Consider the following 53,634-nt stretch of genomic DNA (forward strand, 5'->3'; position numbering starts at 1 on the left):
CCGGAGGACCGGGCGGCCATTCCTCGCGAGCCACAAGCGGCAAACACCCATCAGCCACACCCGGTCCCCCCGGACCGCCAACCATTCTTAGGGAGGCACCCATGACCGGTACCGAACCGATGACGAGCGAACACCTCCCGTCGCTGCCCGGACCCTTCCACGGATTCGCGCTGATGCACATCGCGATGCGCCGCGACGCCGCCCGGCTCGTGACCGTCGCACGCTCCGGGCCCGGCGCCCGCACCGACGGGGTGGTCACCTGGTGGCACAGCCTGCGCGAGGTGATCGACTGGCACCACCACAGCGAGGACGCCGTCCTCTGGCCCGAACTGCGGCGCGCCGTCCCCGGCTTCGACCGGGCCGCCGACGCCATCGACGGCGACCACCAACGCCTCGACGCGGCGATGGACGCCGTCGGCGCCGCGCTCCGGCCGGGCGCCGGCCCCGGGGAGCTGCGCCCCGCCGCCGACGCCTTCGCCGCCGTCCTGCGCGACCACCTCGCCGCCGAGGAACGCATCGCCTTCCCCGCCTTCACCGCGCTCGGCGCCACGCGCTACGCGTCCCTGGAAAGGCGGCTGCTGCGGACCGCGCCGCCCGGGGTGCTCGGCCGGCTCCAGCCCTGGATGTTCGACGGCGCCGACCCCGCCGCCGCGGCCCAGGTCACCGCCACCATCCCGCCACCGGTACGGCTGCTCGGCCGGACGGTGCTGCGCCGCCGCTACGAACGGCTGCTCGCCCCCGTACTGCGCCCCGTTCCGCGCCCTCAGGAGAAGCCATGACCGCCACCGCGCCGACCACCTCGCTCCCGGCCCGGCCGGGCGGACGCACCGAAGCCTCGCTGTACGCGGCCACCATCGCGATGGGGCTGAGCGCGGGGCTGTACTTCGCGTTCGACGTGTCCGTCATGCCCGGCCTCGACCGCATCGACGACGCGGCCTTCGCGAGCGCCATGGGCCACATCAACGACGCCATCGAGAACGGTTTCTTCGGGCTGGTCTTCTTCGGGGCATTCCTGGCCACCGGGATCTCGGGCGTCTCCCTGCGCCGCCTCGGCCACACCCGCGCCGCCCGCTGGACGTGGGCCGCGCTCGCCCTGTACTCGGCGGCCGTCGCGGTCACCATGAAGGTCAACATCCCCCTCAACCGCCGGCTCGCCCAGCTGACCGCGGAGGCGTCGGGACCCGAGGTCGCCCTGATTCGCGACCGGTTCCGGGGCGCGTGGACCCCGGCCAACGCCGCCCGCACCCTGGCCTGCACGGCCGCCCTCGCCTGCCTGGGCCGGGCGCTCACGCTGCGGGCGCGCGCCTGAGCGGCCACGGAGAGGCGGCCGGCCCCCGCCCGGGGTCGGCCGCCTCTCCGTGTGCGCGCCGCGCTATCCGTGGTCCCGTGTCAGCTCGCTGACCGCGCCCACCACCGTCTGCGGCGCCTCCAGGGGCAGCATGTGGCCCACGCCGGGTACCTCCTCGAAGCGTGCCCGGGGCAGCGCCTCGGCGACGACCCGGCCGAGCTTCGGCGCGATCACCTTGTCGCCGGTGCCCGCCAGGACCACCGCCGGCACGGTCACCGAGACCAGGGCCTCGCGCAGGTCCATGCCCCGCGAGGAACGGAACGCCTCCGCGCGCACCGCCGGTCCGGCCGCCGCGAACATCTGCCGGTTCACCTCGCTCAGCTGCCGGTCCGCCTTCGGGCCGAGCATGTTCTGCCCGAGGAGCTTGCGGCCCAGGGCCGGCCGGGAGACGGCCCGCTGGAACAGCGCGCTGCCCATCATGCGGACCTCGCTGTCCGGCGTCTCCTGGTCGTGCGCCGCCGTGGCCAGCAGCACCAGGCCGCTCAGGGCGCCGGCGTTCCGGTCCTCCGACGCGGCGTACGACAGGGCGGCGAACCCGCCCCCGGAGTGCCCGACGACGACCGCGTCGGGTGCCTCGACATGAGCCAGGACCGCGGCCAGGTCCGCCCCGAGCCGGGTGATCCCGAAGGGCTCGGCGCCCTGCGAGGAGGCGCCGTGGCCCCGCAGGTCGTAGGAGACGACGCGGTGCCCGAGGCGGATCAGCCGGTCGGCCACCGTGCTCCACACCCGGCGCGACGCGCCCCAGCCGTGGACCAGGACCACGGTCACGCCGGTCGGGGGCGTGAGCGGCGGCAGGACGGACACCGCCAGGCGGGCGCCGTCGTCGGTGAGCACCTGCGTCTCGGTCGCCGGCGCGGCGGCCACCGTCGTCATCGGGTACTGCCCTCCAGCTTCCGGGCCTCCGCCGGCTCACCGGTCCGCACGGCCGGAGTGCGCTCCGCCGCGAGGATGCGGCCGAGCCGGACGAACGCCTCGCTGGTGGCGGTGGAGTGCTCCGCGCCGATGTCGGCGACCTTCGCGAGAAGCTTCAGATAGCCGTTCGGCCGGCCCACGAAGTGCATGCCGACCTTGGTGCGGCCCCCGTCGAGCGGTTCCACGACGAAGTCGCTGGTGCCCCGGAACACCCCGGCCACGTAATCGACCGACAGCAGCCGGTGGGGCTCGACGGCTCGGGTCCGCGCGGTGAACCGCAGCTTCGGGCCGCCCTTGTCGACGCCCTTGGTGTGCACCGTGACAGCGACCTCGCCGCCCACCTCGTCCGGCGAACCGGACACGGCGGCGAAGGTGTTGGCCGGCACCCACCAGCGGCCGGCGCCGCGGAACTCGGCGATCAACGCCTCCCACACCGCCTCCGGCGGTGCGTCCACGATCGCCTCGTCGATCAAGTCGTAAACTGTCATGCCGATTCTCCTGTCGGGGTGTTCCGGGTGGCGGTCTGGGTCTCGCCGGCCTGATCCGAACGACAGGCCCCAGGGCCCGGGGCGTCCCGGATCAGCCGAAGAAGCCCTGACCGGGGGTGAGGATGCCCGCCGGGTCGTAGCAGCGCTTCGCCGCGACGAGGACCTTCCAGCGGCTGCCGAAGTGGGACCGCCAGTCCGCCGCGGTCATGTCCGGGATCGCGCCCACCAGGTACCGCTTGGCACCCAGCGCGACCGCCTTGTCGTACAGGCGGCGGTTCTGGTCCAGCATCCGCGCGATGTCCGCGCCCGGGGCGGGGAAGCGGAGCACGTCGCACAGGTACGCGGTCGGCTCGGAGGGCTGCACCGTCAGCGGACGGGTCAGCTTCGACGTCGGGTACGGGTAGTAGAGCAGGAAGCCGGCGCCCAGGTCGTCCACGTTCAGCTCGGCGGTCAGCAGGTCCGCGAACGCCTTCGCCTTGGAGGCCGGCACGAACAGGCTCAGCCACGGCTTGGGCTGGTCCCAGTAGCCGTTCTCCTTCAGCCACGCCTCGTCGGCGTCGGTGCGGAACACGGCCTCGCGGAAGGACAGGTCCTCGATCGTCGCGTACGCCCGCTCGTCGTGCAGACCGGTGAGCAGCGCGGTGCGGTCGGGGGCGGTGCTCCCCTGCCAGTACGCCTGGCCCTCCAGCTTGTACCACCAGCCGGAGTAGTCCGGGGTGGGGGCGATCTCGCCGACCTGGCCCTCGAACCGCTTCTCCGCCATGAGCTTCTCGGAGTCGGCGAGGAACGCGGACACGTCGTTGTAGTAGAGGGTGAAGACGGTCATCTTCGGCGGTGCCGGGATCAGGGCGACCTCGGCGCGCACGATGATGCCGACCTGACCGCCGCCGCCGAGCGCCGTGTTGAACAGCTCGGCGTGGCAGTGCGGGCTGGCCGTGATCAGGTCGCCGTTGCCGGTGACGATGTCGATCGACTTCACGGTGTCGATCTGGAGCCCGTACCGCGCCACGGTGGAGCCGATGCCGCCGACGCTGAGCGTGCCGCCTATCGACAGGTGCAGGTAGTCGGTGAGCGCCGGCGGGGTCAGACCGCGGTCGAGGGCGGCGTCGGTGAGCTGGGCCCAGGTGACCCCGGCCTCGACCACGGCGGACGACGAGCCGATGCGGACGATCTTCGTCAGACCGCGCGCGTCGATCGCGATGCCGCCCTGCGGTACCTGCGCCTGGCCGTAGCAGGAGTGCGACTCCTCGTCGCCGTCCTGCCCGCCGCGGCCGTTCATCGCGATCTTCAGCCCGTTGGCCCGGGCGTAGTCGACCATCTTGACGATGTCCCGCACCGAGCCGGGACGCAGCACCGCCCAGCACGCGCCGGTCACCATGTGGCCGAAGTCGTGGTTGAACGTGGAGGTGACACCCGCCGAGGTCTCCAGCGTGCCGTCGAGCGACGGCAGGCTCGCCGCCGTATGGGCGAAGGAGTCCGACTCACGTGCCCACGCCTGGTGCGCAGTGCTCCAGCCGATGACGGTGGCGGCCGCCACGCCCCCGAGGATGCTGCGCCGCGTGATGGGGGTGCTGCTGCTTCTCATTCGGTCTGTCTCCCGTCCATTACGTGTGGTTCAGGGCCGGCAGGCCGGCGCCCGCGAGGGTGGCGAGCTGGTACTCGGAGGGGGTGAAGTGCTTGGTCTGGCGGCGGAAGCGCCAGGTGTACGTCGGCCAGATCGACGGGTTGCGCCCATGTGCGTCGAGGTACCAGCTCTTGCAGTTGCCTGCGTTCCACACGGTGCCATCGAGGCGGGCCTGCAGCCGCTCGTTCCAGTCGTCCTGGACTGTCTTTCGAACCTCCACCGAGGCCAGGCCCTTCTGGTCCATGACCTTCAGCGCGTCCAGCACGTAGCCGATCTGCGCCTCGATCATCACGACCTGCGAGGAGTGCCCCAGGGTGGTGTTCGGGCCGAGCAGCAGGAACAGGTTCGGGAAGCCGGCGACGGTGGTGCCGCGGTGCGCGGCCATGCCGTGCTCCTGCCACACCTCGCGCAGCGACCTGCCCTCGCGGCCGGTGATCCGCCCGGCGACCGGGCGGTCCGTGGCCTTGAAGCCGGTGCCCAGGATGATCGTGTCGATCTCCCGTTCGGCCCCGTCGGCGGTGACGATCGAGTGGGCGGTCACCTTCGCGATGCCGTCGGTGACCAGGTCCACGTTGGGCTGCTGGATCGCCGGGTACCACGTGTTGGAGAACAGCAGGCGCTTGCACGCCATCACGTAATCGGGGGTGAGCTTCGCGCGCAGCGTCTCGTCGGCGACCGACTTCTTCAGGTGGTCGCTGGCCATCTTCTGCATCTTCCCGGCGACCTTGGGCCGCTTCATCACGAAGGCCAGGATCTCCCGGCCCCACATGTTGAAGTTGCGCCGGAAGTTCTGGTAGCCGGGGACCCCGCGCAGCAGCTTGGTCTGGAGCGGGCTCGTCACCTTGTCGTTCTTCGGGCCGATCCACGGCGGGGTGCGCTGGTAGAGGTCGAGCCGCCCCACCTCGGGCTGGATCTTCGGCACGAACTGGATGGCGGAGGCGCCGGTGCCGATCACGGCGACGTTGCGCCCGCTCAGGTCGTGGTCGTGCCGCCAGCGGGAGGAGTGGAAGACGGTGCCCTCGAAGTCGGAGAGGCCCGGGATGTCGGGGACCGCCGCCTCGCTGAGATAGCCGGTGCCGCTCACCAGGACCTGCGCGGTGTAGTCGCCCTGCGAGGTCTCGATGTGCCAGCGGCGGGTCGTCTCGTCCCAGCGGGCCCCGAGCAGTTCGTGGCCGAAGCGGATGTGCGGACGCACCCCGAACCGGTCGGCGGTGTCCCGCAGGTACGCGTACAGCTCGTCGCGCTTGCCGAACGTGGACTTCCACTCCGGGTTCTGCGCGAACGAGAACGAGTACAGGTGGGACATCACGTCGCAGGCCGCACCCGGGTAGGAGTTGTCCCGCCAGGTGCCGCCCACCTCGTCGGCGCGTTCGAAGACGAGGAAGTCGTCCACGCCCTTCTGCAGCAGCCGGATCGCCATGCCGAGGCCTGAGAACCCGCTGCCGATGACGGCGACGCGCAGATGCCGCTGCGGTCCGCCGCCGCCGGCCGGGCGGGTGTCCTCGTCGCTCCGCGGCGGCTCTAGAGTGCTCGTCACGTCAGCCTCCTAGCGGCGCGCGATGGTGACGCGGAAGTTGTTGAAGAACTTGTCCTCGAGCGTGTACGCGAAGATGTCGAGGTAGCGCTCGAAGCGGGCCACGGCCTCCTCGCCCTCCATGGCGACGGCCTCGTCACGGCGCTCGGCGAGCAGCTTCAGCCAGGCGCGGCAGGCCACCGCGAACGACTCGCGCTCGTTGACGACCTCGACCACGTCGAACAGGCCCTCGGCGGCCTGCGTCAGCTCGTGCAGGTGCGGGATGTGGCAGTTCTCGAACTCCGAACGCTGGAGGAACTTCAGGTCGTCCAGCAGCTGCCGGTTCATGGGCAGCGCCTCGGCCGTCATGGTGTGCAGCACGAAGCGGGCGCCCGGCTTCAGGGTGGCGCCGACCTTCTGGAAGAACACCCGGTACTTCTTGGTGCGCTCGCGCGGCGGCAGCGTCGAGGAGACGAAGTGCTCCAGGGCGTTGATGCAGAACGCCGCGTCGTACGGGTCGTCGGTGGTGTGGTCCTCCCAGGACTCCACCCGCGTGGTGATCCGCGGGTTGTCCAGGCCGGCGATGAACTGCTCCTGCGTACGGCTGAGCGTCAGCCCGACCGCCTGCTCGACGCCGTGCACCGTGGTGACGCGGTTGAGCATGGTGCCCCACCCGCAGCCCACGTCCAGGACACGCCGGGCGTTGGCCGCTCCCGCCAGCTCGACGAACTTGTCCAGCTTGCGCTCCTGGGCCTCGTCGAGAGCCTCGGTGAGACCCTCGCCCTCCTCCCAGTAACCGCCGGAGTACATCATCGTCGGGCCCAGCAGGAGGCGGTAGAAGTCGTTGCTCACCTCGTAGTGGTGCCTGATCGCGTCGACCTCGGGGACCGACTGGTTTGCGACCGTGGTCATCTTCGTCCTCAACTCCCGTCCGGCTCATGCTCATGGCGTGGTGCCTGCGATGTCATCGCGAGACGAGAAAACCCCCGCATCGCAAGAGACGTGCAACACGGCGGGGGCGCCGGCTGTTGCGCGCCGGTTGCGTGCGTACGGGTTCCATGCGTTTCGACAAGGCCAAGCCCTGCGGAGGAAGGACCTCACCCCATGTCTCTGCCCACCATCGAAGAACTGGCGAGCCAGCTCGAGGCCGTGTCCGGCGCCCAGAAGGTCGACCCGGACCACCCGCTCCAGCACATCCCGGACGTGGACTCGCTGGACCTCATGGAGTGGCTGTACGGGTTCCAGAACACCTACCCGGACATCCCGGCCGACGAGTCCCTGTTCGCCGACCTGGACGACACCACGACGCTGCGCCACGTCTACGACCGCATCCTGGCGCTCGTGCCGGCGCAGGCCTGAGCGGGCGCGCATGAACGGCTTCGACATCACCGGATGGGGCATCTCCGTCCCTGAGAAGGTGGTCACCAGTGCGGAGCTCGCCGAGCGCTTCGGCGTCGACGAGCACTGGATCACCAGCCGGTGCGGGATCAGTGAACGGCGCGCCGTCGGGCCCGGCCAGACGACAGCCTCGCTGGCCGTCGAGGCCGGCCGGCGTGCCCTCGCCAAGGCGGGCCTGAGCGGCGGCGACATCGCCCATCTGATCGTCGCCACCGCCACGCCCGAGCAGCCCTCGCCGGCGACGTCCGCGTTCGTCCACCACGAACTGGGCATCGCCGGCAGCGCGCACGACGTCAACTCCGAGTGCGCGGGCTTCGTCTACGGGCTCGTCTCCGCGATGGCCCTCATCGCGATCGACCCCCGGCCGATCCTGCTCATCGGCTCCGACACCCACACGCTGACCGCGAACCCCGCCGACCGGGACCTCTCGATCCTGGTCGGGGACGGCGCGGGAGCCGTCGTGCTCGTTCCCGCGGCCGACAGCAACGTCCTGGCCTGGAACCTGGGCGCGGACGGCAGCTGCACCGGCAGCCTCAAGGTCCTCGCGGGCGGCAGCCGTATGCCCACCACCGAGGAAACGGTGCGCCAGGGTCTGCACTACGCGCAGATCAACGGCAACGAGATCTACCTGAACGCCGTGCGGTACACCGTCCGTACGGTCCGGGAGACGCTGAAGAACGCCAAGGTCGAGGCGGCCGACGTACGCCACGTCATCCCGCACCAGGCCAACATCCGCATCATCAACTCGATCCTCAGCCACACCGGACTGCGGCCCGAGGCCCTGGTCGCCAACCTGCACAAGTACGGGAACACGGCGTCCGCCTCCATCCCGATCGCCCTCGCCGAGGCGCTGGACGAGGGCCGCATCCAGAACGGCGACCTGGTCCTGTTGGCCGGCTTCGGCGCAGGCATGACCTGGGGCTCCATGCTCCTCGAATGGCGCGGAGGGACACGATGAGTACGCAGAAGCCCGCCGGCACCCGGCCCGAGCACCCCGTCGCCCTGGTGACGGGCGCCTCCGGCGGGCTCGGCCAGGCGCTGGCGATCGAACTGGACGCGCTCGGCTGCAAGGTGGCCGTCCACTACAACAGCGCGAAGGACGCCGCGCTCGCGGTGCAGGAGAAGCTCACCAACGACTCCGTCCTCGTCACCGGCGACGTCGGCTCGTACGAGGCCGTCACGGCGATGCACGCGCAGATCGCCGAGCGGCTGGGCCCGGTCGACGTCCTCGTCAACAACGGCGCGATCCGCCGTGACCAGGTCATGGCGATGCAGAAGCCCGAGGACTGGGCGGCGGTGATCCAGACCAACCTCATCGGCTCCTTCCACACGGCCCGGGTGTGCGTCCCGCACATGCTGCGCAAGCGGTGGGGCCGGGTGATCAACGTGGTCTCGCCGTCGGGACTGATCGCGACGGCCGGGCAGACCGCGTACTCCGCGTCCAAGGCCGGCCTGATCGGCTTCACCCGGACCCTGGCCGCCGAGTGCGGGCGGCGGGGTGTCACGGTCAACGCGCTCTCGCCCGGCTTTATGATCACGGGCATGACCCAGACCCTCCCCGACCACGTGGTGGAGTCGATGGAGAAGAAGGCGCCGGTGCCCCGTTTCGTGACCGTGGAAGAGGTCGCGCGCAGCTCCGCCCTCTTCCTCGACCAGGACTGTATGACCGGCCAGGTCATCAGCATCGACAGCGGCGTCACCATCACCTGACATCCGCCCCTGGGGGGGCTTTCCCCGGAAAGCCCCCCCCCAGGGAAATGAGTTCCGCACCCGAAACGTCCGCGGAATGCTCCTGCGAACCGGATTTCGCAGGAGCATTCCGCGGACGTTTCCCTGCCCGGGCAGGGCCTAAGCGGCCGGCGGGAGCAGGGGCTGGTACGCGCTCATCAGGAGCGGGTCGGCGCTCGTCGGTCCGCCGTACGAGGCCACGGCACGGGGCGCCTCGCGGGCCGGGTCGGGCTCGCGGAGCAGGCCCAGGTAGAGCGTCTGGGTGGACGGGGCGGGCTCGATGCCCAGCTCGTCCGAGAGGAGCTCGCGCAGCTGCTGGTAGACGCGCAGCGCGTCGGCCCGGTTGCCGGCGGCGGCGTGCGCCGTCATCCGGCAGCGGTGCGCGCTCTCCCGGAACGGCGCCCTGCGCACCGCCTCGTCGGCGTACCGCAGGGCGTGGTGGCTGTTGCCGAGGGCGGCGGCCGAGGCGCTGGACAGTTCCAGGGCGCTCAGGCGTACCGCCTCGATGCGCTCGCGGGTGCTGTTCACCCACTCGCCCTCGTGGGCGGGCAGGAACGCGCCGCGCAGATTGGCGACCGCGCCGGAGGCCAGTTGCAGGGCCACCGCGTGCGCGCCCTCCCGGCACGCCTGCCGGGCCTCGGAGACCGACGCCTCGGCCGTCTCCACATCGGTCAGCGCGTCGCTCGGCAGATGCAGCAGGTAGCGCCCGCTCTGGGCGACCAGCGGAGTCTCACCGGGCTTCTGGTGCGCGCTGGTGACGAAGGACCGCACCCGGCTGACGACGCTGCGCAGCGCGGACGCCCAGGTGTCGGGCAGGCCCTGCGGCCACAGCGTGTCCGCGAGCTGGTCGCGGCTGGTGCCGGCGGAGCGCTCCAGGACCAGGCGGGCGAAGGCGATTTGGGCCTGTGCGCTCGACAGATGCCGGGGCGGTTCCGCCTCGTGCTCGATGCTGACAAGTCCTACGAGCCGGATCAACACGTCGACACTCCCCCTGCGGCAGATCAGGAACTGAGCGGGGAACACGGCCGTTGCTTTCGCTTTGCGCCGTTCAGTTCTCGCCATTCCCCGTGATGTCGACGTGACCCTCGCAGGGGCGTTCAGGCCGTGTCAATTGAGCCCGGGAACATACCGGGAAGAATGAGTGGAAGCCCAAGTTCCGCTGAATCGGGGCTCCATGTATCCACCTTCTCCATGCATTCACCAGGGGATTTCTAGTGAATCCCGAGCGGCTTCGAGCGTAATTCGAGAAGGGCTCCGGCTCCCTTGTTGCGGCCGCGTTGCGGAACGCGGCGTAGAAATCCTGTCATGAATAGGCCGTTCGCCGGCCGACTGAATCAGCCTGAGGAGACCCACGTGAACGCAACCGGAGGTTGGGAACGGCTGGCGCCGAAGCTGGCGGCCACGAACAGGCGCGTAGCGGCACTGGAGTCCGAGCCGGAGCGCCGCAACAGTTTCGTCTCCTACACGGTCGAGCGGGACAGCGCGTACGCCGATCTCGACGGGCAACGGCTGCTGATGATGTCCGGCTACAGCTACCTGGGCCTGGGCGGTGACGAACGCGTCGTCGCCGCCGCCAAGGCCGCCGTCGACCTGTACGGCAGCGGCAACCACGGCGTGCGCGCCCTGGCCGGGACCATCCCGCTGCACGAGGAGCTGGAGGCCGAGGTCGCCAGCTTCGCGGACCGCGAGGCGTCCATGGTCTTCAGCTCGGGCTACGCGGCGAACGTGGGCACCGTCGGCGGTCTCGTCGGCGCCGGCGACACCGTCTTCATCGACAAATACGACCACGCCTCCATCGTGGACGGCTGCCGGCTCTCCGGCGCCACCGTCACCCGGTTCCGGCACAACGACGTCGACCACCTCGACCGGCGCCTGGCCGCCGCCTCGCCCGACGGGGTGCGGCTCGTCATCGTCGACAGCGTCTACTCCATGGACGGCGACATCGCCCCGCTGCCCGAGCTGCGCAAGGTGTGCGACGAGCACAACGCGCTGCTCATGGTGGACGAGGCCCACGCGCTCGGCGTCATCGGCGCCACCGGGCGCGGCATCGAGGAGCACTTCGACCACCGGGTGACGGCCGACATCAAGCTCGGCACCCTGTCCAAGGGCATCCCGTCCATGGGCGGCTGGGTCACCGGACCCGCCGAACTCATCGGCCACCTGCGCTACGCCGCCCGGCCGTTCCTGTTCTCCGCCGCCCTCGCCCCGGCCCAGGCGGCCGCCGCCCTGGAGAGCCTGCGCATCCTGCGACGCGAACCGGAGCGGGTCGCCCACATCCAGCGCGAGTCCGCCCGCCTGCGCGCCCTGGTCAACGCCCAGGGGCTGCGTACGCAGGACAGCGAGACCGCGGTGCTCCCGCTGATCGCCGGCTCCGACGAGAAGGCGTACGACCTGGCCACCGCCTGCCGCCGCAACGGTGTCATCGGCATCCCCGTGGTCACCCCGGCCGTTCCCAACGACCTGGCCAGGCTGCGGATCGCGGTGACCGCGCGGCACACGCCCGAGGACATCGACTTCGCCGCCGAGGCATTCATCAAGTCCGCCCGCGAGTGCGGCATCATCCCGGCCTGACCGGCCGGTCCAGGCCCCGGGACACCGGACGGAGACGAGACCGAAGATGACAGCCGAAGCCTCCCACCGCACCCCGGTGGTGATCACCGGGATCGGCGTGGTCACCCCGGCGGGGTGCACCCCCGAGGCCCTGTGGGCCGCGCTCCGCGCCGGCCGTTCCACCGCAGCCCCGCTCGACCACCTGGACCTCTCCCGCCACCGGGTCCGGATCGGCTGCCGGGTCAGCGGACTCGACACCCAGGGCCCCGACGCCCTCGTGTCCGCCAAGGACGCACGGCGCATGGACCCCTTCGCGCTGTACGGCACCACGGCGGCACTCTCCGCCCACCGCGACGCCGGCGCCCCCGTGCCCGAGCCCGGGCGCACCGCCATCGTCGTCGGCAACGCGGTGGGCGGGCGCGCCACCAGCGACCGCGAGTCCGCGCATTACAGCGAGGCGGGCCCGCACCGGGTCAACCCGCTGATGCCGCTGCTCACCATGCCGAACGCGGCGGCCGCCCAGATCGCCATGCGGCTCGGCTGGACCGGCCCCGCGACCACCATCGCCACCACCTGCGCCAGCGGTGTCGACGCCATCGGGCACGCCACCGCGCTCCTCCGGTCGGGCCAGGCCGACGTGGCGATCGCGGGCGGCTGCGAATCCACCCTCACCCCGGTCACCCTCGCCGCCTTCGGCAACCTGAACGCGGTCTCCGGGCGCAACGACGACCCGGCGCACGCCTCCCGCCCGTTCGACCGGGACCGCGACGGGTTCGTCATGGGGGAGGGGGCCGGCTTCGTCGTCCTGGAACGCCTCGACGACGCGCTGGCCCGTGGCGCCCGCACCTACGCCCGGATCGCCGGGTACGCGGCCACCTCGGACGCGTACCACCTGTCGATGCCGCTGGCCGACGGGGCCGGCGCGGTCTCCGCGATGACCGGCGCGCTCACCGCCGCCGGGCTCGCCCCCGACGAGATCGCGCACATCAACGCGCACGGCACCTCGACCCCGCACAACGACCGCGCCGAGGCCACGGCCCTCACCAAGGTCTTCGGCTCCGACGGTCCGCCCGTCACCGCGTCCAAGGGCGTCATCGGCCACCTCATCGGCGCGGCCGGCGCCGTCGAGATCATCGCCGCCGTCCAGGCCATGCGCGCCCGAGAGGTGCCGCCCACCGCCAACCACGAACACCTGGAGCCAGGAATGGAGATCGACGTGGTGCACACCAGTCCACGGCCCGTCGCCCTGGGGCCCGCGCTGTCGAACTCGTTCGGGTTCGGCGGCCACAACGCGAGCATGGTGGTGGCGCCGGTATGACGACCACCGCCCAGCCCACGGCCCAGACCGCCCAGCCCACCGCCCAGCCCCGCACCGCGATCCGCACCCTCACCGCCGACGAGGTGGCCGCCTTCAGGGCCGCCGTCCGCGCGGACCTGCCCGTGGCCGGGGAGCCCGGCGCGTCGCCGGTGCACGCCTTCGTCCTCGCGCACACCCTCGCCGACGCGACCGTACGCGACCTGGCGGCGGCCGAGCCCGAGCCCGTCTCCGTCGTCCACCTCGGCCAGGACATCCGGATCGAGCAGCCCCTGCTGCCCGGCGAGCAGATCACCGTCGCCCTCGACGTGGCCGGCGCCCGGCGCGAACCGCGGGGCACCCGGGTGGCCGTCCGGGCCCGCCTCACCGGCGCCGACGGCAGCCCGCGCGCCGAACTCCTCACCAGCGCCCTGCTGATGGGCGCCACCGCCATCGAGCCCTTCGGCCAGATCCCGTCCCCGGCCGCGCCCGCCCCGTCCGGCGGAGCCGGTGAACCGGCCGCCGCCGAGCACCGGCTCACCCCCGCCTGGATTCGCGGCTACGCGCACGCCTCCGGCGACCTCAACCCGATCCACCTGGACGACCGGGCCGCGAAGGACGCCGGATTCCCCGGCGTCATCGCACACGGGATGAGCGTGCTCGCCCTGGCCGTCGAGGAGATCGCCGACCGGTACGCGGACGGCGACGTCACCCGGGTCCGTGCCGTCAGCGGGCGGTTCTCCGCGCCCGTGGCTCCCAACGTGCCGCTCAGCGTCGAACTCGCTCCGGACGCCGACCGCACCCTCGTCCGCTTCACCTGCCGCACCCCCTCAGGCATCGCCGTGAAGAGCGGCTGGGCCCGGCTGGCGGGACGGCGGCCATGACCGGCGCCACCACCGGACTGCTCCCCGGCTTCCTCACCCAGGTCCGCGAGCGCCCCGACGCGCCCGCCCTGGTCTGGCACGGTGAGGAGACCAGCTACCGCGAGCTGTACGAGAGCGCCGGCCGCGAACGCGAGCGGCTGGCCCTGCTCGGGCTGCCGGCCGGCGAACCCGTCGGCATCCTCGCCGAGAAGTCGCCCGACGCCATCGCGCTCGTCCTCGGCTGCCTGCTCGCGCACCGCCCGTTCCTGCTGCCCTCCCCGCACCTGGGCGAGCAGCTGCTGACCCAACTCTTCGCCCAGGCCGGCTGCCGGCACGTGGTGGCCCCGGGCGGCGAACCGCGGAGCGTGCCGGCCCCGGCCCGCTCGGCGGCCTACCCGGTGCCTCCGCGCACCGCCTTCATGCTCACCACGTCCGGCTCCACCGGGCTGCCCAAGACGGTCCCGCTGGACGAACAGGCCGTGGACCGGTTCGTCACCTGGGCCGGGCCCGCCTTCGCCGTCGCGCCGGGCACCACCGTCCTCAACTACGCGCCGATCAACTTCGACCTCTGCTTCCTCGACGTGTGGACGACCCTCGCGCACGGCGGCCGGGTCGTCCTCGTGGACCCGGACAAGGCCGTCGACGGACGCCATCTGCTCGACCTGCTGCTCCGGCACGACGTCGAGATCGTCCAGGCCGTGCCGATGTTCTACCGGCTCGTGCTGGACGCCGCCCGCCGGGCCGGCGTGCTGCTGCCGTCGGTGCGCCGGGCCGCCTTCACCGGCGACGTCCTGCCCGAACGCACCCTGGCCGAGCTGCGCGAGGTGCTGCCCGCCGCCCGCCTCACCAACATCTACGGCTGCACGGAGACCAACGACAGCTTCACGTACGACGTCGACACCACGGCCACCGTCTTCGGCCCGCTGCCCATCGGCACCCCGCTCCCCGGGGTCTCGGTACTCGTCCTGGACGCCGACGGCCGGGAGGTCACCGGCCCCGGCGCCGGCGAGCTGCACGTCAGGACGCCCTTCCAGACCGCCGGCTACCTCGACCCGGCCCGCAGCCGGGACCGGTTCACCGGCCATCCGCTCGGTCACGACGACGGCACCTGGTTCCGCACCGGCGACCTCGTACGGCGCGACGCCGACGGGCTGCTGTACCTCACCGGGCGCAGCGACTTCCAGGTGAAGGTGCGCGGCGTCGCCGTGAACACCGCCGAGATCGAGCAGGTGCTGCTGAGCCACCCCGCCGTCCTGGAGGCCGGTGTCGCCGCGGAACCCGACCCGCTCACCGGCAAACGGCTCGTGGCCGGGGTGCGGCGCGCACCCGGCAGCGGCCTCAACAGCCTGCTCCTGAAGGAGCACTGCGCCCGTTCCCTGCCCAGGGCGGCCGTCCCCGGCGTCCTGCGGATCACCGACGAACCGCTGCCCAAGACCGCCACCGGAAAGGTCGACCGCACCGCGCTCGACCGGCTGGGCGGACCGTCCCGGCCGCCGTCCCCGGCGCCGGACCACTCCCGCCGGCTGACCACCGTAGAAGGAAGGACGTCATGAGCAACACGGCCACCATCAAGCAGTTCCTGATCGAGGAGTTCCTGCCGGACCTCACCCAGGACCAACTCGCCGACGACCAGGACCTGCTGTCGAGCGGAGCCATCGACTCGCTCGGCCTGCTCAAGCTGATCGCCTGGGTGGAGGACCGCTTCGGCCTCGCCGTGGACGACACGGACCTCGACCCCAACAACTTCCGCAGCGTCACCGCCATCGACACCTTCGTCGCCGGCGCCCGCCAGGGGGTGAATGGCTAGGGCCTTCCGTCTGGGCCATGCCGGGCTCGCGGGCCCTGGCACCGCGCCTCGCGGCGTTGTCGTCAATCACCAACGCTCCGCGTTGATTCAATCCTCCGCCTTGCGATGCACGGCACCAGAGCCCGCTCCCTGATCCGGCCTGACCCAAACGAAAGGCCCTACCATGCACGACGCGCTCACCGGCCTGCTGGCGCGGCGCACGGTGGCCGAGCACGAGACCTGGCGGTCTCTGTGGGACCGGCTCGGCGACGGCACGCTCCCCAGGGAGCAGGCCGTCGCCCTGCTGGCCTCGCTGACCACCCGGCTCCCCGACCCCGCGACGCTTGCCGCCCTGCACGGCACACTCCTGGAACGGCGCCCCGCGCGCCCCGGGCCCGCCTGGCCCGCGACCGTCAACGTCGTGGGCACCGGGGGCGGGCCCGCCACCTTCAACGTCTCCACCGCGGCGGCCTTCGTCGCGGCCGCCGCCGGGGTGCGTGTCGTCAAGTCCGGCTCCCGCGCCTACACCTCCAGCCTCGGCTCCGTCGACCTCCTCGAACGTCTCGGGGTACGGCTGACCTCCTCGTACGAGCAGACCGAGGAGCAGCTGGAGCGGGACGGGATCGCCTTCACCGGGCCGTTCGTCTACCCGGTCGAGCTCGCCCGGCTCGCCCGGCTGATCGCACCGGTGAGCATGAAGCCGTTCGGGCGGTTCCTCAACGCGCTCGGCCCCCTCCTCGCCGATCTGCCGGTCACCGCCCAGGTCACCGGCGTCTCGCACACCATGCCCCTGGACGACCTGCGCCGCCTCGCCGCCACCGTCACCGGCCGTACGGTGTGGCTCACCAGCAACGACCGGGGCGCCGACGAGCTCCTCGGCTTCGCCCGCAACACCGTCCACATCGCGCGGGGCGAGGACCAGGTCCTGGAGCCCGGCGCGCTGGTCCCGGCCGACGGCGGCTTCGAGGCGCTGGCCCCCGCGCCCAAGGATGCGGCCATCGACCACTTCCTGGCCGTGCTCGCCGGTCGCGCCCATCCGGCGGCCACCCGGACCGTCCGGCTCAACGCCGCCGCGCTCGCCCTCGCGGCCGGCCACCACACCACCTGGCGCGACGCGCTCGACGCCACGGACGACGCCGTCACCAGCGGGGCCGCCGCCGCCCTGGTCGAGCGGCTGCGCTCCCGGCGGGCCGTGACGACGGCGGGGGCGGTCCGCCATGGCTGACTTCTTCACCGGGTGCGGACCCGGCCGGCCCGGGCTCACGCTGTTCCTCAACGCGGGCGACCCGCCGCTGGACGAGCTCGCCGACGTCGTGCACATGCTCGACGAGGAGGGCGTCGACTGCCTCGAACTGGCGGTGCCCTTTCCGGACTCCTTCACCGACGGGCCGGTCGTACGCCGCTCCGCCCGCCGCGCCCTGGACCGGGACACCGGCCTGGACGACGTCCTCGGCTTCGTCGCCCGCGTCCGGCCGGGGCTGCGGCGGCTGCGGATCGCGCTGCTCGCCGACTGGAGCCACTCCCTCAAGCACCGGGACCTGGGCGCGGCCGTCAAGGACATCACCGCGTCCGGCGCCGACGGCCTCCTGGTGCACGGCCTGCCGCCCCGGCTGCGGGACGCCTACCGCGAGGCGACCGACGCGGCGGGCGCCGCCGTCGTCACCACCTGCTACCCGACCAGCCCGGAGGAGACCCGGGCCTGGGCCGCCCGCGAGTCCTCCGCGTACGTCTACCTGGTGGCGCACTACGGCCGCAGCGGCACCGCGCCGCCCGCCGGGCACGCCGCGCTCGCCCCGGTCGTCGCCGGGCTGCGGGCCCACACGAACTCCCCGATCGCCGTCGGCTTCGGGGTCAGTACGCGCAGCCACGTCGCGGCGGTGGCCGCGAGCGGGGCCGACGCCGCGATCGTCGGCTCCGCGGGCGTGGCCCGCGTGGAGCGGGCCCTCGAAGAGGAGGGCTCCGTCACCACGGCACTGCGCGGCTTCGTCCGGTCGCTCCAGCCCGGACCGGACGAGACCAGTACGGCCAATACCCCTATCCGAACAAGGAGTTGACCATGATCATCCGCGACCTGGAGACCGTCAAGAGCGTCGACTGGGGCAACGGGCTCAGCCGTCGTTTCCTCACCGAGTCCGACGGCGTCGGCTACTCGATCACCGACACCACGGTGCGCGCCGGCACCAAGTCCCGCCTGGAGTACCGCAACCACCTGGAGTCCTGCTACTGCATCGAGGGCTCCGGCGAGGTGGTCGAGCTGGACGGCACCGTGCACCCCATCACGCCGGGCCGGCTGTACTCCCTGGACGAGCACGACGCGCACTACCTCGTCGCCTCTCCGCACGAGGACCTGCGGCTCGTCTGCGTCTTCACCCCGGCGCTCCAGGGCGACGAGGTGCACAGCCTCGACGCGCACACCTCCTCCGCCTACTGATCCGCACCCGTGCACCAGCACCTCTGAAAGGGGGCCCAGTGATCCGCTGGAACACCGACCAGGCCGACCTGCGGGCCGGCCTGGCCCGGTGGGGCGAGGCACTCAGCGCCGACCACATCGCCCAGGACGAACGAGCGGAGTTCTCCTGGGAGAAGTGGAAACTGGTGCGCCGGGCCGGCATCCTCGCCCTGCCCTTCGCCGAGGAGCACGGCGGCCTGGGCCAGTCCCTCCTCACCACCATGTACGTCCTGGAAGGGCTCGGCGAGCACTGCCGTGACGCGGGTCTGAACTTCTGCGTCACCACCACGCTCGCCAGCACCGGCGTCCCCCTGATGCGGTTCGGCACGCCCGCGCAGAAGGAGGCGTACCTTCCCCGGATCAGCTCCGGCGAGGCGATCGGCGCCCACGCGATCACCGAGTCGGAGTCCGGCAGCGACGCGATGGCGATGACCACGCGCGCGGAGCGCGACGGCGACGGCTTCGTGCTGAACGGAAGCAAGTGCTTCGTCAGCAACGGCCCCGTCGCCGACGTGTTCGTCGTGTACGCGCGCACCCACCCCGACGGCGGCGCCCTGGGCGTGACCGCGTTCCTCGTGGACCGGGACACCCCGGGCCTGACCGTCGGCAAGCCCGTCAAGAAGATGGGCCTGCGCACCTCCCCGCTCAGCGAGCTGTACTTCGACGACTGCCGCATCCCGCGCGACCGGGTCCTCGGCCGGGTGGGCGGCGGGTTCATCGTCCTCGACTACGTGATGAAGCGGGAGATCCTCCTCTCGTTCATCGTGAACGTGGGGGAGATGCAGCACCGGTTCGACCGCTGCGTCGAGTACGCCCGCACCCGCCGGTCCTTCGGCAAGACGATCGGCTCGTACCAGTCCGTCGCCAACAAGATCGTCGACGCCAAGATCGGCCTGGAGTCGGCCAGGAAGTGGCTGTACGACACCGCCGAGCGGCTGGAGGAGGGCGAGGACGTCACCGAGGACCTGGCCATCGCCAAGCTGATCACCAGCGAGGCCAACCTCGCCGGCTCGCTCACCGCCGTCCAGGTCTTCGGCGGCCACGGCTACATGAGCGAGTACGGCCTGGAGATCGACGTCCGCAACGCCGTGGGCGGCACGATCTATTCGGGCAGCAACGAGATCCAGTACAACCGCATCGCGTCCAAGCTGGGCCTGGGCCGATGACCACCCTGTCCCCACCACGCACCCTCAAGGTCTGCGGCGCCACCAGCACCCGTGACATCGAGGTGCTGGCCGGTGCCGGGGCCGGGCTCGTCGGGCTGTGGCACGGCGTCCCCGGCGGCCCCGCGGACCTGCCGGAGCACGAGGTGGCCGCCCTCGCGGCGGCCGTCCGCGCCACCGGCACCCTGCACCCCGTCCTGGTCACCTTCCTCGGTGACCCGGACACGGTCGCGGACGTCATGCGGCGCACCGGCGTCCGCACCGTCCAGCTGCACGCCTACCAGCCGCCCGCCACCGTCCGCGCCCTGCGCACGGCACTGCCCGACGCCGTCATCGTCAAGGTGCTGCACGTCTCGGACGGCACCTGCCCGGAACGCCCCCTGATCGGAGCGTACGAGCGGGCCGGCACCGACCTCTTCCTCATCGACGCCACCACCGCCGACGGCCGCGTCGGCTCCACGGGGCAGCGCTTGGACGAGGAGACCGTCCTCCGCCTCGCCGAACGGTTCACCCTGCCGTTCTGGCTCGCCGGCGGACTCACCCGGACCAACCGGTCCGCGTACGAACGGGTCCTGCGCCACCCCCGGCTGCGCGGCATCGACGTCGACACCGCGGCCCGCGGCGGCGACGGCCGCTTCGGCGCAGCCGAGGTGGCCGGGCTGGCCCACGCCTGGGACACCGGGCCGGGCCACCCCGACCCCCGCACTCCTTCCGCCACGGACACCCCGACCACACGGCCTACGGAGCAGCCATGAGCCTTCCCTTCATCGAGTCCCTGCTGTCGGCCCCGCAGCCCCTGGTGATGGAGGTCAAGCGACGCGACGCGTTCGGCTTCGACCTCATCTCCGGCCACACCCCCGCAGAGATCGTCACCGCCTACGAGAAGGCCGGGGCGCCCTGCATCTCGGTCGTCACCGGCCGCTGGTTCGGCGGCACCCGCGACCTGCTCCGCGATGTCGCCCGGCTCACCGAACTCCCCCTCCTGCAGAAGGACTTCATCACCCGCAAGGACCAGCTGGAGACCGCGCGGGAGCTCGGCGCCTCGGCCGTCCTGCTCACTGCCGGACTGCTGTCCGCGTCCGCGCTGCGCGGCCTCACCGTCGCGGCGCTCAGCGCGGGCCTGACCCCGTTCGTCGAAGCCACCACCGAGGCCGAGATCGAAGCCGTGCCGCACGCCGACGAATGCGTCATCGCCGTCAACAACAAGGACATCAAGACCCGGGAACGCGACCGGGGAGACCTGACCCGCAGCTTCGAGCTGCTGCCCGCCCTGCACGCGAGCGGCACCCCCTGCCCGGTGAGCGCCAGCGCCATCGACAGCCCGCAGACGGCGGCCCGGCTGCTCGACGCCGGCTTCAAGGGCCTCCTCGTCGGCACCGCCCTGCTGCGCAGCGGCGACCCCGGCGAGTGGCTGCGCACGCTGGAGGCCGGGCGGCGCACGGCGCAGCCGGCCCTCCATCCGTCGTGAGTGTCCCACCGTGCGAAGGGGGCTCCGTGACCACGGAGCCCCCTTCGCACGCCCGCGCTCAGGACACGACGCGGTTGACCAGCTGGTCGCGCACCCGTGCCGGGATGCCGGGGGCGAACCGGCGCAGATAGTGGTCGACGTGCCGGTCCGCGCCGACCAGGAACGGCAGGTCGAACACGAGCAGCCGCCGCACCGCGAGGAGCGGCACCGGCGAACGCAGCGGCGCGAAGTCCTCGTTCCACAGCCCCGGCTCGGCGCACAGCGGATGGAACTGGCCGATCATCAGCCCCTGGGCGACGAAGTCGTCCTTCGCGTCCGCCTGCAACAGGTCCAGGGCGGCCGGGTCCGTGTGGTCCAGCCCCGGGAGCACCATCAGCACGGTGAGGAGTTCCCGCTCGTCCTCCGGCAGCTCCGACGCGAGCCGTTCGTACCAGGTGCGCAGCGCCTCCACGGCGCCGGGCAGCGCGGCCGGGGTGCTCCGGGCGGGCACGGCGAGCAGGAACCGGCCGGCGCGCAGCGAGGGCTGGGTGTACGGGCACACCGGGCCGCTGCGGCCCAGCTCCGGATGGCTCGACACCAGGAAGGTCCGGCTCCACTCCAGCACCTCGCGCAGCGGCCCGCGCTGCCCGGCCGGCACGAGGTCCCGGTCCACCTGACCCGGCGTGTAGAGCTGCAGCCGGCTGTCACCCCTCATCGCGGCTCCCGCCACATCGGCCGCAGGCGCGGTCCGCCGTACGGGGTGATCAAGCGCCGCGCGGGCGGCCGGGCCAGGGCCGGAGGGGGCGGCGGTGGGAAGGTGGACAAGCAGATCACGAAGTACTCCTCCCGGTCGATGGGTGTGCCGGGCGCGCCTCCAGGTCGGCCATGGTCCCGCTCGCCGGTAACGAAGATCCACGGTCGGCCTTCCCATGGGGGCAGGTGGGCAGGGCGTGGGGCATCGGACGGCTCAGGTATACGGAGCGGAGCGCAAGCGGACCGCAAGCGGATTCCTGGCGGAGCCGGCTCCGGTCTGGACGCGTTCTCAAGCGCGAAAGCGGGACATCCGTCGCGTACGGGCCTTCCGGCTGCCCGCCCTAGCAGCTCCCGAGACGCCTGCGAGCCGCCCTTGCTGCACTCGGCGCGTCCGCCGAATCCAGCAGCAGGAGTTCCGTGATGGTGACCAGACGCACTCTGATGACCGCCCTGAGCGTCACCGGCGCAGGGCTGTTCACCGGCGCGGCCTTCACCCCGCTGATGGCGGCGGGCGCCGCCCCGCGCGAAACCGTCCCGGCGGGCACGGCCGTCCCGGTGGGCCCCGCCGTCCAGCCGTTCCGGGTACCGCTGCCCCTGCTGCCGGTGCTGACCCCCGGCTCCACGAGGGGCGGCGCCGACGTCTACGACATCACGATGCGCCGCACCCGCGCCGAGATCCTGCCGGGCCTGCGCACCGACGTCCTCACCTACGACGGGCACTTCCCCGGCGGCATCGTCCGGGCCCGCTCCGGGCGCCCCGTGGTGATGCGCCAGCACAACCGGCTGGGCGTCGACACCTCGGTGCACCTGCACGGCGCCTCGGTACCCGTCGACAGCGACGGCGGGCCGATGAACACCTTCGCCTCCGGGACGAGCCGCACCTACACGTACCCCAACCAGCAGCCGCACGCCTCGCTCTGGTACCACGACCACGCCCACCACTCGGAGTCCGAGAACTGCTACCGGGGCCTGTCGGGCAGCTATCTGCTCACCGACGACGTGGAGGAGGCGCTGCCGCTGCCGGCCGGGCGCTACGACGTCACCGTGGCGCTGCGCGACGCCCACTTCGACGACGACGGGCAGCTGCTGTACGTCCTGGACGACGCGGCGGGCCGCTCCACGATCCTCGCGAACGGCAAACCGTACCCGTACCTCCGGGTCGCCGCCCGCAAGTACCGCTTCCGGCTGCTGAACTCGTCCAACCTGAGGTTCTTCGCGCTGCGCCTGGCCGACGGCTCGTCCTTCACGCAGATCGGCTCCGACGGGGGCCTCCTGCCGCGCCCCTTCACCACCGACTCGCTGCTCCTGTCACCGGCCGAGCGCGCGGACATCGTCATCGACTTCTCCCGCTACCCGGTCGGCACCCGGCTCGTCCTGGAGAACACCCTCGGCCCCGGCGACCCGGACCGGACGGGCCAGGTCATGCGCTTCGACGTGGTGCGCCAGGCGCCCGATCCGAGCCGGGTGCCGTCCGTACTGCGTACACTGCCGCCGCTGCCGCCGGTGACCGGGCGGCGCTCCTTCGACCTGCACGTCGCCCTCGCCGGCGGCGCACCGCAGGGCACCATCAACGGCCGCGCCTACGATCCGGCGCGCGTCGACACCGAGATCCCGTACGGTGCCAGCGAGGTCTGGACCGTCACCAACACCAACACCGACGTGCCGCACAACTTCCACATGCACCTGGTGCAGTTCCGCGTCCTGGAGCGCAACGGGAAGTCGCCGACCGGCGCCGAGGCGGGGCTGAAGGACACCGTGTGCCTGATGCCCGGGGAGACCGTCAGACTCCAGGCGACCTTCGACTCCTACCGCGGCACCTACGTGTATCACTGCCACCTGCTCGACCACTCGGCGATGGGCATGATGGCGCAGATGCGCATCCGCTGACCCGTCCCATCCGGGCACGCCCGTTCGAGTATCACTCGACGTTCGCTGGAGGAACGCTCGTGATCCTGTCCAGGGCGGCCTCCGCGCCCGCGGCGGGAGCACCTGCACCTCTATCCTCGTCAACAGCGCGCCTCGGCACCCCACTTACGAACCGGACAAGAGCGAGGACGTACCGATGACACCCAATCCGTACCAGCAGCAGGGCTCCAACGGCGCGCAGGCGCCGTACCAGCAGCCGTGGGGTCAGCCGGCCGCGCCCGTGCCGCCGCGGGCCGACCGCCCGAACAAGGCCGCGGGCTGGCTGCACATGATCTCCGTCATCACGCTCGGGCTCATGGCCGGCCTGTTCTTCGCCTTCGACGTCTCGGTCATGCCCGGCCTCGCCAAGACCGACGACCGCACCTATGTCGCCGCGATGCAGCAGTTCAACGCGGAGATCGACGGCAACGGCCTGTTCGCGCTCGTCTTCATGGGGGCCATCGTTGCCGCGGGCCTCGCCGCGTTCCTGGAGTTCCGCCGGGGGCGCAGGACCATCGCCCTGTGGGCCGGCCTCGCCGCCGTCCTCTACCTCGTCGTCCTGATGCTCACGATGGGCGTCGAGATCCCGCTCAACAACCAGCTCGCCGACCTCGGCGACCCGGCCAAGGTCCACGACTTCTCCCTGGTGGACAAGTTCAAGGGGACCTGGGAGACCGTCAACATCTTCCGGACGCTCCTCAACACGGCGGCCCTGGGCTGCGCGGTGTACGCCGCCAAGCTGCACGGCCGCGCGGAGGCGCTGCTGTCCGCCGGCCGCTGACCGGCGCGGCTCCGGACAGGGCGGGTACGGGCACGGGCCCCGTACCCGCCCTCCGCGCGTTCAGCTGCCGCCGTGCAGGACGAGGGCCCAGCACAGCAGCCCCGTGGCGGCGGTGCACAGCAGCGTGCGCAGTACGTTCCCGCGCGCCCAGGCCCCTTCGAACGCGGCCCGCACCGCCTCGGGCCGCGCGATCCCGTCCACCGGGCCGGCGGCCTCCAGCGCGTTGTTCAGCGGGATGTTGAGGCGGCTGGTGACCCCCATCGACGCGATGTAGCAGACGAGCGCCGCCACGGTCGGCACCACGGCGTCCCGGTCCCCACCGCCGAACTGGAGCCCGACCGCGAGCCCCGTGAACAGGAGGGCGCCGATGTAACCGAGCACGAACCACCCGTTGAGGATGGCGACGTTGACCCGCTGCATCACATCGATGAACGTCCGGTCCCCCGCACCGCGCAGTGCCGGCATCACGGAGATGGCGAAGCCGTAGAACAGCCCGCTGACCAGCCCCGTCGTCACGGTGGCCGCGATGAACGCGAGCGTTTGTGCGATCTCCATTGCCTGACCCTTCAGCTTCTGCCGGTGCGGCGGTGCCTGCTCAAGTCAACTCTCCTGTGCGCAAAGGGAATGCAACAGGAAGGTCAAGGACAGAGTACGGGCGCCCCGCGAGGGCGGGGCGCCCTTTGTGACAGCCTGCACGGGTGGATGATCTCGTCGGCACACAGACCCCGGCCCGCCGCCTCACCGACCCCGCCGAGGCGGTCGCGGAGCTCGAACGCGTGCTGCCCGCTCTCGCGGCGCACCGCCTGCCGGCCCCGCCGGGCGTCGACTGGCCACGCCTGGAGGCCGCCCTGGGGACGCCCCTGCCCGCCGACTACAAGCTCCTGTGCGACCGCTACCCGACGTTCGTGCTGAGCGACTTCCTGCATGTGGGCGGCCCGGTCCCGGGCCACGAGACGGCCTGGGCCGAGCGCACCGACGACCTGGAGACGCTGGCCGAGTGGTGCGAGGACGCCGACCTGGCCGTCCCGCTGCACCCGTACCCGGCCCCCGGCGGCCTGCTGCCCTGGTCGTCCTCCAACCAGGGCGACTACTTCCTCTGGTCCACCAGCCCGTCCGGCCCGCAGGACTGGACGGTGACCGTCGCCTCCCGCAACGGCGCCTGGTGGCACTACACCGGCGGTGCGGTGCAGTTCCTGGCCGACCTGGCGGGCGGCGCCCTGGAATTCTGGAGCCTGCCGAGAATCCGCCCGGAGATCACCTGGGTGCAGCGGCCGTAGCGCTCGGGCCCGGCCCCGGCGAAGCCCCCGGCTACGCTCACCCCATGCCGATCCCCCTCCCGTTCACCGCCCCCCTGCTCTCCGCCCTGGGCGGCATCCCCGCCCAGGGCGAGCCCCTGGACAGCAGCCCCCGGTCCCGAGTGTGGCGGGTGCGGGCGGGCGACGGGCGGCCCGCGATCGTCAAGCAGATCACCGACGACGGGGACACCGGCGCCGACGCGGACGCGCGCTTCGCCCGGGAGGTCGCCGGACTGCGCCTCGCGGGGCGCGGCTCCGTGGCGCCCGCGCTGCTCGCCACGGACCCGGCCGAGCGGGTCATGCTCCTCGAATACGTGGACGACCTCGGCCGCACCGACGACTGGATGCCCGGGTACGCCGCCGCGCTCGCCCGGCTGCACGCCCTGACCGGGCCCGCCGACGCGGGCGCGCTCCCGGCCTGGCCGGGTCCCACGGCCACCGACGCCGAGTCCTTCCTCGCCCTCGCCCGCGCGCTCGACGTCCCCGTACCGCCCGCCGTTCCGGACGAACTCGCCGGGCTCCTGGAACGGCTCGACCCCACCGGGCACCACGCTCTGCTCCACGGCGACCCGTGCCCCGGCAACGACCTCCGCACCCCCGACGGCGTCCGCTTCGTCGACTTCGAGGGCGCCGCCCTCGGCAACGGCCTGGTCGAGCTCGCGTACTTCCGCATCGGCTTCCCCACCTGCTGGTGCGCCCTGTCGGTCACCGCGGCCCCGCTCACCGAGGTGGAGGCCGTCTACCGGTCCACCTGGCGCGACCTCACGGGCCGGGACGTGCCGGGCGACCTCGCCGACGCCTGCGCGGGCTGGCTCATCCAGGGCGACGCGCTGGTCGAACGGGCGCGGCGCGGCACGGCCGACCAGTTCGCCCGGCTGCCTGCCGAGGACTTCGAGTGGGGGTACGTCTCCGCCCGCGAACGCCTCGTGCACCGCCTGGGCGTCGTCGCGGACCTCGCCCGCGACCACGACCAACTGCACGCACTCGGCCGCCTGGCCTCCGCCCTGGCCGCCCGCCTGCTGGAGAACTGGCCGGCCCTGCGCCCGCTGCCCGCGCCGGAGGAGCGGCCCTGGTACTGAACGCTGTCACCCGTACGGGTCGATTCCGCTCGCGCGGGGTCCGGGTAAGGACGGCCCGTCCGTTCCCGAGCAGCCTCCCGGAGGCACCCGTGCCCGAAATGAACGATCCCTACCGGCCCGGCACCCCCTGCTGGATCGACCTCATGGTCCCCGACCAGCAGGCGGCCATCGACTTCTACTGCGACCTGTTCGGCTGGCAGGGCGAGGCGGGCCCGGCGGAACACGGCGGCTACGCCGTCTGCACGCTCAAGGGCAAGCCGGTCGCCGGAATCATGAAGGCCATGAACCCGGACGGCACGGTGCCGGACCCGATGCCGCCGGCGGAGTGGACGACGTATCTGTCGACGGACGCCATCGACGCGGCCCTCACGTCCGTCACCGACGCCGGCGGCACGGTCGTCGTCCCTCCGATGGACGTCATGGACCTCGGCCGGATGGCCGTGTTCGCCGACCCGGCGGGCGCCGTCTTCGGCCTGTGGCAGCCCGGCACCTTCGCCGGTGCGGGCATCGTCAACGAGCACGGCGCGCTGGTCTGGAGCGAGCTGACCACCCCGGACCCGGACGAGGCGTCCGCGTTCTACTCCGCCGCCCTGCCGGTGACGGCGACCCCCTCCGAGATGGAGGGCGCCGACGGCTACGTCGAGTTCCAGGTCGACGGGCGGGCGGTGGGCGGGATGATGGACATGAGCAAGCTGCCGCCCGGCGTCTCGCCGCACTGGCAGCCGTACTTCGCGGTCGACAGCGTGGACGACATCCAGTCGGCCGCCGTCCGCGCCGGTGCGACGGTCCTGGCCCCCGCCTTCGACATGGTCGCCGGCCGCATGGCGGTCCTGGCCGACCCGCAGGGCGGGGCGTTCTCGGTCATCGCGCCGAAGATGTCCTGACCTCCGCTCGCCGGGCGGTGTGCCGAAGCCGTTCACGCGGCTCGAAAGAGAGACGGCGACGGGCTGACCGGCCCCCGTGCGGTCGGGGGCACGGGGCCCGTCAGCCCGTCAGCCCGTCAGCCCGTCACGACCTGCGTGTTCTGCCCGGCGGTCAGCAGCCACCGTCCGTCGTCGCCCCGGCTCATCACGTACAGCGGAGCGCCCTCGCTCTCCTCCTCGGGTGCCAGGTAGCGCTGTCGGACCTTGACCGCCGCGACGTCCGGGCGGATGAAGAGGACGTGCGCCACGTCGTAGGTGACGTGCCCGGCCCAGCCGGCGGCGGGCAGCACGGTCCGGGTGAACGCGGAGATCGCGTCGATGCCGATGAGGACCTTGCCGTGGGCCGTCGTCCAGACCGCGTCGGGCCGGAAGAGGGCCAGGAACGCGTCGGGGTCCTTGCGCTGCTGGGAGCGTTCGACGGTGGCGACGACCGCGCGGATCGCTTCGAGGTCGGCGGTGTGTTCCGGGGTGAGCGTTTCGGTGTCCATGCCGGGCATCCTGCAACCTCAAGTCCGATTGAGATCAAGGGCCGCCCCGGGGACCCGCTCCCGCCCGGGGAGCAGGAACGGCGTTCCCAGGACGAGCACCCCGGCGACCGCGAGGGCCGTGCGCGGGCCGGTCGCGTCGGCGAGCAGCCCGGCGAGCGCGGTGAGCACGGCGATGGACGCCTGCTGCCCGATCGACCAGGCGGTGAGCGTGCGGGCGACGAGGTGCTGGGGCGTGTGTTCCAGCCGGTACGTGGAGAGCACCGGCCCGTACAGGCTCATGTTGACGATGATGGCCAGCTCGACGGCCATCACCGTGACGAGCCCGACGACACCCGGCCGTACGAACACCAGCCCGATCAGCCAGACCGCGCGCAGGGTGCCGACGGTCCGGAAGACCCGGCCGCGGCCGTAGCGGGCGACGACCCGGCGGGCCAGCCGCGAGCCGATGAGCCCGCCCAGGCACGGAGCGGCGAAGGCGAGACCGTACTGCCAGGGCGGGAACCCGAGCCGCCGCAGCAGGAGCACGGCCAGCAGCGGTTCGGTGGCCATGATCAGGCCGCCGACGAGGATCTGGTTGAGGTAGAGCGCCCGCAGCACGCGGTGGCCGAAGATGTGCCGCCACCCGGCGAGCAGCGCGCCCGCCCGCAGCGGGGCCCGGTCGCGCACCCCCGGCGCGTCCTCCCGGCCCCGGATCGCGGCGATGCCGAGCGCGGAGAGCAGATAGCTGAGCGCGTCGGCCACCACGGTGACGACCGGCCCGAAGGCCCCGATCGCCGCGCCGCCGAGGGGTGGACCGACCGCGATGGAGCTCCAGTTCGTGGACTCGAACCGGGCGTTGGCGACGAGCAGGTCCTCCCGGCGGACCAGCGCCTTCAGATACGCGCCGCTCGCCGCGCCGAACGCGATCTTCGCCGCGGCGACCACGGCCGACACGACCAGCAGCTGGACGAACCCGAGCAGCCCGAAGGCGTACGCGACCGGGATCGACGCCATCGCCGCGAACCGGACCAGGTCCATCCCGATCATGACGGGCCGCTTACGCCGGAACTCCACCCACGGCGCGAGCGGCACCGCGACCAGCGCCCCCACGGCGGGCCCGACCGCCGACAGCGCGGACACCTCGGCGGGACCGGCGTCCAGCACCAGCACGGCGAGCAGCGGCAGGGCCCCGAACCCGAGCCCCGACCCGTACGCACTCACCGCGTACGCGGCCCACAGCCAACCGAACGGCCGCCCCAACGCTCTTCTGCCCACGCCACCTCACCCACACAACCCGAGATTGCCGAACGGAAGCTAATCGCTCGGCATAAGCGCAGGTCAAACAACCAATGACCGGTCGAGACACAACCCGTGGTTGTCCTCTAGGGTGCCTGCCATGGACCTCCAAGCAGTGCGCACGTTCGTCGCCGTCACCGAATCAGGCGGATTCCAGAGGGCCGCGGCCGACCTCTCGGTCACCCAGCAGGCCGTCTCGAAGCGCATCGCCGCACTGGAGCAGAACCTCGGCGTACGCCTCTTCACACGCGCCCCGCGCGGCGCCGAGCTGACCATCGACGGCCGGGCGTTCCTGCCCCACGCACGCGAACTGCTGCGCGCGGCCGAGCGCGCGAGCGCGTCCGTACGCCCCGGCAGCCGGCCGCTGCGCGTCGACGTGATCGCATCCCGCACCGCGCAGTCGGGCCTGATGCGCGCCTTCCACCGCGCGCACCCCGGAATCGACCTCGACGTGATGATGCTGGTCAGCATGGACACGGCCGTGGCCGCCCTCCGCACCGGCGAACTCGACGCGACGTTCCGCGCGGTGGCCGACCCCGGCCGCCCCCTCCCCGACGACATCGCGTCCGCCCGAGTCCTGGACGAACCCCTCCAACTCCTCACCGGCCCCGCCCACGCCCTGGCCGACGCCCCCTCGGTCACCCTCACCGACCTGATCGGCCACCGCATCTGGATGCCGGGCATCGCCCCCGGCACGGAGTGGGGCGCGTACTACGACGACCTGGTCGCGGAGTTCGGCCTCACCATCGAGGCGACGGGCCCGAACTTCGGCTCGGACGTCCTGCTCGACACCATCGCGGACACCCCGTCCCTGGCCACGTTCATGGGCGCACACTCCCGCCTCATCTGGCCCAAGACCCACGACCTCCGCCGCATCCCGGTCACCGACCCGGTCCCGGTCTACCCCCACTCCCTCCTCTGGCACCGCGACAACCCGCACCCGGGTCTGACGACGCTACGGACGCACCTGGCGACGGCGGGGGAGCGGGGGGCGGCGGGGAGCTGGGTGCCGGGGTGGGCGGCTGGGCGGTGAGCGCTGCCCCGGAATACGCCGCCCACCTTGACGGCGAGCCGGCATCGCACCTCACAGGACGCGAACTGCGGCCCCTTGAGGGGACACCGGTGACTTTCCGTGCGCGTTGCGTGTCCTACGGCAGGTCCACCCGCGGACCTGTAGACGTGTTCTGTCGCCGGTAGGCCCCCGGCGACATCCCGTGTTCCCGCTTGAACGCCGCGCTGAACGCGAACTCGGAGGCGTAACCCGTCCTGTTGGCGACGTGTCTCAGCGAGGCGTCGGAGCCACGCAGAAGGCCGGCAGCGAGGGTCATGCGCCACCAGGTCAGGTAGGACAGCGGCGGTCGGCCGACCGAGGTGGTGAACCGCCGGGAGAAGGCCGCTCGGGAGAGTCCCGCCGCGGCTCCCAGCTCCTTCACCGTCCAAGGCCGCTCCGGGGCACCGTGAATCCCCTGGAGCGCGGCGTGAACGGCGGGGTCCCGAAGGGCCGCGGACCACCCACCGGCCGCGTCGCCCCCGGGTCGTTCGTCGAGCCAGGCCCGCATCATGTACAGCAGAAGGGCGTCGAGCAGCGCGGGCAGCAGAGCGTCACGGCCGAGCCGCGGTTCCGCCAATTCCGTCGCGAGGAGTTCGGTGGCCCCGCGCAGCGCCGCGTGCCGTCCCGGGCGGGCGGGCAGGTGCACGACCTCCGGCATCTCCGCCAGCAGAGGGTGCGGGCGCGCCCGGTCCATGAGGTACGCCCCGCACAGCATCGTCGTCCGGACCCCCACCCCTGCCTCCCCGCGGTCGGTGAGCCCGTCCCGCCGGAGATCGACGAGCGGCGTCGGCGGAAGAAGGGCAGCACATCCGCCGGGATCGGAGGCCACGGAGTGAGAGCTGCCGTGGGGGAGGAAGGCGATGTCGCCGGCCTGTAGTTCGACCGGCTCCCCGTCCGAGGGCGTCAGCCAGACTCTGCCCTCCAGCACGAGGTGGAAACCGGCACCGGCGAAGGACGGATGTCTCATCGCCCACGGTGTGTGCCGCTCACCACGTGCGTAGTGCGGCCGCCCCACCCGCATGGCGGCGACGACATCACTGAGTAGATCCACAGGAGCCAGCGTACCGAGCAAGGCGCCGCATCGAGACGAACGCGCATGGAAGGGAGACAGCAGAGCATTACTCGTCTTGCTGGTGATCCATACGCTGAATCCGAGAATCAACGAAGGGGAAGCGGACATGCGTATCGCGGTATTCGGCGCCGGCGGCTACACCGGCAAACTCGTCCTGGCGGAACTGAACCGGCGGGACATCGATACGGTGCTGGTCGGCCGCGATGCCGGGCGCCTGGCCGAGGCGGCCTCGCGGGCGGGCCTCGGCACCGTCCCCTCCGCCGCGATCAGGCAGGCTGCCGCCGAGGACCACACGGTGCTCGCCCAGGCCTTCCGGGACTGCTCGGCCGTCATCAACTGCGCGGGGCCCTTCGTCCTTTCCGGCGAAGCGGTGGTGCGAGCCGCCCTCGCCGCCGGGTGTCATTACGTCGACATCTCCGGCGAACAGCACCACCTCGACCGGACCTTCGCAGAGTTCGCCGGACCGGCCGAGCAGGCGGGGCTGACCGTGGTTCCGGGCACCAACGACGACGGTCTTCCCAGCGACCTGCTCGCCCACGTGGTCGCCGAGCGTGTGGCACCGGTACGCGAACTCGTCATCGGGCTGGATGTCGTCAGCGGCGGCGCGATGCCGTCGCGGGGCACACTCCGCTCCGGGCTGGAGAACATCGACTCGTTCACCACCGGCGGCCTCGGCTACGAGGAAGGGCGCTGGCACGCGGATGTCGCCGTCCGGTGCACAGGACTCACCTTTCCGGGCGGAGCGGGCTCGACGCCGGTGGCCAAGTTCCCTCTCCCGGCGATCGTCACCGTCCCCCGCCATGTCAAAGCCCGGCGCGTCGAGGGAGTGGCCAACGCGCAACTGGTCGTCTCGCTCGCCGGGCTCACCCCGGCGGTCCTCGATGCCGTCCCCGAGGGGCCGCCCGCCGACAGCCGCCGCAACGCGCGCTGGATCATCGTCGTGGAGGCGACGGGCGAGGACGGCCGCCACGCGCGCGGTGTCATCCACGGCACCGATATGCAGGGGACCACAGCCCTGATCGCAGTCGAGAGCGCCCGCCGCCTCGTCGCGGACGGTGCCCCTGCGGGTGTCCTCGCCCCGTCCCAGGCGTACTCCCCGGCCGACTTCCTGCGGTTCCTCGGCGAGCATGGCGCGCAGTGGAGCATCGACGGCCCGGGCGCCACCGTCAGGGGATGAGGTCCGAATCGCGGGGACAGCAGAGCGGCCCGGACATCTCCATTCCCGGTCCGGAGGTCTCGGAAGCGGCGTGGACGTCCTTCACCGCTGACGTCAGCAGCTGATCGCTGATCCGGACCCGAGAACGGTGGCCCCTCTGTGTCGGAGAGGGGCCACCGCCCCGTGCGCGCTCGAAGGAGGCGGCCCAGCTGGTCGCCACGGCCCCGCCCAGCAGGCAGAACTCCTCCGCGCCCCGTTGATCACCCGGCTAAGGTGCCCGGCATGAACGCCATAGAGCTGCGCGGGGCCGCCCTCCACTACGACGACTTCGGGCCGTCGGCCGGGCTGCCGGTCCTGTTGATTCACGGTCATCCGTTCAACCGCACTCTCTGGGCACCGCAGGCCGAGGCGCTGGCCGAGGCCGGATACCGGGCCGTCACCCCTGATCTGCGTGGTTACGGCCACAGCAGCGTCACCCGGGGCAAGGTGTTCCTCGCCGACTTCGCCGACGACCTCGCCGCGCTCCTCGACCACCTGGGTATCGAACGGGCCGTGATCGGCGGAGTCTCGATGGGCGGCCAGATCACCATGGAGCTCCAACGCCGTCACCCGCACCGGGTGCGGGCCCTGGTCCTGTCCGACACCTCCGCTCCCGCAGAGACCGACGAGGGGAAGGCGTTCCGCAACCGCCTGGCCGACCGGCTCCTCGCGGAGGGGATGGACGGGTACGCGAGCGAGGTGATCGACAAGATGCTCGCGGCGTACAACGTCACCGCGATGCCCGAGGTCGCCGAGCGCGTCCTGGGCATGATGCGCGCCACGGACCCCCACGGTGCGGCGGCGGCCCTGCGCGGGCGGGCCGAACGCCCCGACTACCGGGACACGCTGGCGGCGGTCCGCGTGCCGGTGCTGATCGTCGTCGGCGCGGACGACGTCTACACCCCCGTCGCGGACGCCGAGGCGATCCACGACCTCGTCCCGCACGCGACGATGGCCGTCATCGACAAGGCCGGCCACTTGCCAGGTGCCGAGCAGCCCGAAGCCTTCAACGCCACCCTGCTGGACTTCCTCACCGCCCGGGTGGCCGACCGTGACTGAACCGCACCCGCTCCTGGCCCACTTCACCGACGCTGCCCACGGTCGTTTCCCGCCCTGCGACGGCGGCGTGACGGTGCTGCCGCCGCTGCCCGACGGCCTGGAGGCATCGGTCGCCTTCACGGGGCACGCGGTGATCGCCACCGCCCTGGACCCCACGGACGTGCTCGCCCTGAGGCCCGACGGCTTCGGCGCATCCCTGGCCCCCGACTTCCTCCGCCACCTCGCGGGCCCCGACGGGACGGTCGGCGTCACCGACGCCACCCTGACGGCCTGCGGCACCGGCGGAACGCCGCGACTGGCCGAACTCGGGGACGGAGCACACGATCACCCGCGCGTCCTGTACGCCCGCGAGCTGAGGACCGGCGTCAAGGTCTACGGCGATGAGCGAGGGCTGATCACGCTGGCGGACGGTCTTGCCGGACGGCGCGAACTGAGCATCGAACTGCACGCGCCTCACCACGGCAGCCACGGCAACGGACGCGGCCTCCTCGCGGACGCCCTCACGCTCGTCCCGGCGGGCGAACCGCTCTTCGCCGCCGTGTCCCCGGGCAACGCCCGCTCGCTCCGCGCCTTTCTGGCCTGCGGATTCACTCCGATCGGCAGCGAAGTGATTCTCCGGCCCCGGCGATGGGGTGCGTAGGGTGACGCCATGGGCGTCGATATCACCACACTGATCGCCGACTGGTCCTGGCTGGCCGAGGTCCCGCCCCCGGAGCGGCTGGAGCGGCTGCGGGACGCCTGGTACGACGAGGCGACCGGGTTGTGGGACACCATGTCGGTGACGTATGGGTGGGAGTGGCCGCGCGGGCCGCACAGCGCGCTGTTCGGCGTCTACGAGTTCCCTGGCACCCTCGGCTCGTACAAGCCGCACTTCTGGGCGGGGGAGGCGTGGGAGAAGGCGCGCGACCAAGTCGACCCGGCTGTGCGGGCGGAGCTGGACGCGCTGCTCGGCGGGCTGATCTGGGACGGGCCGGACTTCGATGACGAGAAGCCGGACGAAGGATACGACTTCTTTTCCGGGGGCTCCGGTCTGCTGGTCGCGAAGTCCCCGGCGGGCGTACGGGAACTGCTCGCGACCTGGGAGCGCGTACGGTCCCGGCTCGATGAGCTCCGCGCGCCCTTCGGGGAGCCCGCCGTGGCGTCCCGGTTCAGCGACTTCGACGCCTTCGTACGCCTCCTGACCAACTGGGGCGAAGTCCTGGCCGAGGCCGCCCGCAGGGGCTGGGGGATCGTGGGGGTGAACGGGTAGCGGTCATCGCCTGCGGGAGACGCCCAGCTCGATCAGGTAGCGCTTCGTCACCCGGCCCCGTACCGCCCGTCGACCAGCTCCGCGACGCAGTCCAGCAGCCCGCGCCGGGCGGCTTCCGGGAGCGCCCGGTGGCCGGAGTACGTGCGCAGTACGTCCAGGTACTCCGCCGTGGTGTACGTGACGTCGTGCTCGTAACGCCGGAAGACCGTCGGGCCGAAGCGACCGCTGCGCTCCACCTCCTCCGCGTGGTCCGCGTTGCCGACCTCAGTGGCGGTGGGAGGCCGGGTCCCGGGCTTCGTCTCCGGGTCGAAGCGCTCGTAGCAGCGCTGGACCTCCACGAAGAACTCCTCGGTGCCGCCCCGCACATGCTGGGTCCGCACCACGGCGAGCGCCCCGCCCGTCCGCAGGGCGTCGGCGGCCTTGGGCACCCGCACCGCCGGGTCGATCCAGTGGAACGCGGTGGCGACGAGCACGGTGTCGTACGGCTCCGCCGGCAGCGGCCAGACCTCGAACGCGGCCGTCACCACCTCCACGTCCGCCGCCCCGGCCAGATTGCGCCGGGCGACCGCGGCCATGCTCGGGCCCGCCTCCACGGCCATGATCCGGCACCCCCGCCCGGCCAGCGGGACCGTGGCCTGCCCGGTCCCGCAGCCCACCTCCAGGACACGGCTGCCGGCACGGGTTCCGGCGAGCTCCGCGAGGTCGTCGAACAGCGCCGTCGGATAGCCCGGCCTGGCCCGGTCGTACAGCTCCGCGTCCTCGTCGAACGTCTGCCGCAGCCGCTCCCGCCGGGAGTCCTCGGGGGTGTCGTCGCGACGGGCGGAAGCGGTGATGTCGGGCATGCGGGGCAGCGTAGGCGATGCGGGCGCCGACGAGAGCTCCGAGAGTCCGTCAGGCGAGTTCGGCATCCAGGGGGCGCGCGATCAGCCGGGAGGGCCGGTCACCTCTGTGAGGCGGCGGGCCAGGAAGGCGCGCTCCACCTCGTTGTCGGTCATGGCCAGGGCCTCCTCGTACGAGGTGGCCGCCTCCGCCCACCGGCCCAGGGCACGCAGGAAGTCGGCGCGGGCGGCGCTCAGATACGCGTAGGTCCCCAGAGCCGGGTCGTCCAGCAGGGGGGCGAGTGCGTCGAGGCCGGCCTGAGGGCCGTCCCGGAAGCCCACGGCGATCGCGAGGTTCAGTTCGACCACCGGAGACGGCCACAGCCGGTGCAGTTCCCGGTAGAGCCCGATCACTTCCGTCCAGTCGGTCTCCTCCCAGGTCCTGGCTTCCGCGTGTACCGCCGCGATGGCCGCCTGGAGCGAGTACCTGGTGGGGCCCCCGCAGCGCAGCGACTCGGTCAGCAGCGTGCAGCCCTCCTCGATCTGCCCGGTGTCCCACCTCGTCCGGTCCTGCGCGGAGAGCAGGACCAGCGCCCCGTCCTCCGATACGCGGGTGTCCCGGCGGGAGTCGGTGAGCAGGACCAGCGCGAGCAGGCCGGCGACCTCGCTGTTGCCCGGCAGCAGGCGGTGGAGGGTGCGGGCGAGGTGGATGGCACCGTCCACCAGGTCCTGCCGTACGAGCCGGCCGCCGACGGGAGCGGCGTGGCCGGTGGTGAACACCAGGTGCACGACGTCGAGCACGGAGCCCAGGCGCTCGGGAAGGTCGTCGGGGGCAGGCACCCGGTAGGCGATCCTGGCACCGCTGATCTTCTTCTTCGCCCGCGTGATCCGCGCCGCCATCGCGGTGTCCTGGACCAGGAAGGCCCGGGCCACCTCGGTCGTGGACAAGCCGCACACCAGCCGCAGGGTCAGTGCCACCTGCGCGTCGCGCGAGAGGGCCGGATGACAGCACGTGAAGATGAGCCGCAACCAGTCGTCGTCGACCGCCTGCGGGCCCTCCCCGTCCTCCGGCCCGGTCACGGCATCGTCCACGACCAGCAGCGGCAGCGTCGAGCGCAGGACGGACTCCCGGCGGAGGACGTCCTTCGCGCGGTTGCGGGCGACGGTGGTCAGCCAAGCGCCCGGCCGCTCCGGGACGCCGTTCGCGGCCCACTTCCGCAGGGCTTGGGCGTACGCGTCCTGGGCACATTCCTCGGCGAGGTCGAGATCGCGGGTGACGCGCACCGTCGCGGCGAGCACCCCGGCCCACTCGCGGCGGTGCGCCTGCGCGACGGCCTCCGTGACCTCGGCGTCGCCGGTGTTCTCCGTCACGTCGCGCCGTTCCCGCTCAGCCCGGCTCGTTGATCGGACGGATCTCGACCCCGCTGTGCCCCACCGCCACCTCGGGCAGTCGCCCGGCGAGTGCGAGGGCCGCGTCCAGGTCGGGCGCCTCCACCAGGTAGTAGCCGCCCAGGGCCTCCTTGGCCTCCGGGAACGGTCCGTCGGTCGGCGTCGGTCGGCCGCTCGCGCTGCCGCGCAGGGTCGTCGCGGTCGTCGTCGGAAGGAGTTCGTGACCGGCGAGGACCGCGTCACCGGCCGCGGCGGTGAAGGCGGCGTGGGCGGCCCCGACCTCCTTCCGGTCCTGCTCGGACATCGATTCCCAGATCTGCTCGTTCCCGTAGATGAGGAGCAGGTACTTCGCCATCTCGTGCATCCCATCGCCATGGGGCCTGTGCCGGCCCTCCTGTCTCTACGACGAACGAGCCGGTCGCAGATCGACGTTCTCCGCTGCGGCAGAGGATAGGACTTTGTCGGTGGTCGGTGGTCGGTGGTCGGTGGTCGGTGGTCAGGAAGACCGTGGACCCGCTGCCCGCGCCCTCGTTCCCGGTCACCGCGTGCCGGTAGGCCCGTGGTACGACACACCCCCCGCGCATGCGACCGCAGAGGTACCGAACCCCGGACCGGGGGCGGACGTTGGGGCGCCGGTCCGCGCCTAGCGTTCGGATCATGAGAAATCGTCACCGCGCCCTGGCCGCCGCGCTCCTCGTCCTCGCCCTGGGCGCGACCGCCGTCACCCCGGCCGCCGCCTCCCCGCAGCCCGCCGCCGGCACGTCCGTGGCCGACGTGCCCGCCCCGCAGCTGCGGCTTCCCGCGCCGACCGGGCCGTACGCCGTCGGCGAGAGCACCCTGCACCTGCGGGACACCGGGCGCGCCGATCCGTACGTACCGGAGGCGGGGGCGCGTGAGCTGCTGGTGTCCATGTTCCATCCGGCGCGGGCCGGGACCGGGGTGCGTGCCCCGTACATGAGCACCAAGGAGGCGGAACTGCTGCTGGAGTCGCGGGGGTTGGGCGGCTTCGTGGCGCCCGAGGCGGTCGGGGCCACCGCGACGTACGCGCGTGCCGGGGCCGCGCCCGCGCCGGGGCGGTTTCCGCTCGTCGTGCTGTCGCCCGGGTTCGGGCAGAGCCGGTTCACGCTGACGTCCCTCGCGACGGACCTGGCGTCCCGGGGGTACGTCGTCGCCGTCGTGGACCACGCCCACGAGTCCGTCGCCACCGTCTTCCCGGGTGGGCGCGTCCTGCCCTGCGCCGCCTGCGACTACGTGGAGCGGGTCGGTGACGCGGGGCTCGCGGAGGTCGCGCGGGGCCGGGCCGCCGACATCTCGTTCCTGCTGGACCGGCTGACCGGCCGTCACCCGGCGTGGCGCTACGCCTCGATGATCGACCGGCGGCACGTCGGCATGGCCGGGCACTCCATCGGCGGCGACTCCGCCGCGTCCACGATGGCCGCCGACCGGCGGGTGCGCGCCGGGGTGAACATGGACGGCACCTTCTTCGACCCGGTGCCCGCCGCAGGGCTCCGGGGCCGGCCCTTCATGATGCTCGGCACCGACGTCGACCACGCGTCCGGCGGGACCTTCGACACCACGTGGGACCGGGACTGGAAGCGTCTCGACGGCTGGAAGAGGTGGCTCACGGTCACCGGAGCCGGCCACTTCACCTTCACCGACCTGCCGATCCTCGCGGAGCAGTTGGGCATCGCCGACCCCTCGGCCCCGCTGCCCGGCGACCGGTCGGGCGACATCACCCGCGACTACGTCGCCGCCTTCTTCGACCTCCACCTCAAGGGCGTACCGCAGCGTCTGCTCGCCGGCCCGACGCCGGGGAACCCGGAGGTGGTGTTCCAGGCGCCTGCGCGGTAGCGGCGGTTGAGGAGGTGGGGCCCTCGATTATTACGCCGTAATAATCGAGGGCCCCACCTGTGCGCTCAGGCGGTGCCCGCCGTCTCCGCGGCCGGCTTGACGTGCTCGTTGACGCGCCTGCCGAGCAGGATGAAGAGCAGGATCAGCCCCACGGTCAGCAGGATGTGGCCGAGTCCGGCGGTCAGCGGCACGGCCTCCGCGATGTGGTCCTCGTCCCGGCCGAGCACGGTCAGGATGCCGTGGACGCCCATCATCGCCGTCGAGATGGCGATGCCGGCGTTGTAGAACCAGAAGAACGCGGTGAACAGCTTCGAGCCGGACAGTCCGAAGGCCTTGTCCAGGGCGAGGACGAGCAGGAAGACGAGCATGCCCAGCGCCAGCAGATGCGTGTGCATGAGCGCCAGCTGGGTGTCGCCGTGGAAGTCCTTGGCCTTGGTGAACTCCCGGTAGAAGAGCCCCGAGATCACGCCGACGATCATGTAGACGTGTGCTGCGTAATACGACTTCCGCATGGCGGAGTTCGCCCCCCTGGGTCGAATACCGTACCGATCAGGGGCATTCAAGCACCCGGTCCCGCGCGTACGGGTGCTTCGCCGGGCTCGTCGGGGAACCGCACGAGCGGGTCTCAAGCGGTCTTCGAGCGTTTCTCGTGCGCGGCCCTGGCCACCGGGCCGGCCGTCCGTGGGCGTATCAGAGGTGCGCGGTCCCGCCCCAGAGCCGCAGGCTCAGGCGGTGGCCGTCGCCCTGCCAGTGGGAGAGCGAGGCGTTGGGTACCGGCGGCACGCTCTCGGGCGGCGCCGCGCCGAGGCCCGCCAGGGCGAAGCGGACGGCGACGACCGCCGCGTCGTGTGCGACGAGCAGGACGCGCCGCCCGGGCGCCGCCCGTTCCAGATCGGCGAGGAGGCCGCGCACCCGCAGGGCGACATCGGCGAGCGATTCCCCGCCGGGAGGGCGGTAGAACCACTCGCCCAGGCGGTCCCGTCGCGCGGCCTCCTCGGGGTCCCGCGCCGCCAGCGCGGCCGGCGGGTACAGCTCGAAGACGCCCATCTCGCGGTCCCGCAACCGCTCGTCCACCAGAAGAGGAAGCGGAGCGACGCCCTCGCCGGCCGCGTGCCCGGCCATCACCTGCCAGGTCTGCCCGGCCCGTACGTACGGCGAGCAGACGACGAGGTCCAACTCCCCGGCGTACTCCACGAGCCACCGCCCGAGCGCCCGCGCCTGTGCCCGGCCGAGGCCGGACAGCGGTACGTCGCGGTCGCGGCCCTCCAGGGGCGCCGCGCCCGCCTCGGCGAAGACGACGTTGGCGGTGCTCTGCCCGTGCCGGACCGCCCACAGCGCGCCGAGCGCGTTCGGCACGGCGAGGGGCGCCCCGCCCGGTTCCCCTTCGGGACGCCAGGGCGCCGCCTCGCCGCTTCCCCGTACCGTGTCCGTCATGCCGTCAGGGTAGGGCCCCCGGGCCGGATCAGGCCGTGGTCGACGGCTTCTCGCGGAGGGCGTCGACCACCGCGCGTTCCAGGACCGCCGACCTGTTCAGCACGGTGCCCTTCCTGCCCATGGAGGTGTCCCGGATGAGGTACGTCCGCTCGCCCAGGTACGCCAGGGTCTCCGCGTCGAAGATCCAGGCCGTGCGCCAGCCGGTCCGGGTGTCGTCGCGGGCCACGCCGATGCCGTGCCGGCCGGCCGCGTCCACCGCGTCGGTGTCCACGCTCACACCGGGAATCCTCGCCGCGGCCTTGTACAGGGCGGCCGCGGTCTTCGGCGGCATCAGCGTCTCCTGGATCAGCTCGCCGATGGCCTCGAAGGCGTCCTGGTCCGGGTCCCGCTCGTCGGCCGGGGTGTTCCGCGCGTCCTGGTCCGTGGTGATCTCGGCGGCGAGCCGCCGGAGCAGGGCGTCGGGGTCGGTGGGCAGGGAGGCCAGCCAGGCGTACGTCGGCCGGTTGAGGCCCTCCGGGTAGCCGACGGGCTTCTCGCCGTCCGGGACGCCGACCGTGATCGGGTAGTACGCGCCGTCCTGGTGGATCAGGCCCTCGTCGATCACCGGTCCGGGCTCCTGGGTCATCCAGACCTCGCGCTCCCCGGGCTCGGCCGGCTTCATCGGGCCCCCGAACTCGCCCTCGCTCCCGGCCTGAAGCGTCCTGACGTACACGTACTGGTCGTCGGTGACCTCGATCGCGTCGCTCTTCGCGGCGACCGTGGCGATCCGGTCCAGCAGCACGGTCGCGCCGCGCGGGGCCGTGGCGGTGGAGGCGGTGCGGGGGGTCTCGGCCCGGTCCGTCACGGCGAGGGTCGTGAACAGCACCCCGCCCAGGGCCAGTCCGGCGGCGGGCAGCAGGACGGCGGGGCGCAGGAGGCGGGGCCGGGGGCGCGCGGTGGTGCGGTCGCCGTCCTGGTCGATCAACTGCATCAGGGTTTCCTTGTGGTGGAGATGGCGCCCCGGGGGCAGGTCCCGTTCGGCCGGGGCCGGCAGCAGCCGGGCCAGTTCCTCGCGTTCGGCCCTAGGCCGTGTCCGGAAAGTCCCGTCTGGCCCGCGACGCCTGGCACGCACTCTCGCCGCACCGGCCGAAATCCCAAGTACGTCCAGTACGAGGGATCGCGGCCGGCACGCCGAGAGCACGCACCAGACGCCGCAGGCCACGCCCTCCGGGCGTACGACGGGACTTTCCGGACACGGCCTCGTGGGGCCGGAGGTGCGGTCGTTCATCGGGCTTCCTCCTGGAGGGGCAGGGCCACGAACGCGGCCCTGCCCTGTACCTCTCCGCGACGGGGGCGGGGTTCCGTGCCGTTGTCGTTCCGTTCCCGGGCCAGCCGCTCGTCGGTGAGCCGCCGCAGCCGCTCGCGGGCCCGGGACAGCCGCGACCGCACCGTGCCCACGGGGACGCCGAGCGCCTCGGCGGCCTCCGCGTAATCGAGGCCGGCCCAGACGCACAGGGCCAGCACCTCGCGGTCCTGGCGGCGCAGTCCGCCCAGCGCCTGGCGGACCGCGGCGAGCCGCCGGGTGTCGTCGATCTGGCCGGCCGCGGCGTCCGCGATGTCCGCGACGGGCTCGGGGGCGGGGCGGCGGGCCAGGAAGGCGAGGCGCCGGCCGGTGCCCCGGTTGGCGTTGCGGGCCTTGTTGGTCGCGATGCCGAGCAGCCACGGCAGCAGCGATCCGCCCTCCGGCTCGACGGCGTGCCGGGTGCGCCAGGCGGCGAGGAAGGTCTCGGACATGACCTCCTCGGCCGTCGACCAGTCGCCCGTCAGCCGGTAGGCATGGTTGTAGACCGGCCGCGCGTACTCCTCGTAGAGCGCGGCGAACGCCTGGCGGTCGCCCGCCCTGATGCGTGTGCGCATGCGCTCCCGGTCCTCCTGATCATCACATCTCACACCTCTACCTCTCCGCCCTGCCCGGCGGGTTCCCGTGACCCCCGCCACACCGGGGTGCGCGTCAGACGGTGGCCGGTGCGAGCTCCGCCGGCAGGCGGGGCGGGGTCCCCCGGGTCCACACGATCCGCAGCGCGGTGGCGGAGATCCGCCAGCCGTCGGCCGTCCTGACCAGCTCGGTCTCGGTGTGCCCGGCGGAGACGAAGACGCCGTCCGAGCCGTCCGCGAGGACGTGGGTGCTCAGCTGGGCGCCACGGACCGTGGCCCTGTCGCCGTCGATGTCGATGACGTTGTTCGTACCGAAATGCACGGTCCGGTCGAACAGTGCCATGCCCTGCCGCACGCGGTCCAGCACGGCCTCGCGGCCGTGGACGGTGCCGACGGGCATCTCGGCGGTGACGTCCTCGGTGTGGAACGCGCAGGCCCACTCGTCGTCGAGGACTCCGTGGTCCAGGGAACGGAGAAAGCGGTCCAGGAGGTCGGTGATCTCGGCGCGGTCGCTCAGGTGCCGCAGCTGCCGCCGCATCTCTTCGGTGTTCATGGCGCAAGCCTCATCCCTCAAGCGGACTTGAGGTCAAGGCGCTTCCGCTGCGCTGTCAGACCCGACTGGGATGCTGCGGCGATGGAGACGGAGAGGGAGACCGGGATGACGACCGGGATGACGGTGCAGCTGGTGATCGACTGTTCCGATCCGCAGCGGATGGTGGCCTTCTGGGGCGGGGCCCTGGGTTACGTCCCCGAGCCGCCGCCGGAGGGGCATGCCAGCTGGCGCGCGTACTGGGAGGACATGGGGGTGCCCGAGGAGGAGCTGCCCCCCGGCTCCGGGGACCTGCCGGAGTCGATCGTCGATCCCGCCGGGCACGGGCCGCGGGTGTGGTTCCAGCGGGTCCCGGAGGTGAAGGCGGTCAAGAACCGGTGGCACTTCGACCTCAAGGCCGGCGGCGGGCGTGGCGTCCCGCTGGAGGTCCGCAAGCAGCGGGTCGACGCCGCGGTCGCCCGGCTGGTCGAGGCCGGTGCCACGGTGGCGCAGGTCAGGGAGGTGCCGGAGATGGACTTCTACGCCACCGCCATGCTGGACCCGGAGGGCAACGAGTTCGACGTCGTCTGACGGCCATCGCCGTTCGCGCACGACGGTGGCCGGTGGTTCACTTCCGGGCGCTCACAGGATCTGGATGCTCTTGATCCGGGGCGGGTTGTTCGGGAACGTGATGTCCGTCCAGCGGTTGATCCGGACCGAGTCCCCGTTGACGTCGTAGTAGACGAGGTCGTTGTTGCCGGTGACGATCCGGTCGGCCCACCAGCCGCCGAAGTCCGTCCGGCCCGCGTTGGCGTAGCAGTCTACGCTCTGACGGCCGTCCAGGTGCGAGTAGATCTTCAGGAAGTCCGCGCCGCCGACGCACTCCACGTGGTCGATGGCGTAGGCGGACCCTGCGGGTACCGCGACGGTCAGCGAGGCCGCGGCGGCGAATGCCATGGCCAGGGAGCCGAGGATGCGCTTGCCCTGTGCGATCACGGGATCTCCTTCGTTCGGGCCCGGGCCGAGGCCCGGCCCTGTCGGTGGCGTGGCGCCGCGATGCGACGGGCGCGCTCCGCCGAGCCGGGTGGTGACTCGTTGACGATCTTGTAGTCGCTCCACCGGCAGGCGCGGCAGGTGGGGCGGTGCCGCCGCATGTCGACCCGAACGGGCGAGGGCGGGGGCGGGCTACCGTGCCCCGATGTCGTACGCGACTCCCTCGGAGACCGCCCGCAGCTTGTCCGGGTTGGCCACGTTGTGGATCGCGGCGATGCGCCCCTGTGCGTCGAAGTCGAAGGTCACGGTGGCGACGACGCGGTCCGGTCCGCTGAACACCATGCCCGGACCGCCGTTGATCTCGGTGAGCTCCGCCTTCATGTCGGCCGGTTCGACACCTTGGTAGGCGACCGTGCCGATCGCCGAGAACCAGCCGGCCACCGTGGCCGCGCCGGAGACCGGGCGCAGGGCCTGGCGGACCTTGCCGCCGCCGTCGGTCCACAGGGTGACGTCGGGGGAGAGGAGTTCGAGGAGCGCGTTGACGTCACCGCCCGTCGCGGCGGCGTGGAAACGTTCCGCCGCCTCGCGCTGCCGCGCCCGGTCCGCCTCGAAGCGCGGGCGCCGGGCCCGCACGTGCGCACGGGCGCGGTGCGCGGCCTGCCGTACCGCCGCCTCGGAACGCTCCACCGCCTCGGCGATCTCCGCGTGGCTGAAGGCGAACACCTCCTTCAGCACGAACACCGCGCGCTCCAGCGGACTGAGCGTCTCGAGCACCACCAGCATGGCCATCGACACCGACTCGGCGCCCAGCGCGGCCGATTCGGCGTCGGGGACGGCCTCGGCGGCGCCCCCGCCGGTCAGGATGGGCTCGGGCAGCCACGGTCCGACGTACGTCTCCCGCTTGTACCGGGCGGACCGCAGCCGCTCCAGCGCCAGGTTGGTCACGATCCGGGTCAGGTACGCCTTGGGGTCGGCCACCTGCGAACGGTCCGCGGCGGACCACTTGAGCCAGGCGTCCTGGACGGCGTCCTCGGCATCGGCGGCGGTGCCCAGAACGCGGTACGCCACGGCGAACAGCAGCCGCCGGTACTCCAGGAAGACCTGCTGGCCCGGGTGGGCGGAACGGTCGTCGGCGCTGGTCATCTGTCTCCTCGGATACGGGTGAAGCGGCCTCCGCGCGGCCAGAACGCGCCCGACGCGGGCATCTTCCTCATGCGGCCGTACGTCGGCCAGGGCGAGGCCGTCACGGTCTCCTTGTACCGGACGGCCACCGCTCCCACCAGGCAGATCCGGCGCGGGCTGTCGTCGGGCCGGGTGAACTGCACGACCGCGTCGCCCCGGCCCAGGCTCACCGGCGTGTGGTAGTAGCCGAACCGGAAGGGCTTCGGCTCCTTGCCCCTGAGGACCCGGTCGATCGACAGAGCCGCGTGCACCCCGGTCGGCATGCCGCCCTGGCAGGTCCCGTGCATGACCCCGTAGCCCTGGCGGATCGCGGCCGCGTCGCCGACCGCGTACACCTCGGGGTGCGAAACGGAGCGCAGCGCCCGGTCGGTGACGACCCGTCCGCGCTCGTCCACCTCCAGGCCGGCGGCGGCCGCCAGCGGTGCCACCCGGGTGCCGCCCGTCCAGAGGACCGCGTCGGCCGCGATGGACTCGCCGCCCTCCAGCTCCACCGAACCGGCGAGCACCTTCGCCACGCGGACGCCGCCGCGGACCCGTACGCCGAGGCGGCCGAGGGCGGCCCGCACATGCGCCCGGGCCTTGTCGTTCATGGCCGCGCCGGGCTCCTCGCCGCCGAGCAGGACGACGTCGAGGCGGGGGTACCGCTCGGCGATCTCCGCCGCCGACTCGACGCCGGTGAGGCCGGTGCCGACGACGACCACGGTGCCGTCGCCGCGTTCGCCGCGTTCTCCGTCCTCCCGGTCCGTGGCGCCGCCTTCGCCGCCCAGGGCCTTCAGCCGGTCGGCGAGCAGCCGCGCGTCCTCGGTGCTGCTCAGGGTGTACGCGTAGTCGTCGGCGCCGGGAACCTGCGAGGTGTCGGCGACCCCGCCCAGCGCGTACACCAGCGTGTCGTAGGACAGGACGCGCTCGTCGTCGACGCGTACGGTCCTGGCCCCGGCGTCCACCGCCGTCACCCAGCCCCGCGTGAACCGCGCGCCCGTGCCCGCCAGCATCTCCGGGACGCTCATCGTGTCGAGGAGGCGGCCGGCGGCGGTCATGTGCAGCCGCATCCGCTCGGTGAACCGTTCCCCCGCGTTCACCACCGTCACCCGCACCGTGTCCCGCCGCTCGGCGGTCCGGGCCGCCAGCTGCACGGCGGCGGCCATGCCCGCGTATCCGGCCCCCAGAACCACCACGTGGTGCGTGCCCTCCGTACGGGTCTCCCGCTGTGCGCTCATGACCGGTCCTTCCTTCCGTCGGCTGCTGACACCCAGGGGATGGGGGCGGGGCCTTCGGATGTGACATGGCGCGACTGTGGCGCGCGTCATAGGTAACCGGTTATAGTGGTTACATGAATGCTGCGCCCTCGGGGCTGACCCTGCGGTCCACCACCGGTGCCGCCTACCGGTTCGACCCCGGAGCCCTGTGCCTGGAGCTGCTGACGACCGGCGGCCCCGGGCCCTACCAGCGGTACGAGGTCCTGCACGGGCCCGCCGACGTGACCGCCTGGGCGGAACGTTCCCGGCTGACCCCGACCCCCGAGCTGGCCGTCTCCGCGGCGGAGGTCGCGGCGGTACGGATGCTGCGCGACGCGCTGTTCCGCGTGGTCATCGCCCATACGCGCGGCGAACCGCACCCGCCCGGTGACCTGGCGGTCGTCAACGAGGCCGCCGCGCGCCCCGCCCTGGCGCCCGCCGTCGCCCCGGACGGCAGCCGCCGGTGGGCCGGCACCCCCGACGGGACGGCGCTGGCCGCCACCGTCGCGCGCGACGCCGTCGAGCTGCTGACGGGCACCCACGCGCACCGCATCCGCACCTGCGCCGCCGAGGACTGCCACCTCATCTACGTGGACACCTCACGCCCCGGCCGCCGCCGCTGGTGCTCGATGGAGCACTGCGGCAACCGTCACAAGGTCAGGGCGCTGCGCGCCCGCCACTCCGAGGAAGGATGACCGATGCCCACCGGACTCACCAGGGACGCGGGCTGGCAGATCGGCGTGTCCCGTACGCTGCCCCACCCCCCGTCCGTCGTCTGGGACTTCGTCAGCGGCGCCGAAGGACTCGCCCTCTGGCTCGGCTCGGACGCGGCGCTGACCCCGGAGCGCGGCGCGCCGTACCGGACGGCGGCGGGGGTGACCGGCGAAGTGCGCGGGTACCGCCCGGCGGACCGCATCCGCGTCACCCACGGCACCACCACCCTCCAGGTGGCCATGACCCCGGCCGCCGGCGGTGCCCGCACGATGCTCCGCTTCCACCAGGAGCACCTGGCGAGCGCGGAGGACCGCGAGCGCGGGCGGACCCACTGGCAGCAGGTGATGGACGAGGTGGAAGCCGCCTTGGACCGGCCGTAGGACGCCCGCCGCGCGACCTGGCGCGGGCGGGACACGGCACGCCGTTCTTCGTCTACGGCCGCGTCCGGTGGCCGTCACCGGACGCGGCCGGTCGCCCGCTCCTCGATGCGCGGCAGGACCCCCATCCGCTCCGAGATCTCCACGGCGGGCCGGAACAGATCGACCGCGTGGCCGTCGGCCCTGCGCGGCGCCGGGGCGCGCTCCACGACGGTGACCTCGAAGCCGTACCGGGTGAGCCGGTGGGCGAGCACCGGACCGGCGATCCCGGCCCCGGAGACGAGAATCCGCACGACGTCCTCCGCTCAGCCGCGCAGCGCGGCGAAGTCCAGCAGGGGCGCGGCGACCCGGGGCGGGTCCTCCAGGATCGGCGAATGTCCGAGACCCGGCAGCAGATCCACCCGGGCGCCCGGCACCGCGCGGTAGTCGGCGGCGGACGAGGAGCGCCAGCGGCGGTCGTCCTCGCCGAAGAGCACCAGCAGCGGCTTCCCGAGCACCGCCAGCCGCTCCGGCAGGGCCCGCTCCGCCATGTACGCGCGGGTGGCCTGCATGGTGGCCGTGAAGGAGTGCGGTGTCATGGCGCGGACCTCGTCCAGCAGTGCGTCCGGCACCCGGTAGCCGGGCCGGCTGAAGCCCGTGCTCGCGAGCTGCCGGATCTGTTCGTCGCTCGGCGGCCACTGGGTGGGACCGGCTGCGCCGGAGCCGGTGGCGATGAACGCGCCCAGGTCCGGGCCGGTGTTGACCAGCACCAGCGCGGACACCTGCCCGGGGCGCTCCTCGGCGAGGGCCGTCGCGGTCACCCCGCCGCTGGAATGCCCCACCACCACGGCGCGCCCGGCACCGATCCGGTCCAGCACCTCGCCGACCCGCCGGGCCTGGTCGGGGATGGCGTAACGGTCCCCGTCCGGCTTGTCCGAGCCGCCGTGCCCGAGCAGGTCGACGCGCACGACGCGGTGCGTCCCGGGTGCCGTCAGCAGGGGCACCAGCGCGTCCCACGAGCGCGCCGAGGACGCCGAACCGTGGATCAGCAGAAGCGCGGGGGCCTCGCGCGGCCCGTCCTGGCACACATGGATGGTGTCGCCGTCGTCCAGCGTGAGGAGCGACGACCCGGTGGTCCTCGAAGTAGTCATGGCTCCACTGTCGCGACCGGCCCCGCCCGCGTATTGAACGAATGTTCCGGCCGCTTGGAGGAGTGTTCCGGCCGGTCCTCGTAGCATGGAAGGGTGCACACGTTCATGCACGGTACGACTGTGTGGGACGTCGCCCGTCCGCAGCGGCCCAGCCGGGTGGCCGGGGTGTCCATGGCCGGGTTCGGCGTGCGTGACCTGGACGCCTTGCGCATGGTGCCGCACCCGGCGGTCACGCTGCTCCTCGAATTCGGCGCCGGCACGCCCGTCCTCGACGGCGGCGCCGGTGAGCGGCAGCGCGGATGCCTCGTCGCCGGACCCGGGCTCGGTTCCGGGGGAGCGGTGCGGGTGCGCGGGCAGGACGTGCAGTGCGTGCAGGTGCGGCTGTCCCCGGTGATCGCCCGTGCGGTCCTCGGTGTGCCGCCGGCCGAGCTGGACGGCGCCGTCGTCCCGCTGGACGCCCTGTGGGGCCGTGAGGCGTCGCGGATTCGCGAACAGCTCGCCGGAGCCCCGTCCTGGCCGGCCCGCTTCGCGCTCGCGGAGGCCCTGGTCAGCCGCCGGTACGCGGCCGGCTCGCCGGTGGACCCGGAGGTGGCCAGGGCCTGGCGGCGGCTCACCGACGGGCACGGCCGGCCCCGGGTCGAGGAGCTCGCCGCCGATGTCGGCTGGAGCCGCAAGCGGCTGTGGTCCCGCTTCCGCTCCCAGCTCGGCCTGCCGCCCAAGCGCGCGGCGACCCTGCTCCGCTTCGACCACGCCGCGCACCGCCTGGTCGCGGGCGAGGGCCCGGCCCGGGTGGCCGCCGACACCGGGTACGCCGACCAGTCCCACCTGCACCGCGACGTCATGGCGTTCACCGGCGCCACCCCGGCGGCACTGTCCGCCGAACCGTTCCTCGCCGTGGACGACATCGCCTGGCCGGGGCGCTGAGGGGGCGCGCTGACGCCCGGTCAGGAGTACCGGACCCACGAAACGGGGAGTTTATTTCCGTTTCTTCGTCAGGAGCCAACGTGCGTGGCCGGGCGAATGGCCGCATGGTGCCACGGTGCCGCTCCGCAGGGTTCGACGAGGGCTGCCGGAGCGTCCCTACGACGTGAACTGCCCCGGCTTCCGGCCCGTTCCACCCGGGCCCCGGTACGCCTGGGCGATGCCCAGCCACTCCTCGGCCCTGGCCCCCTCGGCCTTTATCGCCAGGTCGGCGTGGTGGCGGCGGCGGGAAACCAGCAGCGCGAAGTCGGCGGCCGGCCCGGTGACCCGGTCGACGGCGTCCTCCGGTCCGAAGGTCCACGTGGTGCCGCCGGACGGGGCCGTCAACTCGAAGCGGAACTCCTCACGCGGCGGGACCATTCCATGCGCCTGGTATCCGAAGTCCCTTGTGTGCACACCGAACCAGGCCAGGTGTCCCACCCGGTCCGTGTACTCCCGGCGTACCCCCAGCGCGTCGGCGATGTCCTGGCCGTGCGCGAAGACCTCCATCAGCCCGGCCGCGCCGAGCACGGTCGGCGGCAGGGGGTTGACCAGCCACGGCACGGTGCTCTGCTGGTCGGCTTCGGCAAGTCCGGCCACGGACGCGGCCAGCTCCTCACGCCAACGCGCCCTCGCCGCCTGGGGACCGGCCGCGAGGAACTGCGCGAGCGCCGCGTCCACCGCCGCCTGGAAACCGTTCTTGGCCTGCGCCGCGTACTCCGCGAAGCGCTGCGGATCGCGTGCGGAAGTGGCGGCGAGATGGCAGACGAAGGCGAGGTGGGCGACCTGGTGGGCCACGGTCCAGCCCGGGGCGGGCGTGGGCAACTGCCACTGTTCTTCGCTGAGACCGTCGAGGAGCGCGTCGATCTCCTCGCCCTCGGCCACCAGATCCGAATACACATCAAGTGATTTCGTCATATGCGGTCCTTTCGGGAAGGCGGTTCCCTGAGCACGCCGGTCGATGCGGCGACACGAGTCTGTTGCCGAACCCGACGCTGCGTCTTCTCGTCCGTTGCCCGGTGCGGACCACCTGCGGGTCGGTGCGCAAGCCGACCGGCAGTCACGAAGATGCGCGCCCTACCCCACCCACCCAAAATCGACCACGCCGCACGAATCCAAGCGCACGGACACAGACCGCAAAGCGGCATTCGCCGCGTCCGAGGGAGTCCGCCATGCCAGACCCGGAACGCCCGCAGTCCAGAAACGCAGTTCTCGAGGCCTACGCCGACACGATCATCCCCGGCGAGAAGCGCCATCCGGACGACCGGGCGGTGGCCGGGGTGAGCCGGGGCGGCGGGGCGGTGGCGTCAGGCGCGATCGCCGTCCTCGAAACGCCCGAGGGCGGGATGGCCCCGGCGCTCGACGACCTGGCCCGCATGCTCGACGAGCACGCCGCCCGGTACCGCACCGAGCGCGGACTGACCCCCGACGAGCACGAGCCCTTCGTCGGCCTGGGCTACGACGACAGGCTGGCGCTGGTGGGTGAACTGCTCGCGCCCGAACACCCGGAGCACGCCATGTGGGCCGGACTGGCGATGTTCGCCTTCATGGCCTTCGACACGGGCGCCCACATGCACACCGCGGACGCCATCGCGGCCGGGCACCCGGGCCTCGCCACCCTCGGATTCGCGCCGCCCGGCGAGGACGGGCTGTGGCGGTTCCCCGCCTACTCCTACGGCCGGCAACTCGCCGACGTACACCCCGACACCGACCCCACTGGGAGCCCCGTGTGAACGCCACCGAATCCACGGACGTCCTGATCGTCGGCAGCGGCTTCGGCGGCTCGATCACCGCGTACCACCTCGCCGCCGGCGGCGCGAAGGTGACGGTACTGGAGCGCGGGCCCTGGCTGAACGCCGAGGAGTTCGACCACGACTTCAAGTTCGGCTCCTCCACCACCCGGGTGTTCGACTTCGTGGTCGGCGACGGGATGAGCGTGCTCGGCGGCAACTGCGTGGGCGGCGGCAGCGTCGTCTACTTCGCCACCATGCCGCGCGCGCCGCGCTTCGTCTTCGAGCGGCACGGGTCGATCGGCCGGCGGATGTGGCCGGCCGCTATCGACCGCGACAAGCTCGAACCCTGGTACGACCGGGTGGCCGAGGCCCTGCCCGTCACCCCCACGTCGTGGGACGAGGTCCCCTACATCGGCGGGGTCTTCGCCGCCGCGTGCAAGGCCGCCGGGCACACCGCGAACCCGTCACCGTCCGCCGTGGACACGAGCCTGTGCACCAACTGCAACTGGATGATGTCCGGCTGCCGGTTCGACGCCAAGCGGTCCCTGCTCCTCAACTACTTGCCCGCCGCCCTGTCGCACGGTGCCGAGATCAGGCCGCTGCACGAGGTGCAGAAGATCACCAAGCTGGACACCGGCGGCTACCGGGTGCACTACAACACGATCCACGAGGTGGACTACCGGCAGCAGACCGGCTCCGGCACCATCGACGCCAAGGTGGTGATCCTCGCGGCCGGCACGGCGGCCACTCCCGTCATCCTGCAGCGTTCGGAGGCCGAGCTCGGCCCCATGCCGCATGCGGTCGGCCGCTACTTCTCCGGCAACGGTGAACGGCTCAACACCGCGGTGCTGGAGGACGACAAGGTCAGGGAACTGCTCGGGCTCTCCCGCGACGAGGCGAACGCGTACGGCGCCTATCAGATCGGCCGCGGACCGGTCGTGGCGTCCTGGGACCGCCTCGACGGGGAGCTGCCGGAGTACGAGCGGTTCTCCCTGGAGCAGCTGTACTTCCCGCCGGGCTTCGGCACCATCCTGGCCCAGGTGCCGGACGCGAAGGGCCCGACCTGGTACGGGCCGGAGAAGAAGGAGATGCTGCGCAAGTGGCGCTCCTGGCTGACGGTCTTCACCATGTCGGAGGACGACAACGAGGGGGTGTTCGGCCCGCCGCCGCCGACCGGGAACTCGGAGCGGCTCTCGCAGCAGCTGCTCGGCTTCGGCAGCCTGCGCTACCGGCCCACCGAGAACACGCTGCGCGGATGGGAGATCTCGGACGCGGCGGTCCGGCAGATCCTGGAGCACAACGGGCTGGCCCGGGTCATGCCGTGGACCAACGACGTCATCGGGGCGTACACGGTGCACCCGCTCTCCTCGTGCCGCATCGGCGACGACCCGGAGACCTCCGCGCTCGATGACCGGCACGAGCTGCGGGGGCACCCGGGCATCTTCGTCACGGACGGATCGGCCGTACCGGGGGCGCTCACGGTGAACCCGGCCTTCACGATCGCGGCACTCGCCGAGCGGGCGGTGCCCGGGATCGTGCACGCGCTGCGCGAACGCGGTGTCGAGGTCCGCTACGGGGCGCCCGCACCGGACGGCGGCGGAGCGGCCCGGCGCGGTACGGCGGCCGCCGCCCGCTCGGTCCTCGGGTGACCGGGGTGGCCCCGGTCACCGCGCGCGCCATGCGCGGACTCGCGCTCGCCCAGATCCGCTTCGTCACCCCGGTGCGGCCCGGCGCGGCGGACGGGCCGACCGCCCGGGTGTACCGGCAGATGGAGCGGGAGTTCGGCGTGCTGGCGCCGCCGGTGGCGCTGCACTCTCCCGCCCCCGAGGTGATGACCGCCGCGTGGCTGATGCTCAGGGAGACCCTGATCGCCCCGGGTACGGTCGACCGCGCGGTGCGGGAGGCGGTGGCCGCGGCCGTCTCGACGGCGAACACCTGCCCGTACTGCGTGTCCGTGCACGGTGCCACGCTGCGCGGCCTCGCCGGAGGGCAGGCCGCCGGGGCCATCGCCGCGGGCCGGGTCGCGGAGGTGGCCGAGGAACGGCTGCGCGAGGCCGCGCACTGGGCCACGGCGACCGCCCTGCGCCCCCGGGCGGGCGAGGCCCCGCACGTGCCGTTCACCGCGGCGGAGGCCCCCGAGTACATCGGTGTGGCGGTGGTCTTCCACTACCTCAACCGGATGGTGAACGCCTTCCTGGAAGACGCGCCGATGCCGGCGAGCGCGCCGCGGGCCGGGCTCGGCATGGTGCAGCGGGTGCTCAGCCACGTGATTCGCGGCGCGAGCCGGAGGACCGGCGGGGCCGGCGCCTCACTCGGTCTGCTGCCGCAGGAGCCCGAGCCGGCCGATCTCCTCTGGGCCCGGGCCAATCCGCACATCGCGCAGGCATTCGCCCGGGCGGCCGGCGCGGTGGACCGGGCGGCGCGGCAGGTGGTGGCTCCGGGCGTCATGGACGTGCTCGACCGGGAGCTCAAGGTCTGGGACGGGGCGCCCCGCGGGCTCGGCCGAGGCTGGGTGGAAGCCCCGCTGGCGGAGCTGGCGCCGGCCGACCGCCCGGCGGGCCGGCTCGCCCTGCTCGTCGCCTTCGCCTCGTACCAGATCGACGCCGCCGTCATCGAGGCGTACCGGAAGGACCGGCCGGACGACGCCGATCTGGTGGTGCTGGCCTCCTGGGCGGCGCTCTCGGCGG

General features: G+C 72.7%; 57 protein-coding genes and 2 pseudogenes (1 of these 59 only partly in view). 34 read left to right on the forward strand and 25 right to left on the reverse strand.

All coding sequences use genetic code 11. From position 1 onward, the window contains the following. The first annotated feature begins 101 nt into the window (after positions 1 to 101). Positions 102 to 779 carry a hemerythrin domain-containing protein gene (locus tag ACFUJY_RS32195; protein ID WP_383306186.1) on the forward strand — a complete coding sequence of 226 codons (678 nt, stop codon included), beginning with the start codon at positions 102 to 104 and terminating at the stop codon, positions 777 to 779. Beyond that, on the forward strand, positions 776 to 1,309 hold the full coding sequence (locus tag ACFUJY_RS32200; protein WP_383306188.1) for a DUF1772 domain-containing protein: 534 nt from the start codon (positions 776 to 778) through the stop codon (positions 1,307 to 1,309). Before ACFUJY_RS32195 ends, ACFUJY_RS32200 begins: the two co-directional genes overlap by 4 nt. A gap of 63 nt (positions 1,310 to 1,372) precedes the next feature. On the opposite strand, the gene ACFUJY_RS32205 is transcribed toward ACFUJY_RS32200, so the two are convergent. The 5 genes from ACFUJY_RS32205 to ACFUJY_RS32225 form a co-directional block, all read right to left on the reverse strand. After that, complete coding sequence (locus ACFUJY_RS32205) at positions 1,373 to 2,221, reverse strand: alpha/beta fold hydrolase (protein ID WP_383306190.1); 849 nt, start codon at positions 2,219 to 2,221, stop codon at positions 1,373 to 1,375. Then, a complete protein-coding gene (locus ACFUJY_RS32210; protein WP_383306192.1) occupies positions 2,218 to 2,748 on the reverse strand; it encodes an SRPBCC family protein in 531 nt (176 codons plus the stop codon). The genes ACFUJY_RS32205 and ACFUJY_RS32210 overlap by 4 nt, the downstream gene beginning before the upstream one ends. A 91-nt stretch (positions 2,749 to 2,839) precedes the next feature. Further along, on the reverse strand, positions 2,840 to 4,333 hold the full coding sequence (locus ACFUJY_RS32215) for an FAD-binding protein (protein WP_383306194.1): 1,494 nt from the start codon (positions 4,331 to 4,333) through the stop codon (positions 2,840 to 2,842). A gap of 19 nt (positions 4,334 to 4,352) precedes the next feature. Beyond that, on the reverse strand, positions 4,353 to 5,909 hold the full coding sequence (locus ACFUJY_RS32220) for a flavin-containing monooxygenase (RefSeq protein WP_383306196.1): 1,557 nt from the start codon (positions 5,907 to 5,909) through the stop codon (positions 4,353 to 4,355). 9 nt (positions 5,910 to 5,918) lie between these two features. Further along, positions 5,919 to 6,797: a class I SAM-dependent methyltransferase gene (locus tag ACFUJY_RS32225; RefSeq protein WP_383306198.1), complete on the reverse strand. Its 879-nt coding sequence runs from the start codon at positions 6,795 to 6,797 to the stop codon at positions 5,919 to 5,921. Positions 6,798 to 6,989: 192 nt separating this feature from the next. On the opposite strand from ACFUJY_RS32225, the gene ACFUJY_RS32230 reads away from it, so the two are divergent. From ACFUJY_RS32230 to ACFUJY_RS32240, 3 genes are read left to right on the forward strand one after another with little or no spacing between them, the layout of a single operon-like run. Further along, the gene (locus tag ACFUJY_RS32230) at positions 6,990 to 7,244 is read left to right on the forward strand and encodes a hypothetical protein (protein WP_018105947.1); all 255 of its coding nucleotides are present in this window, start codon (positions 6,990 to 6,992) and stop codon (positions 7,242 to 7,244) included. A gap of 10 nt (positions 7,245 to 7,254) precedes the next feature. Further along, positions 7,255 to 8,241, forward strand: a complete 987-nt coding sequence (locus tag ACFUJY_RS32235) for a 3-oxoacyl-ACP synthase III family protein (RefSeq protein ID WP_383306201.1) — start codon at positions 7,255 to 7,257, stop codon at positions 8,239 to 8,241. Further along, complete coding sequence (locus ACFUJY_RS32240; protein WP_073969549.1) at positions 8,238 to 8,993, forward strand: SDR family NAD(P)-dependent oxidoreductase; 756 nt, start codon at positions 8,238 to 8,240, stop codon at positions 8,991 to 8,993. The genes ACFUJY_RS32235 and ACFUJY_RS32240 overlap by 4 nt, the downstream gene beginning before the upstream one ends. 138 nt (positions 8,994 to 9,131) lie before the next feature. On the opposite strand, the gene ACFUJY_RS32245 is transcribed toward ACFUJY_RS32240, so the two are convergent. Continuing rightward, entirely contained in the window at positions 9,132 to 9,989 is an 858-nt protein-coding gene (locus tag ACFUJY_RS32245) for a BTAD domain-containing putative transcriptional regulator (protein ID WP_383306203.1), read from the reverse strand. A gap of 375 nt (positions 9,990 to 10,364) precedes the next feature. Between ACFUJY_RS32245 and ACFUJY_RS32250 the strand changes: the two genes are divergently transcribed. The 11 genes from ACFUJY_RS32250 (at position 10,365) to ACFUJY_RS32300 (ending at position 20,584) form a co-directional block, all read left to right on the forward strand. Next, positions 10,365 to 11,582, forward strand: a complete 1,218-nt coding sequence (locus ACFUJY_RS32250) for an aminotransferase class I/II-fold pyridoxal phosphate-dependent enzyme (protein WP_383306205.1) — start codon at positions 10,365 to 10,367, stop codon at positions 11,580 to 11,582. A gap of 46 nt (positions 11,583 to 11,628) precedes the next feature. Beyond that, entirely contained in the window at positions 11,629 to 12,879 is a 1,251-nt protein-coding gene (locus ACFUJY_RS32255; protein WP_383306207.1) for a beta-ketoacyl-[acyl-carrier-protein] synthase family protein, read from the forward strand. Further along, positions 12,876 to 13,739 (forward strand): MaoC/PaaZ C-terminal domain-containing protein, encoded by an 864-nt coding sequence (locus ACFUJY_RS32260; protein ID WP_383306209.1) that lies wholly within the window; start codon positions 12,876 to 12,878, stop codon positions 13,737 to 13,739. The genes ACFUJY_RS32255 and ACFUJY_RS32260 overlap by 4 nt, the downstream gene beginning before the upstream one ends. After that, complete coding sequence (locus ACFUJY_RS32265) at positions 13,736 to 15,271, forward strand: AMP-binding protein (protein ID WP_383306211.1); 1,536 nt, start codon at positions 13,736 to 13,738, stop codon at positions 15,269 to 15,271. The genes ACFUJY_RS32260 and ACFUJY_RS32265 overlap by 4 nt, the downstream gene beginning before the upstream one ends. Beyond that, a complete protein-coding gene (locus ACFUJY_RS32270; RefSeq protein WP_383306213.1) occupies positions 15,268 to 15,525 on the forward strand; it encodes a phosphopantetheine-binding protein in 258 nt (85 codons plus the stop codon). The genes ACFUJY_RS32265 and ACFUJY_RS32270 overlap by 4 nt, the downstream gene beginning before the upstream one ends. Before the next feature lie 163 nt (positions 15,526 to 15,688). After that, entirely contained in the window at positions 15,689 to 16,729 is a 1,041-nt protein-coding gene (locus ACFUJY_RS32275; protein ID WP_383306215.1) for a hypothetical protein, read from the forward strand. Then, positions 16,722 to 17,558 carry a tryptophan synthase subunit alpha gene (trpA, locus tag ACFUJY_RS32280; RefSeq protein WP_383306217.1) on the forward strand — a complete coding sequence of 279 codons (837 nt, stop codon included), beginning with the start codon at positions 16,722 to 16,724 and terminating at the stop codon, positions 17,556 to 17,558. Before ACFUJY_RS32275 ends, trpA begins: the two co-directional genes overlap by 8 nt. Positions 17,559 to 17,560: 2 nt before the next feature. Beyond that, the gene (locus ACFUJY_RS32285) at positions 17,561 to 17,935 is read left to right on the forward strand and encodes an ectoine synthase (protein WP_161209518.1); all 375 of its coding nucleotides are present in this window, start codon (positions 17,561 to 17,563) and stop codon (positions 17,933 to 17,935) included. Positions 17,936 to 17,973: 38 nt separating this feature from the next. Further along, entirely contained in the window at positions 17,974 to 19,119 is a 1,146-nt protein-coding gene (locus tag ACFUJY_RS32290; protein ID WP_383306220.1) for an acyl-CoA dehydrogenase family protein, read from the forward strand. Further along, complete coding sequence (locus ACFUJY_RS32295; protein ID WP_383306222.1) at positions 19,116 to 19,871, forward strand: N-(5'-phosphoribosyl)anthranilate isomerase; 756 nt, start codon at positions 19,116 to 19,118, stop codon at positions 19,869 to 19,871. The genes ACFUJY_RS32290 and ACFUJY_RS32295 overlap by 4 nt, the downstream gene beginning before the upstream one ends. Beyond that, positions 19,868 to 20,584, forward strand: coding sequence for an indole-3-glycerol-phosphate synthase (locus tag ACFUJY_RS32300; protein ID WP_383306224.1), 717 nt, complete (start codon positions 19,868 to 19,870; stop codon positions 20,582 to 20,584). The genes ACFUJY_RS32295 and ACFUJY_RS32300 overlap by 4 nt, the downstream gene beginning before the upstream one ends. A gap of 58 nt (positions 20,585 to 20,642) precedes the next feature. On the opposite strand, the gene ACFUJY_RS32305 is transcribed toward ACFUJY_RS32300, so the two are convergent. After that, the gene (locus ACFUJY_RS32305; protein WP_383306226.1) at positions 20,643 to 21,278 is read right to left on the reverse strand and encodes a DUF6875 domain-containing protein; all 636 of its coding nucleotides are present in this window, start codon (positions 21,276 to 21,278) and stop codon (positions 20,643 to 20,645) included. Between the two features lie 458 nt (positions 21,279 to 21,736). On the opposite strand from ACFUJY_RS32305, the gene ACFUJY_RS32310 reads away from it, so the two are divergent. Together ACFUJY_RS32310 and ACFUJY_RS32315 are read left to right on the forward strand one after the other, a co-directional pair. Then, complete coding sequence (locus ACFUJY_RS32310) at positions 21,737 to 23,203, forward strand: multicopper oxidase family protein (protein ID WP_383306228.1); 1,467 nt, start codon at positions 21,737 to 21,739, stop codon at positions 23,201 to 23,203. 175 nt (positions 23,204 to 23,378) lie between these two features. Beyond that, positions 23,379 to 24,002 (forward strand): DUF1772 domain-containing protein, encoded by a 624-nt coding sequence (locus tag ACFUJY_RS32315; RefSeq protein WP_383306230.1) that lies wholly within the window; start codon positions 23,379 to 23,381, stop codon positions 24,000 to 24,002. A gap of 60 nt (positions 24,003 to 24,062) precedes the next feature. Here the strand turns inward: ACFUJY_RS32315 and ACFUJY_RS32320 are convergent, their stop codons facing one another. Next, the gene (locus ACFUJY_RS32320) at positions 24,063 to 24,557 is read right to left on the reverse strand and encodes a DUF1772 domain-containing protein (RefSeq protein ID WP_383306232.1); all 495 of its coding nucleotides are present in this window, start codon (positions 24,555 to 24,557) and stop codon (positions 24,063 to 24,065) included. A 143-nt stretch (positions 24,558 to 24,700) separates the two neighbouring features. On the opposite strand from ACFUJY_RS32320, the gene ACFUJY_RS32325 reads away from it, so the two are divergent. The 3 genes from ACFUJY_RS32325 (at position 24,701) to ACFUJY_RS32335 (ending at position 27,260) form a co-directional block, all read left to right on the forward strand. Beyond that, positions 24,701 to 25,279, forward strand: a complete 579-nt coding sequence (locus tag ACFUJY_RS32325) for an SMI1/KNR4 family protein (protein WP_383306235.1) — start codon at positions 24,701 to 24,703, stop codon at positions 25,277 to 25,279. A 44-nt stretch (positions 25,280 to 25,323) separates the two neighbouring features. Continuing rightward, entirely contained in the window at positions 25,324 to 26,376 is a 1,053-nt protein-coding gene (locus tag ACFUJY_RS32330) for a phosphotransferase family protein (RefSeq protein ID WP_383306236.1), read from the forward strand. Positions 26,377 to 26,474: 98 nt separating this feature from the next. Beyond that, entirely contained in the window at positions 26,475 to 27,260 is a 786-nt protein-coding gene (locus ACFUJY_RS32335; protein ID WP_383306238.1) for a VOC family protein, read from the forward strand. A 116-nt stretch (positions 27,261 to 27,376) separates the two neighbouring features. Here the strand turns inward: ACFUJY_RS32335 and ACFUJY_RS32340 are convergent, their stop codons facing one another. Together ACFUJY_RS32340 and ACFUJY_RS32345 are read right to left on the reverse strand one after the other, a co-directional pair. Then, positions 27,377 to 27,787: an SgcJ/EcaC family oxidoreductase gene (locus ACFUJY_RS32340; protein ID WP_383306240.1), complete on the reverse strand. Its 411-nt coding sequence runs from the start codon at positions 27,785 to 27,787 to the stop codon at positions 27,377 to 27,379. 18 nt (positions 27,788 to 27,805) lie between these two features. Beyond that, a complete protein-coding gene (locus ACFUJY_RS32345) occupies positions 27,806 to 29,041 on the reverse strand; it encodes an MFS transporter (RefSeq protein ID WP_383306242.1) in 1,236 nt (411 codons plus the stop codon). Positions 29,042 to 29,162: 121 nt separating this feature from the next. On the opposite strand from ACFUJY_RS32345, the gene ACFUJY_RS32350 reads away from it, so the two are divergent. Continuing rightward, positions 29,163 to 30,095, forward strand: coding sequence for a LysR family transcriptional regulator (locus ACFUJY_RS32350; RefSeq protein WP_383306244.1), 933 nt, complete (start codon positions 29,163 to 29,165; stop codon positions 30,093 to 30,095). A 115-nt stretch (positions 30,096 to 30,210) separates the two neighbouring features. Here ACFUJY_RS32350 and ACFUJY_RS32355 read toward each other — a convergent pair whose 3' ends face one another. Beyond that, positions 30,211 to 31,164 (reverse strand): AraC family transcriptional regulator, encoded by a 954-nt coding sequence (locus ACFUJY_RS32355; protein ID WP_383306246.1) that lies wholly within the window; start codon positions 31,162 to 31,164, stop codon positions 30,211 to 30,213. A 127-nt stretch (positions 31,165 to 31,291) separates the two neighbouring features. On the opposite strand from ACFUJY_RS32355, the gene ACFUJY_RS32360 reads away from it, so the two are divergent. The 4 genes from ACFUJY_RS32360 to ACFUJY_RS32375 all read left to right on the forward strand — a co-directional run bounded on the left by ACFUJY_RS32360 (position 31,292) and on the right by ACFUJY_RS32375 (position 34,688). Further along, complete coding sequence (locus ACFUJY_RS32360; protein ID WP_383306248.1) at positions 31,292 to 32,362, forward strand: saccharopine dehydrogenase family protein; 1,071 nt, start codon at positions 31,292 to 31,294, stop codon at positions 32,360 to 32,362. Positions 32,363 to 32,623: 261 nt separating this feature from the next. Next, positions 32,624 to 33,439 (forward strand): alpha/beta fold hydrolase, encoded by an 816-nt coding sequence (locus ACFUJY_RS32365; protein WP_383306250.1) that lies wholly within the window; start codon positions 32,624 to 32,626, stop codon positions 33,437 to 33,439. Next, positions 33,432 to 34,079 carry a hypothetical protein gene (locus ACFUJY_RS32370; RefSeq protein WP_383306252.1) on the forward strand — a complete coding sequence of 216 codons (648 nt, stop codon included), beginning with the start codon at positions 33,432 to 33,434 and terminating at the stop codon, positions 34,077 to 34,079. Before ACFUJY_RS32365 ends, ACFUJY_RS32370 begins: the two co-directional genes overlap by 8 nt. 9 nt (positions 34,080 to 34,088) lie before the next feature. Further along, positions 34,089 to 34,688, forward strand: coding sequence for a hypothetical protein (locus ACFUJY_RS32375; protein ID WP_383306254.1), 600 nt, complete (start codon positions 34,089 to 34,091; stop codon positions 34,686 to 34,688). Positions 34,689 to 34,691: 3 nt separating this feature from the next. Here the strand turns inward: ACFUJY_RS32375 and ACFUJY_RS32380 are convergent. From ACFUJY_RS32380 to ACFUJY_RS32390, 3 genes and pseudogenes are all read right to left on the reverse strand, one after another. Next, positions 34,692 to 35,530: pseudogene (locus ACFUJY_RS32380) on the reverse strand (class I SAM-dependent methyltransferase). 81 nt (positions 35,531 to 35,611) lie between these two features. After that, positions 35,612 to 36,877, reverse strand: a complete 1,266-nt coding sequence (locus ACFUJY_RS32385; RefSeq protein WP_383306256.1) for an RNA polymerase sigma factor — start codon at positions 36,875 to 36,877, stop codon at positions 35,612 to 35,614. Between the two features lie 16 nt (positions 36,878 to 36,893). After that, on the reverse strand, positions 36,894 to 37,250 hold the full coding sequence (locus ACFUJY_RS32390) for a YciI family protein (RefSeq protein WP_383306258.1): 357 nt from the start codon (positions 37,248 to 37,250) through the stop codon (positions 36,894 to 36,896). 302 nt (positions 37,251 to 37,552) lie between these two features. Here ACFUJY_RS32390 and ACFUJY_RS32395 point away from each other — a divergent pair, with 302 nt between their 5' ends. Beyond that, the gene (locus ACFUJY_RS32395) at positions 37,553 to 38,746 is read left to right on the forward strand and encodes an alpha/beta hydrolase family protein (RefSeq protein WP_383306260.1); all 1,194 of its coding nucleotides are present in this window, start codon (positions 37,553 to 37,555) and stop codon (positions 38,744 to 38,746) included. Between the two features lie 65 nt (positions 38,747 to 38,811). On the opposite strand, the gene ACFUJY_RS32400 is transcribed toward ACFUJY_RS32395, so the two are convergent. The 5 genes from ACFUJY_RS32400 to ACFUJY_RS32420 all read right to left on the reverse strand — a co-directional run bounded on the left by ACFUJY_RS32400 (position 38,812) and on the right by ACFUJY_RS32420 (position 42,647). Continuing rightward, positions 38,812 to 39,258, reverse strand: coding sequence for a DUF2871 domain-containing protein (locus ACFUJY_RS32400; RefSeq protein ID WP_383306262.1), 447 nt, complete (start codon positions 39,256 to 39,258; stop codon positions 38,812 to 38,814). A gap of 178 nt (positions 39,259 to 39,436) precedes the next feature. Continuing rightward, positions 39,437 to 40,180 carry a histidine phosphatase family protein gene (locus ACFUJY_RS32405; protein WP_383306264.1) on the reverse strand — a complete coding sequence of 248 codons (744 nt, stop codon included), beginning with the start codon at positions 40,178 to 40,180 and terminating at the stop codon, positions 39,437 to 39,439. A gap of 28 nt (positions 40,181 to 40,208) precedes the next feature. Beyond that, the gene (locus ACFUJY_RS32410; protein WP_383306266.1) at positions 40,209 to 41,291 is read right to left on the reverse strand and encodes a CU044_5270 family protein; all 1,083 of its coding nucleotides are present in this window, start codon (positions 41,289 to 41,291) and stop codon (positions 40,209 to 40,211) included. Positions 41,292 to 41,443: 152 nt separating this feature from the next. Then, positions 41,444 to 42,076, reverse strand: a complete 633-nt coding sequence (locus ACFUJY_RS32415; RefSeq protein ID WP_383306268.1) for an RNA polymerase sigma factor — start codon at positions 42,074 to 42,076, stop codon at positions 41,444 to 41,446. A 94-nt stretch (positions 42,077 to 42,170) separates the two neighbouring features. Further along, positions 42,171 to 42,647 (reverse strand): nuclear transport factor 2 family protein, encoded by a 477-nt coding sequence (locus ACFUJY_RS32420; protein ID WP_383306270.1) that lies wholly within the window; start codon positions 42,645 to 42,647, stop codon positions 42,171 to 42,173. An 81-nt stretch (positions 42,648 to 42,728) separates the two neighbouring features. Between ACFUJY_RS32420 and ACFUJY_RS32425 the strand changes: the two genes are divergently transcribed. Then, positions 42,729 to 43,214 carry a VOC family protein gene (locus tag ACFUJY_RS32425; protein WP_383306272.1) on the forward strand — a complete coding sequence of 162 codons (486 nt, stop codon included), beginning with the start codon at positions 42,729 to 42,731 and terminating at the stop codon, positions 43,212 to 43,214. 51 nt (positions 43,215 to 43,265) lie between these two features. On the opposite strand, the gene ACFUJY_RS32430 is transcribed toward ACFUJY_RS32425, so the two are convergent. From ACFUJY_RS32430 to ACFUJY_RS32440, 3 genes are all read right to left on the reverse strand, one after another. Next, the gene (locus tag ACFUJY_RS32430) at positions 43,266 to 43,619 is read right to left on the reverse strand and encodes a beta/gamma crystallin domain-containing protein (protein WP_383306274.1); all 354 of its coding nucleotides are present in this window, start codon (positions 43,617 to 43,619) and stop codon (positions 43,266 to 43,268) included. A 189-nt stretch (positions 43,620 to 43,808) separates the two neighbouring features. Next, complete coding sequence (locus ACFUJY_RS32435) at positions 43,809 to 44,759, reverse strand: RNA polymerase sigma-70 factor (RefSeq protein WP_383306276.1); 951 nt, start codon at positions 44,757 to 44,759, stop codon at positions 43,809 to 43,811. After that, the gene (locus ACFUJY_RS32440) at positions 44,756 to 46,015 is read right to left on the reverse strand and encodes an NAD(P)/FAD-dependent oxidoreductase (protein WP_383306278.1); all 1,260 of its coding nucleotides are present in this window, start codon (positions 46,013 to 46,015) and stop codon (positions 44,756 to 44,758) included. The genes ACFUJY_RS32435 and ACFUJY_RS32440 overlap by 4 nt, the downstream gene beginning before the upstream one ends. A gap of 113 nt (positions 46,016 to 46,128) precedes the next feature. On the opposite strand from ACFUJY_RS32440, the gene ACFUJY_RS32445 reads away from it, so the two are divergent. Together ACFUJY_RS32445 and ACFUJY_RS32450 are read left to right on the forward strand one after the other, a co-directional pair. Next, positions 46,129 to 46,728 (forward strand): CGNR zinc finger domain-containing protein, encoded by a 600-nt coding sequence (locus tag ACFUJY_RS32445; RefSeq protein ID WP_383306280.1) that lies wholly within the window; start codon positions 46,129 to 46,131, stop codon positions 46,726 to 46,728. A gap of 3 nt (positions 46,729 to 46,731) precedes the next feature. After that, a complete protein-coding gene (locus ACFUJY_RS32450) occupies positions 46,732 to 47,127 on the forward strand; it encodes an SRPBCC domain-containing protein (protein ID WP_383306282.1) in 396 nt (131 codons plus the stop codon). A 77-nt stretch (positions 47,128 to 47,204) separates the two neighbouring features. Here ACFUJY_RS32450 and ACFUJY_RS32455 read toward each other — a convergent pair. Both ACFUJY_RS32455 and ACFUJY_RS32460 read right to left on the reverse strand, forming a co-directional pair. After that, positions 47,205 to 47,417, reverse strand: a pseudogene (locus ACFUJY_RS32455) (FAD-dependent oxidoreductase); the annotation flags it as partial. A 12-nt stretch (positions 47,418 to 47,429) separates the two neighbouring features. Continuing rightward, positions 47,430 to 48,254 (reverse strand): alpha/beta fold hydrolase, encoded by an 825-nt coding sequence (locus ACFUJY_RS32460; protein ID WP_383306284.1) that lies wholly within the window; start codon positions 48,252 to 48,254, stop codon positions 47,430 to 47,432. A 93-nt stretch (positions 48,255 to 48,347) separates the two neighbouring features. On the opposite strand from ACFUJY_RS32460, the gene ACFUJY_RS32465 reads away from it, so the two are divergent. Continuing rightward, the gene (locus tag ACFUJY_RS32465) at positions 48,348 to 49,178 is read left to right on the forward strand and encodes a helix-turn-helix domain-containing protein (protein WP_383306286.1); all 831 of its coding nucleotides are present in this window, start codon (positions 48,348 to 48,350) and stop codon (positions 49,176 to 49,178) included. Positions 49,179 to 49,334: 156 nt separating this feature from the next. Here the strand turns inward: ACFUJY_RS32465 and ACFUJY_RS32470 are convergent, their stop codons facing one another. After that, on the reverse strand, positions 49,335 to 50,132 hold the full coding sequence (locus ACFUJY_RS32470) for a TIGR03084 family metal-binding protein (protein WP_383306288.1): 798 nt from the start codon (positions 50,130 to 50,132) through the stop codon (positions 49,335 to 49,337). 254 nt (positions 50,133 to 50,386) lie between these two features. On the opposite strand from ACFUJY_RS32470, the gene ACFUJY_RS32475 reads away from it, so the two are divergent. The 3 genes in view from ACFUJY_RS32475 to ACFUJY_RS32485 are tightly spaced (each overlapping or abutting the next) and all read left to right on the forward strand, a layout consistent with a single transcriptional unit that may run on beyond the window. Next, the gene (locus ACFUJY_RS32475; protein ID WP_383306290.1) at positions 50,387 to 50,947 is read left to right on the forward strand and encodes a DUF5987 family protein; all 561 of its coding nucleotides are present in this window, start codon (positions 50,387 to 50,389) and stop codon (positions 50,945 to 50,947) included. Further along, positions 50,944 to 52,596 carry an FAD-dependent oxidoreductase gene (locus ACFUJY_RS32480; protein WP_383306292.1) on the forward strand — a complete coding sequence of 551 codons (1,653 nt, stop codon included), beginning with the start codon at positions 50,944 to 50,946 and terminating at the stop codon, positions 52,594 to 52,596. Before ACFUJY_RS32475 ends, ACFUJY_RS32480 begins: the two co-directional genes overlap by 4 nt. Further along, positions 52,593 to 53,634, forward strand: the 5' portion of a protein-coding gene (locus tag ACFUJY_RS32485) for a carboxymuconolactone decarboxylase family protein (protein WP_383306294.1). The gene runs 65 nt beyond the window's last position; only the first 1,042 of its 1,107 coding nucleotides appear in the window; its start codon is at positions 52,593 to 52,595; its stop codon lies beyond the right edge, outside the window. Before ACFUJY_RS32480 ends, ACFUJY_RS32485 begins: the two co-directional genes overlap by 4 nt.

The organism is Streptomyces sp. NPDC057249 (assembly GCF_042669245.1).
Lineage (GTDB): Bacteria > Actinomycetota > Actinomycetes > Streptomycetales > Streptomycetaceae > Streptomyces.

What these genes read in the sequence shown, in the direction of transcription:
- ACFUJY_RS32195 (WP_383306186.1), top strand. Translation starts at nt 102, where the DNA reads ATGACCGGTACCGAACCGATGACGAGCGAACACCTCCCGTCGCTGCCC.
- ACFUJY_RS32200 (WP_383306188.1), top strand. Translation starts at nt 776, where the DNA reads ATGACCGCCACCGCGCCGACCACCTCGCTCCCGGCCCGGCCGGGCGGA.
- ACFUJY_RS32205 (WP_383306190.1), bottom strand. Translation starts at nt 2,221, where the DNA reads ATGACGACGGTGGCCGCCGCGCCGGCGACCGAGACGCAGGTGCTCACC.
- ACFUJY_RS32210 (WP_383306192.1), bottom strand. Translation starts at nt 2,748, where the DNA reads ATGACAGTTTACGACTTGATCGACGAGGCGATCGTGGACGCACCGCCG.
- ACFUJY_RS32215 (WP_383306194.1), bottom strand. Translation starts at nt 4,333, where the DNA reads ATGAGAAGCAGCAGCACCCCCATCACGCGGCGCAGCATCCTCGGGGGC.
- ACFUJY_RS32225 (WP_383306198.1), bottom strand. Translation starts at nt 6,797, where the DNA reads ATGACCACGGTCGCAAACCAGTCGGTCCCCGAGGTCGACGCGATCAGG.
- ACFUJY_RS32230 (WP_018105947.1), top strand. Translation starts at nt 6,990, where the DNA reads ATGTCTCTGCCCACCATCGAAGAACTGGCGAGCCAGCTCGAGGCCGTG.
- ACFUJY_RS32235 (WP_383306201.1), top strand. Translation starts at nt 7,255, where the DNA reads ATGAACGGCTTCGACATCACCGGATGGGGCATCTCCGTCCCTGAGAAG.
- ACFUJY_RS32240 (WP_073969549.1), top strand. Translation starts at nt 8,238, where the DNA reads ATGAGTACGCAGAAGCCCGCCGGCACCCGGCCCGAGCACCCCGTCGCC.
- ACFUJY_RS32255 (WP_383306207.1), top strand. Translation starts at nt 11,629, where the DNA reads ATGACAGCCGAAGCCTCCCACCGCACCCCGGTGGTGATCACCGGGATC.
- ACFUJY_RS32260 (WP_383306209.1), top strand. Translation starts at nt 12,876, where the DNA reads ATGACGACCACCGCCCAGCCCACGGCCCAGACCGCCCAGCCCACCGCC.
- ACFUJY_RS32265 (WP_383306211.1), top strand. Translation starts at nt 13,736, where the DNA reads ATGACCGGCGCCACCACCGGACTGCTCCCCGGCTTCCTCACCCAGGTC.
- ACFUJY_RS32270 (WP_383306213.1), top strand. Translation starts at nt 15,268, where the DNA reads ATGAGCAACACGGCCACCATCAAGCAGTTCCTGATCGAGGAGTTCCTG.
- ACFUJY_RS32275 (WP_383306215.1), top strand. Translation starts at nt 15,689, where the DNA reads ATGCACGACGCGCTCACCGGCCTGCTGGCGCGGCGCACGGTGGCCGAG.
- trpA (WP_383306217.1), top strand. Translation starts at nt 16,722, where the DNA reads ATGGCTGACTTCTTCACCGGGTGCGGACCCGGCCGGCCCGGGCTCACG.
- ACFUJY_RS32285 (WP_161209518.1), top strand. Translation starts at nt 17,561, where the DNA reads ATGATCATCCGCGACCTGGAGACCGTCAAGAGCGTCGACTGGGGCAAC.
- ACFUJY_RS32295 (WP_383306222.1), top strand. Translation starts at nt 19,116, where the DNA reads ATGACCACCCTGTCCCCACCACGCACCCTCAAGGTCTGCGGCGCCACC.
- ACFUJY_RS32300 (WP_383306224.1), top strand. Translation starts at nt 19,868, where the DNA reads ATGAGCCTTCCCTTCATCGAGTCCCTGCTGTCGGCCCCGCAGCCCCTG.
- ACFUJY_RS32305 (WP_383306226.1), bottom strand. Translation starts at nt 21,278, where the DNA reads ATGAGGGGTGACAGCCGGCTGCAGCTCTACACGCCGGGTCAGGTGGAC.
- ACFUJY_RS32310 (WP_383306228.1), top strand. Translation starts at nt 21,737, where the DNA reads ATGGTGACCAGACGCACTCTGATGACCGCCCTGAGCGTCACCGGCGCA.
- ACFUJY_RS32315 (WP_383306230.1), top strand. Translation starts at nt 23,379, where the DNA reads ATGACACCCAATCCGTACCAGCAGCAGGGCTCCAACGGCGCGCAGGCG.
- ACFUJY_RS32320 (WP_383306232.1), bottom strand. Translation starts at nt 24,557, where the DNA reads ATGGAGATCGCACAAACGCTCGCGTTCATCGCGGCCACCGTGACGACG.
- ACFUJY_RS32330 (WP_383306236.1), top strand. Translation starts at nt 25,324, where the DNA reads ATGCCGATCCCCCTCCCGTTCACCGCCCCCCTGCTCTCCGCCCTGGGC.
- ACFUJY_RS32335 (WP_383306238.1), top strand. Translation starts at nt 26,475, where the DNA reads ATGAACGATCCCTACCGGCCCGGCACCCCCTGCTGGATCGACCTCATG.
- ACFUJY_RS32340 (WP_383306240.1), bottom strand. Translation starts at nt 27,787, where the DNA reads ATGGACACCGAAACGCTCACCCCGGAACACACCGCCGACCTCGAAGCG.
- ACFUJY_RS32350 (WP_383306244.1), top strand. Translation starts at nt 29,163, where the DNA reads ATGGACCTCCAAGCAGTGCGCACGTTCGTCGCCGTCACCGAATCAGGC.
- ACFUJY_RS32360 (WP_383306248.1), top strand. Translation starts at nt 31,292, where the DNA reads ATGCGTATCGCGGTATTCGGCGCCGGCGGCTACACCGGCAAACTCGTC.
- ACFUJY_RS32365 (WP_383306250.1), top strand. Translation starts at nt 32,624, where the DNA reads ATGAACGCCATAGAGCTGCGCGGGGCCGCCCTCCACTACGACGACTTC.
- ACFUJY_RS32375 (WP_383306254.1), top strand. Translation starts at nt 34,089, where the DNA reads ATGGGCGTCGATATCACCACACTGATCGCCGACTGGTCCTGGCTGGCC.
- ACFUJY_RS32390 (WP_383306258.1), bottom strand. Translation starts at nt 37,250, where the DNA reads ATGGCGAAGTACCTGCTCCTCATCTACGGGAACGAGCAGATCTGGGAA.
- ACFUJY_RS32395 (WP_383306260.1), top strand. Translation starts at nt 37,553, where the DNA reads ATGAGAAATCGTCACCGCGCCCTGGCCGCCGCGCTCCTCGTCCTCGCC.
- ACFUJY_RS32400 (WP_383306262.1), bottom strand. Translation starts at nt 39,258, where the DNA reads ATGCGGAAGTCGTATTACGCAGCACACGTCTACATGATCGTCGGCGTG.
- ACFUJY_RS32405 (WP_383306264.1), bottom strand. Translation starts at nt 40,180, where the DNA reads ATGACGGACACGGTACGGGGAAGCGGCGAGGCGGCGCCCTGGCGTCCC.
- ACFUJY_RS32415 (WP_383306268.1), bottom strand. Translation starts at nt 42,076, where the DNA reads ATGCGCACACGCATCAGGGCGGGCGACCGCCAGGCGTTCGCCGCGCTC.
- ACFUJY_RS32420 (WP_383306270.1), bottom strand. Translation starts at nt 42,647, where the DNA reads ATGAACACCGAAGAGATGCGGCGGCAGCTGCGGCACCTGAGCGACCGC.
- ACFUJY_RS32425 (WP_383306272.1), top strand. Translation starts at nt 42,729, where the DNA reads ATGGAGACGGAGAGGGAGACCGGGATGACGACCGGGATGACGGTGCAG.
- ACFUJY_RS32435 (WP_383306276.1), bottom strand. Translation starts at nt 44,759, where the DNA reads ATGACCAGCGCCGACGACCGTTCCGCCCACCCGGGCCAGCAGGTCTTC.
- ACFUJY_RS32440 (WP_383306278.1), bottom strand. Translation starts at nt 46,015, where the DNA reads ATGAGCGCACAGCGGGAGACCCGTACGGAGGGCACGCACCACGTGGTG.
- ACFUJY_RS32445 (WP_383306280.1), top strand. Translation starts at nt 46,129, where the DNA reads ATGAATGCTGCGCCCTCGGGGCTGACCCTGCGGTCCACCACCGGTGCC.
- ACFUJY_RS32450 (WP_383306282.1), top strand. Translation starts at nt 46,732, where the DNA reads ATGCCCACCGGACTCACCAGGGACGCGGGCTGGCAGATCGGCGTGTCC.
- ACFUJY_RS32460 (WP_383306284.1), bottom strand. Translation starts at nt 48,254, where the DNA reads ATGACTACTTCGAGGACCACCGGGTCGTCGCTCCTCACGCTGGACGAC.
- ACFUJY_RS32470 (WP_383306288.1), bottom strand. Translation starts at nt 50,132, where the DNA reads ATGACGAAATCACTTGATGTGTATTCGGATCTGGTGGCCGAGGGCGAG.
- ACFUJY_RS32475 (WP_383306290.1), top strand. Translation starts at nt 50,387, where the DNA reads ATGCCAGACCCGGAACGCCCGCAGTCCAGAAACGCAGTTCTCGAGGCC.